Source organism: Burkholderia sp. HI2714 (assembly GCF_002223085.1).
GTDB lineage: Bacteria > Pseudomonadota > Gammaproteobacteria > Burkholderiales > Burkholderiaceae > Burkholderia > Burkholderia lata_D.
This window is the reverse complement of sequence record NZ_NKFM01000022.1, coordinates 54,059-111,729: the sequence shown is the minus strand read 5'-3', so window position 1 is coordinate 111,729 and position 57,671 is coordinate 54,059. Positions and strand designations below refer to the sequence as shown.

The window sequence follows — 57,671 nt, the reverse complement described above, 5'->3', positions numbered from 1 at the left end:
CGCGTCGACATCTACGGCTACGACGGCCGCGACCTGAAGCTCGTGAAGCGCGTGCCGCTCGAGGTGATGCCGAGCCACCTCGCGTTCACGAAGGACAGCAAGACGCTGCTCGTGTCGCTGCAGGTTTCCGGCGAGATCGCGGCGATCGACCTGCCGACGCAGACGGTCAAGTGGAAGATGAAGGTCGGCAAGGTGCCGGCCGGCCTGTGGCTCACGCCGGACGACAAGTACCTGCTCGTCGGGATGACCGGCGCGGATTACGTCGCGGTGGTCGACTGGCGCAACCAGAAGGTCGTCAAGCAGATCTACACCGGCAAGGGCGCACACAACTTCCGCTCGCTTGCCGACGGCACGCACGTCGCGGTCACGAACCGGGTCGCGAACACGATCAGCATCATCGACGAGAACTCGCTCACCAACGTCGGCGACATCACCGGCCTGCTGCCGGGCCCGGACGACATGGAGCTGTCCGCCGACAAGAAGACGCTGTGGGTGACGTTCCGCTTCGCGAAGAAGGTCGGGATCATCGATCTTGCTTCGCGCAAGCTGGTGCAGACGATCGCCGTCGGCCGCTCGCCGCACGGCATCTATTTCTACGACCGCGCGCCGTGGCGCGCCGCGAACGGCGCGTGACGGGCGGGGGAGAACGATGCTGCACCTGATCGATGCATTCGTATCGGACATCCAGACCTGGCTGTACGTCGACGTGGTGCAGCCGCTCCTCTTCAAGTTCAACCTGATGGACTATGACGAGGACACCTACGACGCGCTGTACTGGGTGATCGTCGGTGCGCTGCAGATGGTCCTGATGTTCGTGCTGCTGCGCCCGCTCGAGGCGCTGCTGCCCGTCGAGCGCTGGACGAACCGCCGGGCCGTGCGGGTCGACGTGATCTACACGGCGATCGCGAAGCTCGGCATCTACTCGCTGTTCTTCTTCTTCGCGCTGCAGCCGCTGTTCGACAGCTTCCAGGCGTGGCTGCGCCTGCACGGCGTCGCGAACCTGAACCTCGACTACCTGTGGCCGGGCGTGACCTCGAAGCCGATCGTCACGTTCGCGATCTATCTCGTCGTGCTCGATTTCGCCGGCTACTGGTATCACCGCTGGCAGCACAAGTTCGGCATCTGGTGGGAGCTGCACGCGGTGCATCACAGCCAGCGCCAGATGTCGCTGTGGTGCGACGACCGCAACCACGTGCTCGACGACGTGATCCAGTCGTGCTTCTTCGCGGCGATCGCGCTCGTGATCGGCGTGACGCCGTCGCAGTTCGTCGTGCTGACCGCGTTCACGAACTTCATGCAGAGCATTCAGCACACGAATGCGCGGCTGCCGTTCGGCTGGCTCGGCGAGCGCCTGCTCGTGAGCCCGATCTTCCACCGCCGCCACCACGCGGTCGGCTACGGCCACGAAGGCACGAAGTACGGCTGCAACTTCGGCGTGCTGTTCCCGTGGTGGGACATGATGTTCGGCACCGCGTCGTGGAACCGCACGGTCGAGCCGACCGGCATCCGAGACCAGGTCGAGGGCGTGTCCTACGGCGAAGGCTTCTGGGCGCAGCACGGCCTCGCGTTCGTGCGGATCTTCCGGCGCCTGTTCCCCGCCAAGCGCGGCGCGGCATCGGCCTGATCCGGCCATTCCCACGTTGAGCGGCTCTCCCACGCGGCCCGCATGTGCTTTGGCGCATGCGGGCCGCGTGGTTTATCCTTTCCCCGTTTTTCTCCGTCGATACAGGCTCGCATGAACGACTTGCTGCGTTCCTTCGTCCGGGCATTGGCGAGTGCACTGCATCCGCGCATGCTGTGGCTCACCCTGATGCCGTTTCTCGTCTCGGCCGTCCTGTGGGGCGTCGTGCTGTGGTTCTCGTGGCAGACGCTGCTGGACCTCGCACGCGGCGCGCTCGACGGCTTCGTGCTGACGGCCATGCTGTACCGCGCGTTCGACGCGATCGGCATGTCGCAGCTGCATGCGGTCGTCGCGCCGTTCGTGGTCGTGTCGCTCGCGATTCCGCTGATCGTGCTGACCGTGCTGCTGCTGATCGCGACGATTTCGATGCCGGTCGTGATCAAGCACCTCGCGAACCGGCAGTTCGCGGCGCTCGAGCCGAAGCGGGGCGGCACCTTCTTCGGCAGCGTGTTCAATTCGCTGTGGGCGGCGCTGGCCGGCGTCGTCGTGCTGGTCGTCACGATCCCGCTGTGGCTGATTCCGCCGTTCTTCGCGCTGTTGCCGCCGGTGATCTGGGGCTGGCTCACCTACCGCGTGATGACCTACGACGCGCTCGCGCTGCACGCGAGCCGCGACGAGCGCCGGGCGCTCGTGCGGCAGCACCGCTGGCCGTTGATCGGCATCGGCGTCGCGACCGGGCTGCTCGGCACCGTGCCGACCTTCGTGTGGGTATCGTCGGTCTGGATGATGGTGCTGTTCCCGTTCGTCGCGGCGGCCATGATCTGGGTTTACGCTTTCATCCTCGTCTTCTCGGCGCTGTGGTTCGGGCATTACTGCCTGCGCGCGCTGGAGGACCTGCGTGCGAGTTCGCGCGCCACCGCAATCGACATGGGGCAGGCATGAGCATCGGCATCATCATCATCGGCGACGAAATCCTTTCGGGCCGCCGGCAGGACAAGCATCTGGCGAAGGTCATCGAGCTGCTCGGCGCGCGCGGCCTCACGCTCGACTGGGCCGAATACGTCGGCGACGATCCGGCTCGCATCACGGCGACCCTCGCACGCGCGATCGCGTCGGGCGACATCGTGTTCTCGACGGGCGGCATCGGCGCGACGCCGGACGACCATACGCGCCAGTGCGCGGCCGCCGCGCTCGGCGTGCCGCTCGAGCTGCATCCGGAAGCGAAGGCGCTGATTTCCGAACGGATCCGCGAAACGCATACCGATCCGGCCAGGCCGGTCGATTTCGAGTCGCCGGAGAACCAGCACCGCTTCAACATGGGCGTGTTCCCGGCGGGCGCGACGATCATCCCGAACGGCTACAACCGGATTCCCGGCTTCTCGGTCGGCGATCTGCACTTCGTGCCGGGCTTCCCGGTGATGGCGTGGCCGATGATCGAATGGGTGCTCGATACGAAGTACGCGCACCTGCATCACGCGACGCCGCACGCGGAGCGCTCGCTGTACGTGTTCGAGTTGCCGGAATCGACGCTCACGCCGCTGATGGAGCGCATCGAGCGCGATTTCCCGGGCGTGCGCGTGTTCAGCCTGCCGAGCGTCGGCGATGCGGAGCGCGGCGGGATCTATGCGCGCCGTCACATCGACCTCGGCGTGAAGGGCGAGCCGGAGGCAGTCGCGGCCGCATACGTGAAGCTGCGCGAAGGCGTGCACCTGCTCGGCGGCGACGTCGTCGAACCCGACACGCCACGCGCCTGAGCGGCCTGCCAATCGGCCGCACAAAAGCCACGGGCCGCGCAACGCGGCCCGTCATCGGCATGTCATCGCCCGGCTCGACGATGGGGTTGTCGCAACCGGCGGGAGCGGCGTGCCGTCAGGCGCCGATCCACGGCAGTTTCCGGAAGCACCAGCCTTCGACCGTCTTGCGGTGGCCTTCGGCGTCCTTCGCGCCCTCGAAGCCTTCGAGCAGGTCGAACGCCTTCGTGAAGCCGGCCTGCGTGGAGGCGACCGCGGCGAGCTTCGAGCGCGCGGCGCTGCGGCACAGGAACAGGATGGGCGTATCGGCCGGGAGGGCCGCCTTCAGTTCGTTGACGAATTCGGCGTTCGGCACGCCGCCCGGGTAGCGCGTCCATTCGAGGTGCAGGTACTGACCGTCGCCGACGAGCGGGCGGCCGATCCAGTCGAGTTCGGCGCGGGTGCGCACGTCGACGAGGCGCGCCGACGGATCGAGCTGCAGCAGTTCGAAGGCCTCGGCCGGCAGCAGCGCCCCGGCGTAGTTGAGCGAGGCTTGTGCGCGGCGTTCGTCGGCCTTCGCGTAAAGCTGGTCGAGCGTACTCATGGCAGGGAGTCTCCTATCGGTCAAACGAACATTCTAGCGCGGCGTCGCGCCACGGATGTCCGCGTGGGGTACGGTGTGGGCACCCCACACGCGCTCACCAAAAGAGTGCAGAATGGCGCGTATGCACCAAGATGATTCCGCCGGTGGGGCGCGCTGCGACGATTGCACCATCGCGGTGCTTCCGGCTGGTAGGCGATGGGCAGCCGAGCCCCGGAATTGCGCAGCACAGCCCCGTCGCGACGAGCGCTGGCGCGATTCGCGCCCATCTCGCGCATAGGTGGCACGGAAGCTGCTTTATAGGATTCGGTCGAATCGGGGCGCGCTGCGCCAAAGCAAGACCCCGGTCAGCTCGATAAACGAGGCGGTTCCCAGTCCGCCGGAATTGTTCAATCAGGAGAAGAGGTTATGAGTAAAACCGTCGCCGACGTCATGCAGCTCGTGAAGGACGAGGACGTCAAGTTTGTCGATTTCCGCTTCACGGATACGCGCGGCAAGGAACAGCACGTGTCGGTGCCGGTTTCGGCGTTTGACGAAGACAAGTTCGAAAGCGGCCATGCATTCGACGGCTCGTCGATCGCCGGCTGGAAGGGCATCGAGGCGTCGGACATGCTGCTCATGCCGGACCCGACCGCTGCCTTCATCGACCCGTTCTATGAAGAGTCGACCCTGGTGCTGACCTGCGACGTGGTCGAGCCGGCCGACGGCAAGGGCTACGAGCGCGACCCGCGTTCGCTCGCGAAGCGCGCGGAAGCGTACCTGAAGAGCACGGGCATCGGCGATACGGCCTACTTCGGTCCGGAACCGGAATTCTTCATTTTCGACTCGGTCCAGTGGAACACGGACATGTCGGGCTGCTTCGTGAAGATCAACTCGGAAGAAGCACCGTGGTCGGCCGGCAAGGAGTTCGAAGGCGGCAACACGGGCCACCGTCCGGGCACGAAGGGCGGCTACTTCCCGGTCGCGCCGGTCGACACGTTCCAGGACATGCGTTCGGAAATGTGCCTGCTGCTCGAACAGCTCGGCATCCCGGTCGAAGTGCACCACCACGAAGTGGCGGGCCAGGGCCAGAACGAAATCGGCACGAAGTTCTCGACGCTGGTGCAGCGCGCCGACTGGACGCAATGGTCGAAGTACATCATCCATAACGTCGCGCACTCGTACGGCAAGACGGCAACCTTCATGCCGAAGCCGGTCGTCGGCGACAACGGTTCGGGCATGCACGTTCACCAGTCGATCTGGAAGGACGGCCAGAACCTGTTCGCGGGCAACGGCTATGCCGGCCTGTCGGAACTGGCGCTGTTCTACATCGGCGGCATCATCAAGCACGCCCGTGCGCTGAACGCGATCACGAACCCGACGACGAACTCGTACAAGCGTCTGGTCCCGCACTTCGAAGCACCGGTCAAGCTCGCCTACTCGGCACGCAACCGTTCGGCATCGATCCGCATTCCGCACGTGTCGAACCCGAAGGGCCGCCGTATCGAAACGCGCTTCCCGGATCCGATGGCGAACCCGTACCTGTTGTTCTCGGCACTGATGATGGCAGGCCTCGACGGGATCCAGAACAAGATCCATCCGGGCGAAGCCGCGGACAAGAACCTGTACGACCTGCCGCCGGAAGAGGATGCAAAGATCCCGACCGTCTGCGCGGGCCTCGACCAGGCAATCGAAGCGCTCGACAAGGATCGCGAGTTCCTGACCCGTGGCGGCGTGTTCACGGACGGCATGCTCGACGCGTACCTGGCGCTGAAGGAACAGGAGCTGGCGAAGTTCCGCATGACGACGCACCCGATCGAGTTCGAGATGTACTACTCGCTCTAATCGGCGATGGCGCTTCGTTTCAGCGCCGTCATGCCGGTTCGTTCCCGTCGCGCGGCCTGCGGCGGGAGCGGCGGAGTCTGAAAGGGGCGGCGTCCAGCCGTCCCTTTTTTGTTCCGGTGTTTTTCCTTTTCTGGCCCGTTGAGGCGCGACAAGCACGCAGATGGTTCTGAAGAATCTGATCAAGGCGAGAACGGGGCAGCCCGAGCGACTGACGGACGACGAGCGGCTCGCACGCTCGGGCCTGCTGGCGGGGCTGGAAGCGCTGCCGACGGTCGTGATCGTGCTCGACCGCAAGACGCTGCGGATCGCGTTCGCGAATCCGTCTGCGGAGGCGATGCTCGACATTTCGCGCCGGCAGCTCGCGCAGCGGCCGTGGGGCGAGATTTTTCCGAATGCGAACGAGCTGGCATCGACGATCACCGCGATCGGCGAGGAACGCTTTCACGCGACGCACCTCGATACCGTGCTCGACCGGCCCGGCCGCGAACCGCTGCATGTGCACGCGATCGTCGGCTTTCTCGAGACCGCGCCCGATTTCGTGCTCGTCGAGCTGTTCGAGAACGAGCGGCAGTCGCGCACCGATCGCGAGGAGCGCATCCACGACCTGACCGCGGTCAACAAGCAGTTGATCCGCAACCTCGCGCACGAGATCAAGAACCCGCTCGGCGGCATTCGCGGCGCAGCCCAGCTGCTCGAATTCGAGCTCGGCGAGCGCGAGCGTGGCGAGTTGCGCGAATACACGCAGGTGATCATCAAGGAGTCCGACCGCCTGCAGACGCTCGTCGACCGGTTGCTGGAGCCGCACCGGCACCCGCACATCGTCGGCGACGTGAACATTCATGAAGTATGCGAACGCGTGCGCGCGGTGATGCTCGCGGAATTCCCGCGCGGGCTCACGATCGAGCGCGACTACGACGTGAGCGTGCCGGACCTGCGCGGCGACAAGGAGCAACTGATCCAGGCGCTGCTCAACATCGTGCGCAACGCCGCGCAGGCGCTGCGCGAACGCATCGCGCAGGGCGACGCGAAGATCGAGCTGCGCACGCGCATCGCGCGCAAGGTGACGATCGCGAAGCGCCTGTACCGGCTGGCACTGGACTTGCACGTGATCGACAACGGGCCCGGCATTCCGGAGGAAATCCGCGACCGGATCTTCTACCCGCTCGTGTCCGGGCGCGATGACGGCAGCGGCCTCGGCCTCACGCTCGCGCAGACGTTCGTGCAGCAGCATGACGGGATGATCGAGGTCGAAAGCCGGCCCGGACGTACCGAATTTCAGATCCTGCTGCCGCTCGACCATTGAGCGGCAGCATGGCGATTCACCAGATTCACCAATATCTGACCGACCTATGAAGCCGATCTGGATAGTAGACGACGACCAATCGATCCGCTGGGTGCTCGAAAAGGCGCTCGCCCGGGACAGCTTCGCGACGAAGAGCTTCGCGAACGTGCGTGACGCGCTGGCCGCGCTCGACCACGAGACCCCGCAGGTGCTCGTATCCGACATCCGGATGCCGGGCGGCTCGGGCCTCGAGTTGCTGCAGGCGATGCACGAGCGCCTGCCGGGCCTGCCCGTCATCATCATGACGGCGTTCTCCGATCTCGACAGCGCCGTCGCGGCGTTCCAGGGCGGCGCGTTCGAATATCTCGCGAAGCCGTTCGACGTCGACAAGGCGGTCGAGCTGATCCGCCGCGCGGTGGAAGAAAGCCTGCGCGGCGGCGCGCCGCAGGACGAGCGTGTGGCCGAGGCGCCCGAGATGCTCGGCCAGGCGCCCGCGATGCAGGACATGTTCCGCGCGATCGGCCGCCTGTCGCACTCGGCCGCGACCGTGCTGATCACCGGCGAATCGGGCACCGGCAAGGAGCTCGTCGCGCGTGCACTGCACCGTCACAGCCCGCGTGCGAACGGGCCGTTCATCGCGCTGAACACCGCGGCGATTCCGAAGGATCTGCTCGAATCCGAGCTGTTCGGCCATGAGCGCGGCGCGTTCACCGGCGCGCAGACGACGCGGCAGGGCCGCTTCGAGCAGGCCGAGAACGGCACGCTGTTCCTCGACGAAATCGGCGACATGCCGTTCGACCTGCAGACGCGCCTGTTGCGCGTGCTGTCGGACGGGCAGTTCTATCGGGTCGGCGGGCACAACCCGCTGCGCGCGAACGTGCGCGTGATCGCCGCGACGCACCAGAATCTCGAATCGCGCGTGCGGCAGGGGCTGTTCCGCGAGGACCTTTACCACCGGCTCAACGTGATCCGGCTGCGCCTGCCGCCGCTGCGCGAACGCAGCGAGGACATCGCGCTGCTCACGCGCCACTTCCTGCAGAAGAGCGCACGCGATCTCGGCGTCGAGCCGAAGCGCGTGTCCGACGAAGCGCTGGCTTACCTCACGTCGCTGGCGTTTCCCGGTAACGTGCGCCAGCTCGAGAACCTCGCGAACTGGCTGACCGTGATGGCGCCCGCGCAGACGGTCGAGATCAAGGACCTGCCGCCCGACCTCGTGCCGGCCGGTGCGCCGGTGGTTGCGACGGGCGACGGTGCGGATGCGCGCGGCAGCGGTGGCGAGACGGCGCTTGCGCAACCGGCGATCGGTGTCGCTGCGGTGGCGTCCGCACCCGTCGGGGCGGCGCCGAACGGCGGCGCGCCGGCTGGCTACCCGGTCTGGGAGCATGGCTTGCGTACCGAGGTCGCACGGCTGTTGCGCGAGAACTCGGCCGACGTGATGGACGAACTCGCACGCCGCTTCGAGGCGGCCGTGATCCGTGAGGCGCTCGACTTCACGCGCGGCCGCAAGGTCGAGGCCGCGGAGCGGCTCGGCATCGGCCGCAACACGATCACGCGCAAGATCCAGGAACTCCATCTGGAGCCCTGAGCACGATTTGCGGCATGCGCGGGCGTCGCGCATGCCGCGATCGGACATAATCGCGGTTTGCACGTCGTTTGCCATTCCGCCGATCCTCAATGTCCGATTCCTTCCGCTGGCCCGCCGGGGCCGACCCGTTCCGTTTCCTCGAAGCGCTCGACAGCAAGCGCGCCCGCACGTGGGTCGACGAGCAGAATACGCGCACGCGCGCCGCGCTGCGTGACGACGACGCGTATCGCGCGCTGACGGCGCGCCTCGCCAAAGCGTACCTGCCGCGCGAGCGCCCGGTGATTCCGACCCGCTGGCGCGACTGGGCCTACGACCTGTGGCAGGACGATCTTCATCCGAAGGGGCTGTGGCGCCGCACGCGCTGGGACGACTGGCGCGCGGGAAAACCGGCGTGGGAAACGCTGCTCGACGTCGACGCGCTCGGTGCGGAGGAGGGCGAGTCGTGGGTGTTCGAGCAGGACGCGATCCTGTATCCGGACGGCGATCGCGCGCTGCTGTCGCTGTCGCCGGGCGGCGCCGACGCGGTCGTCGTGCGCGAATTCGATCTCGTCGAACGCCGTTTCGTCGACGGCGGCTTCACGATCGACGAGCCGGGACATCACACGGTCGGCTGGATCGATCGCGATACCGTCTACGTGAGCTGGGATCGCGGCGAAGCGCACGCAACCGCGGCCGGCTATCCGTATGAAGCGCGGCGCTGGGTGCGTGGCACCGCGCTCGCCGATGCGCCCGTCGTCTTCCGCGGCGAACCCGACGACATCAGCGCGGGTGCGGGATACGATCCGATCGACAACCGTCACGTCGCGTGGCGCAGCGTCGATTTCTTCGACGCACATGCGTACCGCCTGACGGAGACGGGCGAGTGGGTGCGCTACGACGTACCGACCCACGTCGAGGTCGGATTCTGGGAAGGCTGGCTCATGCTGGAGCCGCGCCTCGACTGGGATTGCGACGGCGTGCGCCATGCGGGCGGCTCGCTGCTCGCGATCCGCGAGCAGGCGTTTCTGGCCGGGTCGCGCGAACTCACGACGCTGTTCGCGCCGCAACCGTCGACGTCCGCATGCACGTGGACGCACACGCGCACGACGCTGATCGCGAGCTGGCTCGACGACGTGCACAATCGCACGATGCTGTGGCAGCCGAGCCAGGCCGACGACGGTACGTGGACGTGGGACGCGCGGCCGTTCGAGTGGCCGGGGCCGGGCGATGCGCAAATCGACGTCGAGCCCGTCGAGTCGACGCTGAACGACGAGATTTACGTGGACGTCGACACGTATCTCGATCCGCCCGAATGCTGGCTGGCTGATCTTGCCGATCGCGCGGACGATGCGCCGTCGCGCCGCGTGCTGCTCGACCGGCCGCCGGTGCAGTTCGACGCGGCCGGGCTCGTCGTGCGCCGCGCGAGCGCGCGTTCGCAAGACGGCACGATGGTGCCGTACACGCTGATCGGGCCGCGCGATGCGCTCGACGTGGCCGACGGCGCCGCGCGTGTCGCGCGGCCGTGCCTGCTGTCGGGCTATGGCGGCTTTGCGATTCCGAACCTGCCGGGCTACAGCGATGCGTTCGGTATCGGCTGGCTCGAGCGCGGCGGCGTGATGGCGTTCGCGCACATCCGCGGCGGCGGCGAGTTCGGGCCGCGCTGGCACGTCGATGCGCAGCGCGAACACCGCCAGCGCTCCTTCGACGATTTCATCGCGGTGGCCGAGGATCTGGTCGCGACCGGCGTGACGACCGCCGCGCAGCTCGGCATCGAGGGGGGCAGCAACGGCGGGCTGCTGGTCGCCGCGTGCATGGTGCAGCGGCCGGCGCTGTTCGGCGCGGTGCTCTGCCGCGTGCCGCTGCTCGACATGCAGCGTTATCCGAAGCTGCACGCGGGCGCCGCTTGGCTCGACGAGTACGGTGATCCGGACGATCCGCACGAAGGGGCGGCGCTGGCCGCATATTCGCCGTATCACCGCGTGCGCGAAGGCGTCACGTATCCGCCGCTACTGCTGACGACGTCGACGCGCGACGACCGCGTGCATCCGGCGCACGCACGCAAGATGGCCGCGCGCATGCAGGCGCTCGGTCATGAACGGGTGTGGTACTGGGAGAACACCGACGGCGGCCACGGCAGCGCCGACGATCTGGAACGCGCGGAGGCCGATGCGGCCGAATTCGGGTTCCTGTGGGCCCATCTCGGGCCGGCGCCCGCGCGGCGCTGAACGCGCGCGGGGTGCCCAGGACATCAGCCGACGACCGCGACGACGGGCGTGTGGTCGGACGGCTGTTCCCACGTGCGCGGCGTGCGATCGACTTCGCACGACGTGCAGGTTTCCGCGAGCGCCGGCGACAGCAGCACGTGGTCGATGCGCAGCCCCGCGTTGCGGCGGAACGCCATCATCCGGTAGTCCCACCACGTGAAGGTCTTCTCCGGCTGTTCGAAGCGGCGGAACGCGTCGACGAAGCCCAGCTCGATCAGTTGCGCGAAGTGGGCGCGCTCCTGCGGCGACACGAGGTTCTGGCCTTCCCATTTCGCCGGGTCGTGCACGTCGCGGTCTTCCGGCGCGATGTTGTAGTCGCCGAGCAGCGCGAGCTTCGGGTAGCGCTGCAGCTCGGTGCGCATCCATGCCTGCAGCGCGTCGAGCCATTGCATCTTGTAGACGAACTTGTCGGAGTCGGGCGCCTGGCCATTCGGGAAATACGCGGACACGATGCGCACGCCGTCGACCGTCGCGGCGACCACGCGTTGCTGCGGGTCGTCGAAACCGGGGATGTTGCGCACGACGTCCGATTCGTCGACGGACAGCGTGTCGCGCGCGAGGATCGCGACGCCGTTGTAGGTCTTCTGGCCCGTGAACCAGCTGCGGTAGCCGACCGCTTCAAGCTCGGCGCGCGGGAATTTCTCGTCCGGCAGCTTCAGTTCCTGCAGGCAAAGCACGTCGGTTCCGCTTTGCGCGAGCCAGTCGAGCACGTGCTGTTTGCGGACGTTGAGCGAGTTGACGTTCCAGGTGGCGATTTTCATGAACGGGAGTGTGCGTGCGGGGTGAATACGAAGGCCGCCATCTTACCGCGAGCACGGGGCGCGAACGCGCGCTTCGTGCGGGGCGGGGGAGGCGCCGCGCGCGGCCGTTTCGATGAACCGAGAAGAAATTGTGACAAAAGTATTGACGTGAGTACTTCCTCACCCTATAATTTATTTCTCTGACGCGGGGTGGAGCAGTCTGGCAGCTCGTCGGGCTCATAACCCGAAGGTCGTAGGTTCAAATCCTACCCCCGCAACCAAGCACACTAGGCGATGTGCAGCGCAAGTGACCGATGCGCACTTCGTCTACGAAAAACCCGGCTTCGTGCCGGGTTTTTTGTTTTCCGCGTCCGCCCGTTATTTCGGCGCGCCCGGACTGCCGGGCAGGAAGCCGTTCTCGAACAGATAGGTCGTCGTGTTGACCAGCGTGGCCCGCGCGTTAGGCGTGCCCGACATCACCGCGCACTTGTCCTTCCCCGCGCTCAGCCTGATCGACCGCTCGGTCGTCGGGTAGTCCACATCCTTCAGATAGAAATGCGGCAGCGACGTCATGTAGCGTGCATACGGCACGCATGGCCGCTGCATCGGGTCCTTCGACGCAGAGTTGAACGGAAAATATTCGTCGAACAGATAAGCCGAGCTCGCCAGGCCGCCCCAGTCCGTCGGTATCGCGATGCTGCCCGTCGGCGTCGTGGCGCCGGTGGCGACGTCCGTGATGAAGCCGTCGACGGTCGAGCGCCCGTCGCTGCGATTGGCCTGCGTCACGGTGACCTGCAGCCGATAGGCGTGGCCGGTTTTCCACGGGTAGGCGATCGAGCACGACGTGCCGGAGCCGCCGTCGGCGCCGCTGCGACAATTCGCCGACAGCGGCGCCGTGCCGGTGCCGAACGCGCTGAAGATCACCACGTTGCTGCCTTGCGTGCGCGGCTGGATGCCGGTGTAGATCGGGTGCCCGCCGTGTTGCGACGACAACTGGTTGGCCCAGTAGTAACTGGCGTTGACCTGGGCCGGCACGACTTCGGGCGTGATGTCCCACGTCATGCGATCGAAGCCGTCCTTGGGCGTCGTGGCCGCCGATGCGGTAATGGTGGGGTCGGCGTGCGCGTTGAGCGTGGCCGACACGGCGAGCAGCGCGCCGAATACGATGCTGAGCTTTTTCATGTTCCTGATTCCTGTTGGTGGAAAAAGAGACCGCGACGAGCAGCGTCGATTGCGGCGGCGCTGCCCGCATACCAATTTGAGGTCACTTTATTACCAATAGATAACCAGTCGAGTCGGCGCGCCCGCGCGAACCGAGTCGCGCGATTCGCGGGGCGCTCGTGCCGGGCCCGTGTCACGGGCGAGAGCACGGAGTCGGGCGGGCGGCGACGCGCAAGCCGGGAGAGTGAATCGCCGCGTGCGCAACAATGCGGCGATGCCATCCGGCGACGGTCGCTGCTACGCGATGGCACGCGTCGTTCAGCGCGCCGCCCACTCGACGGCCGCCTTCGCATGCAGCGCGGTCGTATCGAATACCGGCAGCGGCGAGTCGTCCGCACTGATCAGCAGCGTGATTTCCGTGCAGCCGAGGATCACGGCCTGCGCGCCGCGCGCGGCCAGTCCGTCGATGATCGATACATAGGTCGCGCGCGATTCCGGCGAGACGATGCCGTGGCACAGCTCGTCGTAGATGATCCGGTGCACGTCGTCGCGCCCGCGTTCGTCCGGCACCAGCACGTCGAGCCCGAACTTCTCGCGCAGCCGCTCCGCGTAGAACGGCAACTCCATCGTGTAGCGCGTGCCGAGCAGCGCGACGCGCTCGACGCCCGCATCGCGCAGCGCAGTGCCGGTCGGATCGGCGATGTGCAGGAACGGCAGCGTCACCGCGGCTTCGATCGCGTCGTGCACGCGATGCATCGTATTCGTCGTCAGGACGACGAGATCGGCACCGGCCGCTTCGAGTTGCCGCGCGGCGTCGGCCATCCGTTCGCCGAGCGCGGCCCAGTCGTGCGTGCGCTGCAGTGCTTCGATCTCCGCGAAATCGACCGTGACCAGCACGCTCTTCGCGTTGTGATGCCCGCCGTGCAATGCCTTCGAGTGCCGGTTGATCATCCGGTAGTACTCTGCCGACGATTCCCAGCTCATGCCGCCGATCAGACCGATCGTCTTCATCTTCACCTTTGCGTTTCGTGTATCGCGGCAGACGAGTATAGGTGCCGCTGCGCGTGCCCGGCCGGTACGGTCCGCGCAAACCGGGCCGGTACGGCGCAGTTGGTTGCGGACGGCCGGTTGCGGACGGCCGGTGCGGACGGCCGGCCCCGGACGTACGCGGCGGTTGAAACCGGCACTGTGTTTTTGTACAGTATCGACACCGTGAACCCGACCACCATCCCGCCTGCCGATCCGCACGCGTCGCCGCCCGGCGACGCGCCGCCGCGCATGCGCAAGATCATTCATTGCGACTGCGACTGCTTCTACGCGTCGGTCGAGATGCGCGACGACCCGTCGCTGCGCAACCGGCCGCTCGCCGTCGGCGGCCGGCCCGACCAGCGCGGCGTGATCGCGACCTGCAACTACGAGGCGCGGCGCTACGGCGTGAATTCGGCAATGTCGTCGGCGCTGGCGATGCGCAAGTGTCCGGACCTGCTGATCCTGCCGTCCGCGATGGACAAGTACCGCGCGGCGTCGCGGCAAATCATGGCGATCTATCGCGACTACACGCCGGACGTCGAGCCGCTGTCGCTCGACGAGGCGTACCTCGACGTCAGCGGGTCGGACCGTTGCCAGGGCAGCGCGACGCTGATTGCGCGTGAGATCCGCCAGCGCGTGTTCGACACGGTTGGCGTGACCGTGTCGGCCGGCGTCGCGCCGAACAAGTTCATCGCGAAGATCGCGTCCGACTGGAACAAGCCCGACGGGCTGTTCGTCGTGCGGCCGCACGAGATCGACGCGTTCGTCGCGGCGCTGCCGGTGCGCAAGCTGCACGGCGTCGGCAAGGTGACGGCCACGCGGCTCGACCGGCTCGGCATCCAGACCTGCGCGCAGTTGCGCGACTGGCCGCTGATCGACCTGCACCGTGAATTCGGCGCGTTCGGGCGGCGGTTGTACGAACTGTCGCGCGGGATCGACGAGCGGCGCGTGCAGGCCGACCAGGAGCGCAAGTCGGTCAGCGTCGAGACGACCTACGTGACCGACCTGACGACGCTCGAGCAGTGCGCGGACGAAATCCGCCGCCTCGTCGTGCAGCTCGACGCGCGGATCGAACGGGCGGGCGCGGCGCGCTCGATCCGCAAGCTGTACGTGAAGATCCGCTTTGCCGATTTCCAGCGCACGACGGTCGAGTGCGTGGCCGATGCGACGAATGCGGACACGGCCGTCACGCTGCTCGCGAAGGGGCTGCAACGGCGGGCGCAGGCGGTGCGTCTGCTCGGCGTCGGTGTGCGTATCGACGAAGATACGGCCGAGCGCCACGGGCAGTTCTCGCTGTTCGACGACGCGTCGCCGGCACCATGAAAAAAGCACCGCCGAAGCGGTGCTTTGTTTCCATGCAGCGGAAAGGGCCAGGCGGCGCGCTTAGTGCGCGGGCGCGGCCATCCCGTTGTGGCGCAGCAGCGCATCGATCTGCGGCTCGCGGCCGCGGAACGCCTTGAACGAATCCATCGCCGGGCGGCTGCCGCCGACCTCGAGGATTTCGCGGCGATAGCGCGTGCCGGTCGCCGCATCGAGCACGCTGCCGCTCGCGGCCGCCGCTTCCTCGAACGCCGCATACGCGTCGGCCGACAGCACCTCGGCCCACTTGTAGCTGTAATAGCCGGCCGCGTAACCGCCCGCGAAGATGTGGCTGAACGTGTTCGGCCAGCGCGAGAACGCGGCTTGCGGGATCACGTGATAGCGCTCGTTGATCTCGCGCGCGAATTCGGTCACGCCGGTGGCGCCCGCCGGGTCGAAGTCGACGTGCAGCAGCATGTCGAACATCGAGAACACGATCTGGCGCAGCGTGCCGAGCCCGCTCTGGAAGTTCTTCGCCGCGATCATCTTGTCGAACAGCTCGCGCGGCAGCGTGGCGCCCGTGTCGACGTGCGACGACAGCGACGACAGCACGTCCCATTCCCAGCAGAAGTTTTCCATGAACTGCGACGGCAGCTCGACGGCATCCCATTCGACGCCGTTGATGCCCGACACGCCGAGCTCGTCGACGCGCGTGAGCATGTGGTGCAGCCCGTGGCCGAATTCATGGAACAGCGTGATGACTTCGTCGTGCGTGAAGCACGCGGGCTTGCCGCCGACCGGCGCCGAGAAGTTGCAGGTGAGATACGCGACCGGCGTCTGCACGGAGCTGCCGCGCTTCGCGCGCGAACGCGCGTCGTCCATCCATGCGCCGCCGCGCTTGCCTTCGCGCGCGTACAGGTCGAGATAGAACTGCGCGACGAGCGAGCCGTCGCGGTTCTCGACGCGGAAGAAACGCACGTCCTTGTGCCACACCGGCGCGTCGTCCGGCTTGATCTGCACGCCGAACAGCGTCTCGGTGACGGTGAACAGGCCCTTCAGCGCGGCCGGCTCCGGGAAGTACTGCTTGACCTCGTTTTCCGAGAACGCATAGCGCTGCTGGCGCAGCTTTTCGGCCGCGAATGCGACGTCCCACGGCGCGAGTTCGGCGAGGCCGAGTTCCTTCGCGGCGAACGTGCGCAGCTCGTCCCAGTCCTTGTCCGCGTGCGGGCGCGCGCGCGTCGCGAGATCCTCGAGGAACGCGATCACCTGCTGCGGCGATTCGGCCATCTTCGGCGCGAGCGACACTTCGGCGAAGTTGCGGAAGCCGAGCATCAGCGCTTCTTCGCGGCGCAGCTTCAGCGCATCGGCGACGATCGCCGTGTTGTCCCATTCGGCCTTGCCGTCGCCGTACTGCGGCCCGAGTTCCGATGCGCGCGTCGCATAGGCGCGGTAGAGCGTCTCGCGCAGGGTGCGGTTGTCGGCGTATTGCAGCACCGGGAAGTACGACGGGAAGTGCAGCGTGAATTTCCAGCCTTCCTTGGCATCCTTTTGCGCGGCTTCGCGGGCGGCCTCGATCGCGTCGCCGGGCAGGCCGGCCAGATCGGCCTCGTCCTGCACGAAATACGCGTACGCGTTGGTCGCGTCGAGCACGTGGTCGGAGAATGCCTTCGACAGCGCGGCCTGCTGTTCCTGCAGTTCGGCGAAGCGCGGCTTCTGGTCCTCGGGCAGCTCGGCGCCCGACAGGCGGAAATCGCGCAGCGCGTTGTCGAGGATCTTCTTGCGTTCGGTGGACAGCGTTGCGTATTCGGCGCTTGCGGCGATCGCCTTGTACTTCTCGTACAGCGCGAGGTTCTGGCCGACGCTCGACCAGAATTCGGTCACGCGCGGCAGGTTCTCGCCATAGGCGGCCCGCAGTTCGGGCGTATCGGCAACCGCGTTCAGGTGGCCGACGATGCCCCACGCGCGACCGAGCGGCTCCGTCGCGCGCTCGACCGTCTCGACGACTGCAGCCCAGGTTGCCGGCGTCGCGGCTGCGCTTGCCGTCTCGACCGCACGGTTGGCATCATCGAGCAGCGTGTCGAGCGCGGGCGTCACGTGTTCCGGGCGGATCTCGCCGAAGCGGGGCAGGCCCGAGAAATCGAGCAGCGGGTTGGTGTTGGCGCTGGCGGACATAAGACTCCCTGTCTGTTGCCGGATGAACCGGAGTGAAAAGGGTAGGGCGCGCAAGGCAATGCGGCGCCCGATATCGACATTATTGGGGCGCATCGCGCGCTTTCCAATCGTTAGTTTCTAACGACGCGATTGGTGTGGGGTCGAATGCGGCGGGATGGAGCGTCGGGTGGCGCGGCCGACAGGATGCGGCCGGCGAGGGCGGCAAGGCGCCGGCGCGCGGAACCGCGCGCCGGCTGAACGGGGCAGGGGCTCAGGCGGCCGCGTCGGCGGCGCGCTCGGCGGCTTCGATCGTGTTGATCAGCAGCATCGTGATGGTCAGCGGGCCGACACCGCCCGGCACCGGCGTGATGTGGCCGGCCACTTCCTTCACGCCCTCGAAGTCGACGTCGCCGCACAGCTTGCCCGCGTCGTCGCGGTTCATGCCGACGTCGATCACCGTCGCGCCGGACTTCACCATGTCGGCGGTCAGGATGTTGCGCTTGCCGACCGCGGCGACCACGATGTCGGCCTGCCGCGTGTGCGCGGCGAGGTCGCGCGTCTTGCTGTGGCAGATCGTCACGGTCGCGCCGGCGTCGAGCAGCATCATCGCCATCGGCTTGCCGACGATGTTCGAGCGACCGATCACGACCGCGTTCGCGCCCTGCAGCGGGATGTCGTGCGCTTCGAACATCTTCATCACGCCGTACGGCGTGCACGGCCGGAACAGCGGCTTGCCGGTCATCAGCGCGCCCGCGTTCGCGACGTGGAAGCCGTCGACGTCCTTCTCCGGCGCGATCGCCTCGAGCACCTTGTGGCTGTCGATGTGCTTGGGCAGCGGCAGCTGGACGAGGATGCCGTGGATCTTCGGATCGCGGTTCAGTGCGTCGATGCGCGCGAGCAGATCGGCTTCCGACAGCGTGTCCGGGTACGCATCCTTCAGCGAGAAGAAGCCGTTGTCCTCGCACGCCTTGATCTTGTTGCGCACGTAGACTTCGCTCGCCGGGTTGGCGCCGACGAGGATCACCGCGAGACCGGGCTGGTGGCCGCGTGCGGTCAGGGCGGCGGCGCGTTCGGCGGCCTGTGCGCGCAGGGTCTTCGAAAGGGCGTTGCCGTCGATGAGGAGGGCTGTCATGGTGGTGGTCCTGCCGGGAAGTTGGAATGCGGTCGTGCGGCGCCCGAAGCGTCGCAGCAAAGCACGCGATTATACCGTTCGCCTGCCGCCGTCCGACAACGAATAAGCAGGAAGCGTCATGGCCGCGGCGCTCACGCGCCGGGAGAAAGGCCGCCGCCGCGCGAGTGGGCCGCATCGCGCGGGGCGGCCAGGACTGGCTGCGGGCCGGGCGGGCAGCGCTGCCGCGGCCCGGCGCTCGCTCAGGCCTGCTTCTTCGACAGCGCGAGGCGCAGCAGGTCGGCCACCGTGTTGACGTTGAGCTTTTCCATAATGTTCGCGCGGTGCGCTTCGACCGTCTTGATGCTGATGCCGAGATCGTCGGCGATCTGCTTGTTCAGGCGGCCCGCGATGATCCGTTCGAGCACCTGCTGCTCGCGCGCGGTCAGCTTCGACAGGCGTTCGCTCGCGGCACGCTGTTCCTGGACGCTCTTGCTTTCGCTTCGGGCCTTGTCGAGCATCCGCTCGACGAGCTTGCGCAGCTCCGCTTCGTCGAACGGTTTCTCGATAAAGTCCATCGCACCCTTTTTCATCGTCGAGACGGCCATCGGCACGTCGCCGTGACCCGTGACGAAGATGATCGGCAGCGCGGCATTGTCGGCAATCAGGCGCTCCTGCAGTTCGAGGCCGCTCATGCCCGACATCCGGACGTCGAGGATCAGGCACGCGATCTGTCCGGCCTGCTGGGCAGGCTGGTAGGCATCGAGGAACTGCTCGGCGCTCGAGAAGCATTGCACGCGATAGCCGTTCGCCTCCAGCAGCCAGCGCAGCGAGTCCCGTACGGCCTCGTCGTCGTCGACGACAAAGACGGTTTCCTGAGTGGTGGTGACAGGGCTATTCATAGTTCTCCCGTAACGGTATGTGATGCCGATGCCTCGCGCCCCCCTTGGCCGAGATCAGCGGGTTCCCCAATGGGCAGGCTGCAGTGGAACGTTGCGCCGGATATGCGGCCATCCGGCTCGACGTTGTTGACCACCCACAGACGCCCCCGATGCGATTCGATGATCGAACGGCAGATATTCAGCCCCATGCCCATGCCATCGGACTTGGTGCTGTAAAACGGTTCAAACAGGCGCTCGGCGCTTGCTTCGTCGACGCCCGGGCCCTGGTCGATCACACGGATGTCGACGAAGCCCGCCTCGATGTCGGCGACGACGCGGATCACGCCGTCCACCGACGCCGGCTTCACGTCGGCCATGGCCTCGGCCGCGTTCTTCATCAGGTTCACGAGCACCTGCTCGATCAGCACGGGGTCGACATAAATAATAGGCATTCTTGCGAGGATTTCCGTGACGATCCGGATCCTGCGCTTCCTGGCCTCGATTTCGGCGAGCCCGACCGCGTCGGCGACGATGTCCGCGACCCGCGCCGGCTGGCGCTTCGGCTCGCTGCGCTTCACGAATTCGCGGATCCGCTTGACGATCATCCCCGCGCGCAGCGCCTGCTGCGCGGTCTTTTCCAGCGCGGGCTGCAGCGTCTCCGGCGTGCCGCGGCCGCTCTTCACGAGCGCGAGCGTGCCCGAGCAGTAGTTGTTGATCGCGGCGAGCGGCTGGTTCAATTCGTGAGCAATCGACGACGCCATTTCACCCATCGTCATCAATCGGCTCGTGAACTGCAGCTTCTCTTCCTGCTGGTGCGCGAGTTCCTGTGCCTTCTTGCGGGTCGTGATGTCGGTCGCGATCTGCATCTGCGCGAGGTGGCCGTCCACCCACTGGATGTACTGCCGGCGTACCTCGAACCATTTCTGGATGCTCTCGACGTACACCTCCTGCGCATCGGCGGTGCTGCTCGTCAGCGCGGCGGCCGGCAGGCCCGCGAACGCGTCGACCATGTCGATCGAGTCGGACGATGCCTGCGCGCGGTCGAAGCCGCCGCCCGACAGCTCGAGATGGCCGTCCGGACGAATGCCGAACAGGTGGCGGTAGTAGCGGTTCGCGAACAGCAGCTCGGCTTCGTCGGCGGCCAGCACCGACACCGCGGCGTCGAGGCTTTCGAGCACCGTCGTGAAGCGCTCGTGCGCGGCCGCGAGTTCCTCGCGCGCACGTTTCGGCTCGGTGATGTCGGTCATCGACGACATCCAGCCGGTCTGGCGGCCCGAGCTGTCGATCAGCGGCGACACGTACAGGCGCGCATGGAACAGCGTGCCGTTCTTGCGCCGCACGCGCAGCTCGAAGCCCGAGCTCGGCGCCTTGCCGCGCAGCGTCATGTCGAGCTGGCGCTGCATTTCCGGGTACGCGTCGCGCGGCCAGTACGGGAACGGCGCGACCTTGCCGACGAGGTCGGTTTCGTCCCAGCCCGTCATCCGGCAGAACGCGGGGTTCACGTGCGTGATGCGGCCGTGCATGTCGAGCACGCGCATGCCGATCAGCACCGAGTTCTCCATCGCGCGGCGGAAGAACGCTTCCGCGTACAGCGCCTGCTGCGCCTCGAAGCGCTGGCGCGTGTGTTTCCACAGGCTCCAGAGGCTCCACAGCACGAAGCACGACAGGCCTGCGACGAGCCATACGAGCGTGTTGTTGGTCAGGTTCGTGAGCTGCGGGAATGCGTACACGCGCACGGTCAGCCCCTGGCCGGGCGGATCGAGCGGCAGGTCGTAGTGGGAGTCGCGCGGCAGGCGCGGGCGCGTCGACGTGGACGACAGCTCGCGGTTGTTCGCGTCGGTGATCGAGATCTTGTACTTCGACGACAACTCCTGCGGGATGTCGTGCTTCAGGATGCCTTCGACCGAGAACACCGCGGCGATCGAGCCGAGGTACTCGCGGTCGCCGCGCATCACGGGTGTCTGCAGCGTGATGAAGCCGTTGCCGAAGTCGTCGTAGATCAGCGGCGAATACGCCTGGCGGCGCGTGCTGCGCGCCTCGTCGTACGCGCCGCGCACGGCGTCCTGCATCTGCGCTTCGCCGGGCTTCGCGAGCCGCTGGCCGAGCAGCGGCGGATGCACGGTCGGCCAGCGCTGCACGCCGGGCGACGTGTACCAGTTCAGGTAGAGGATTTCCGGATGCGTTTGCATCACGTCCGCGACCGCCATCTGGAACGCGTTCTGGTCGAGGCGGCCGGAGGCGAGATCGCGCGACAGCGCCTGGAGTTGTTCCTGCGCGCCCGTCATCGACAGGCGGATCTGCTGCTGCGCCCACGCGACGTTACGGAAGAGGGTGTCTTCCTGCTGCTGCTGTTCGCGGCGATTGAGGCTCCACAGGATGAGGCTCATCACCACCAGGAACACCAGGATCGACAGCAGGGGCGTCAGCAAATAGGAATTGGACCACCACGGTCCGTGGTGCCAACGGGACGGCTGCGACTCCGCCGGCGGGCCCGACGGTCGCGCCGAGCGTGCGAAAAGCCGATCGGTCAACATGGCAGGATTGTAGCGCAGCGCAATACATGGAAAACCTATACCGGATATGTTGAACGGAAACGGATTTGTTCAGCCGCGACGCGCCGGAGAGCCCCGAAATATGGGTGCAGCGCAGCAATATTTCGCATTGCGAGAAAAGATCTCACGATTCGAAAATTTTGTTGCGCAGGCCCGCGCACGCTCATTACAATCCGTCGGAGCTTGCCCGCAGCCGGTCGCGTCGCGTCGTCTGCACGAGAGCGATCCTCACATTCCAGGACCCAGGAGACGAGAATGTCCGCTGTACCGAACGAAGTGATGAAATATGTCGCCGCCGAACATGACGACGACCCGCAGGAAACCGTCGAATGGCTCGAGTCGCTCGACGGCGTGATCTCCTCCGTGGGCACTGGCCGCGCGCACTACCTGATCGAAAAGCAGATCGAATTCGCCCGCATGCACGGCGAACACCTGCCGTTTTCCGCGAATACCCCGTACATCAACACGATTCCGGTCGAAGCCCAGGCGAAGATTCCGGGTGACCAGGACCTCGAGCACCGCATCCGTTCGTACACGCGCTGGAACGCGCTGGCGATGGTGCTGCGCGCAGGCAAGGACACGAACGTCGGCGGCCACATCGCGTCGTTCGCGTCGGCCGCAACGCTCTATGACGTCGGCTATAACCACTTCTGGCACGCAGCGTCCGACCAGCATGGCGGCGATCTCGTGTTCGTGCAGGGCCACTCGTCGCCGGGCGTCTACTCGCGCGCGTTCCTGCTCGGCCGCCTGAAGGAAGAGCAGCTCGACAACTTCCGCCAGGAAGTCGACGGCAACGGCATTTCGTCGTACCCGCACCCGTGGCTGATGCCGGACTTCTGGCAGTTCCCGACCGTGTCGATGGGTCTCGGCCCGATCATGGCGATCTACCAGGCCCGCTTCATGAAGTACCTGGAAGCGCGCGGCATCACGAAGACCGAAGGCCGCAAGGTGTGGGCATTCCTCGGCGACGGCGAGACGGACGAGCCGGAATCGCTCGGCGCGATCGGGATGGCGAGCCGCGAGAAGCTCGACAACCTCGTGTTCGTGATCAACTGCAACCTGCAGCGCCTCGACGGCCCGGTGCGCGGCAACGGCAAGATCATCCAGGAGCTCGAATCGGAGTTCCGCGGCGCCGGCTGGAACGTGATCAAGGTCATCTGGGGCAGCCGCTGGGATGCGCTGTTCGCGCGCGACAAGTCGGGCGCGCTGATGCGCCGCATGATGGAAGTCGTCGACGGCGAGTACCAGACGTACAAGTCGGAATCCGGCGCGTTCGTGCGCGAGCACTTCTTCAACACGCCTGAGCTGAAGGCGCTAGTCGCCGACTGGTCGGACGACGACATCTGGGCGCTGAACCGCGGCGGCCACGATCCGCACAAGATCTACGCGGCTTTCCACGAAGCCACGAACACGAAGGGCGCGCCGACCGTCATCCTCGCGAAGACCATCAAGGGCTACGGGATGGGCGAGTCGGGCCAGGCGATGAACATCACGCACCAGCAGAAGAAGCTGCCGGTCGAGCAACTGAAGAAGTTCCGTGACCAGTTCCGCCTGCCGATCACCGACGAGCAGATCGCCGACGTGCCGTACCTGAAGTTCGAGGAAGGCTCGAAGGAACTCGAATACATGCGCAAGCAGCGCATGGACCTCGGCGGCTACCTGCCGCACCGCCGCGAGAAGGCGACGTCGCTGCCGGTGCCGGCGCTCGACGCGTTCGAGCCGCTGCTGAAGGGCACGGGCGAAGGCCGCGAGATCTCGACGACGATGGCGTTCGTGCGGATCCTGAACATCCTGCTGAAGGACAAGGCGCTCGGCAAGCGCGTCGTGCCGATCGTCCCGGACGAATCGCGTACGTTCGGCATGGAAGGCCTGTTCCGCCAGATCGGTATCTGGAACCAGGAAGGCCAGAAGTACGTGCCGGAAGATTCCGACCAGCTGATGTTCTACAAGGAATCGCAGACCGGCCAGATCCTGCAGGAAGGCATCAACGAAGCGGGCGGCATGTGTGACTGGATCGCGGCGGCGACGTCGTATTCGACGCACGGCGAGATCATGGTGCCGTTCTACATCTTCTACTCGATGTTCGGCTTCCAGCGGATCGGCGACCTGGCATGGGCCGCGGGCGACATGCGTTCGCGCGGCTTCCTGCTCGGCGGTACCGCGGGCCGCACGACGCTGAACGGCGAAGGCCTGCAGCACGAAGACGGTCACTCGCTCCTGTGGGCGGCATCGGTGCCGAACTGCGTGAGCTACGACCCGACCTTCGGCTACGAACTCGCCGTGATCGTCCAGGACGGCCTGCGCCGGATGGTGGCGGACCAGGAAGACGTGTACTACTACATCACGGTGATGAACGAGAACTACGAGCACCCGGCGATTCCGCAGGGCGAGCACGTGGCGGCCGACATCATCAAGGGCATGTACGCGTTCAAGAAGGCCGACGCCGACAAGAATGCGCCGCGCGTCCAGCTGCTCGGCGCGGGCACGATCTTCAATGAAGTGATCGCCGCCGCCGACCTGCTGAAGAACGACTGGGGCGTCGCCGCCGACCTGTGGAGCGTGCCGAGCTTCACCGAGCTGGCGCGTGAAGGCCACCAGGTCGAACGCTGGAACCTGCTCCATCCGACCGAAGAGCGTCGCCTGTCGCACGTGCAGAAGTGCCTGAAGGACACGCAGGGCCCGGTCATCGCATCGACCGACTACGTCCGTGCGCTGGTCGACCAGATCCGCGGCCAGATCGATCGCCGCTTCGTCGTGCTGGGCACGGATGGCTTCGGCCGCTCGGATACCCGCGAGAAGCTGCGTCACTTCTTCGAAGTCGACCGTCACTGGGTCACCGTCGCCGCGCTCAACGCGCTGGCCGACGAGGGCACGATCGAGCGCAAGGTGGTCGCGGACGCGATCGCCAAGTACAACCTCGATCCGTCGAAGCCCAACCCGATGACCGTTTAACGCACACGCCGTGTGATGCCGCGCGCCGCCTCCGCGAGGGGCGCGCGCGGCCATGGAGACAGAAACAGATGAGTCAAGCGATCGAAGTGAAGGTGCCGGATATCGGCGATTACAAGGACGTGCCGGTGATCGAGATCGGCGTGAAGGTCGGCGATACCGTCGAACCGGAGCAGTCGCTCGTCACGCTCGAATCGGACAAGGCAACGATGGACGTGCCGAGCCCGGTCGGCGGCGTCGTGAAGGAAATCAAGGTCAAGGTGGGTGATTCCGTGTCGGAAGGCTCGCTGATCATCCTGCTCGAAGGCGGCGCCGCGGCGCAGGCGAACGGCGCGGCCGCGCCCGCTGCTGCTCCGGCTCCGGCGGCTGCGCCCGCTGCTGCAGCACCGGCGGCCGCCCCGGCAGCAGCCGGCGGTACGCTCGAAGTGAAGGTCCCCGACATCGGCGACTACAAGGATGTGCCGGTGATCGAGATCGGCGTGAAGGTCGGCGACACGGTCGAGAAGGAGCAGTCGCTCGTCACGCTCGAGTCGGACAAGGCGACGATGGACGTGCCGAGCCCGGCCGCCGGCGTCGTGAAGGACATCAAGGTCAAGGTGGGCGATTCGGTGTCGGAAGGCACGCTGATCGTGCTGCTCGAAGCCGCAGGCGCAGCGGCCGCCGCACCGCAGGCGAGCGCACCGGCTCCCGCCGCTGCTGCCGCTCCGGCGTCGGCACCTGCCGCCGCACCCGCGAAGGCCGCCCCGGCACCGGCTGCTGCTGCACCGGCTCCGGCCGCCGCGTCGGGCGAATACCGCGCCAGCCACGCATCGCCGTCGGTGCGCAAGTTCGCACGTGAGCTCGGCGTCGAAGTTGCACGCGTGCAGGGTTCGGGTCCGAAGGGCCGCATTACGAAGGAAGACGTCACCGGCTTCGTGAAGGGCGTGATGACCGGCCAGCGCGCAGCACCGGGCGCGGCAGCCGCGCCGGCAGGCGGCGGCGAGCTGAACCTGCTGCCGTGGCCGAAGGTCGACTTCTCGAAGTTCGGCCCGTTCGAGGCGAAGCCGCTGTCGCGCATCAAGAAGATCTCGGGCGCGAACCTGCATCGCAACTGGGTGATGATCCCGCACGTCACGAACAACGACGAAGCGGACATCACCGAGCTCGAAGCACTGCGCGTGCAGCTGAACAAGGAACACGAGAAGGCGGGCGTGAAGTTCACGATGCTCGCGTTCGTGATCAAGGCGGTCGTCGCCGCGTTGAAAAAATTCCCGACCTTCAACGCGAGCCTCGACGGCGACAACCTGGTGTTCAAGCAGTACTACCACATCGGTTTTGCCGCGGATACCCCGAACGGCCTCGTCGTGCCGGTGATCCGCGATGCGGACAAGAAGGGTCTCGTCGACATCGCGAAGGAAATGGCCGAGCTGTCGAAGGCCGCGCGCGACGGCAAGCTGAAGCCGGACCAGATGCAGGGCGGCTGCTTCTCGATCTCGTCGCTCGGCGGGATCGGCGGCACCAACTTCACGCCGATCATCAACGCGCCGGAAGTGGCGATCCTCGGGTTGTCGCGCGGCCAGATGAAGCCGGTGTGGGACGGCAAGCAGTTCGTGCCGCGTCTCACGCTGCCGCTGTCGCTGTCGTATGACCATCGCGTGATCGATGGCGCGGAAGCCGCGCGGTTCAATGCGTATCTCGGCGCGTTGCTTGCCGATTTCCGTCGCATCATTCTTTGATGAGCGTGGGAGTGGCTCGCGGGGGCGTGGGGTTGATGTCTGTGATCCGCGCCCTGTCGTTGAACCTGTTTTGCTAAGGGTCTGCTAACGTCGCCCCTGCGCGGGGCGGCGGTCACTTTTCTTTGTCTTCCAAAGAAAAGTAACCAAAAGAAAGGCGCGTCCTTGGGCGGACGGCAAAGGTGGTTCTGCCCAGGTTCGCGTTCTTTGGCCAGGCCGTAGTCACGGGTTCTCTCTGCGGGTTTCTCCCCCTCTGTCTGCAGCTAATCAAGAAGGGGACAGTAATGAGTCTCATCGAAGTCAAGGTTCCGGATATCGGCGATTTCAGCGGCGTCGATGTCATCGAAGTCAACGTCAAACCCGGCGACGTGATCGAAAAAGAGCAGACGCTCATCACGCTCGAATCGGACAAAGCCTCCATGGAAGTGCCCAGCGACGTCGCCGGCACGGTCAAGGAAGTCAAGGTCAAGGCCGGCGAAAAAGTCTCGCAAGGCACCGTCATCGCCATCGTCGAAGCATCGGCTGGCGCTGCCGCACCCGCAAAAGCACCCGAAGCGGCCAAGCCCGCAGCAGCAGCGCCGGCACCGGCCGCCGCCGCTCCGGCACCCGCACCGCAGGCCGGTAGCTACGCAGGTGGCGCCGACATCGAGTGCGACATGCTTGTGCTCGGCGCCGGCCCCGGCGGCTACTCGGCCGCGTTCCGCGCAGCCGATCTCGGCATGAAGACGGTGCTCGTCGAACGCTACTCGACGCTCGGCGGCGTGTGCCTGAACGTCGGCTGCATCCCGTCGAAAGCGCTGCTGCACACGGCGCTCGTCATCGACGAAGCCGCGGCGCTCGCGTCGCACGGCATCACGTTCGGCAAGCCGGAAGTCGATCTCGACAAGCTGCGCGACTTCAAGGGCGGCGTCGTCAAGAAGCTGACGACGGGCCTCGCCGGCATGGCGAAGGCGCGCAAGGTCGAAGTGGTCAAGGGCGTCGGCGCATTCGTCGATCCGTATCACATGGAAGTGCAGGGCGAAAACGGCAAGAAGGTCGTGAAGTTCAAGCAGGCGATCATCGCTGCGGGCTCGCAGGCCGTGAAGCTGCCGTTCATGCCGGAAGACCCGCGCGTCGTCGATTCGACGGGCGCACTCGAACTGCGTCAGCTGCCGAAGCGCATGCTCGTGATCGGCGGCGGCATCATCGGCCTCGAAATGGCGACGGTGTACGCGACGCTCGGCGCCGAGATCGACGTCGTCGAAATGATGGACGGCCTGATGATGGGCGCGGACCGCGATCTCGTGAAGGTCTGGGAAAAGTACAACGCGAAGCGCTTCGGCAACGTGATGCTGAAGACCAAGACGGTCGGCGCGGAAGCGAAGGAAGACGGCATCTACGTGAAGTTCGAGGGCGAGAAGGCCCCGGCGGAAGCGCAGCGCTACGACCTCGTGCTCGTCGCGGTGGGCCGCAGCCCGAACGGCAAGAAGATCGGCGCCGACAAGGCGGGTGTCGCGGTCACGGATCGCGGCTTCATCGACGTCGACAAGCAGATGCGCACGAACGTCCCGCACATCTTCGCGATCGGCGATATCGTCGGCCAGCCGATGCTCGCGCACAAGGCCGTGCATGAAGGCCACGTCGCAGCGGAAGCCGCGCACGGCGAGAAGGCGTACTTCGACGCGCTGCAGATCCCGTCGGTGGCGTACACCGATCCGGAAGTGGCGTGGGCCGGCAAGACGGAAGACCAGTGCAAGGCCGAAGGCATCAAGTACGGCAAGGCCGTGTTCCCGTGGGCCGCATCGGGCCGCGCGATCGCGAACGGCCGTGACGAAGGCTTCACGAAGCTGATCTTCGACGAGGAAACCCATCGCGTGATCGGCGGCGGTATCGTCGGCCTGAACGCGGGCGACCTGATCAGCGAAGTGTGCCTCGCCGTTGAAATGGGCGCGGACGCGGAAGACATCGGCAAGACGATCCATCCGCACCCGACGCTCGGCGAATCGGTCGGCATGGCCGCCGAACTGTACGAAGGCGTCTGTACCGACCTGCCGCCGCAACGCAAGAAGTAACGCGGCCGGCTCGGCCGGCAATCCGCCGGCCACGAAAAAACGCCGCCTCCCGGGCCATCCGGGCGGCGGCGTTTTCTTTTATGTGCGGCCGATGCTCAAACGACCGTACGAGAACGGCCGGCGACTTGCCGGTTCCAGCATGTTCTGGCGCCAGAAATGAAAAAGCCGCGCTGGGCGCGGCTTTTTCAGGAGCAGGGGGCGCTTACGCGGCCGGCTTGCTCGTACGACGTGCAGCAGCGGCGGTAGCAGCCTTCGTGGCGACGGCAGCAGCAGCGTTGAAGTTCGTTTCAGCGATTTCGACGGCTTGCTTCGTTGCCTTCTGAACCGTTTCGTACGTGGTGTTCGCAGCGTTCAGTGCCGACTTCAGTGCTGCGACAGCCGTTTCCGAACCAGCCGGGGCGTTCTTCGCGACGTTGTCGACGAGTGCCTGGACCTTCTTGTTCTGCTCTTCGAATTGTGCTTCAGCAACCTTCGCGAACTCGGCTTGCGTCGACGATGCGATTTCATACAGGTGACGGCCGTACGACAGCACCTTTTCCGCGACCGGCTGCGACAGGCTGGCTTGCAGCGCGATCAGTTCCTGCGCGTCCTTCACCGACAGCAGGCGCTGTGCGTTTTCCTGGCCTTCGGCCAGCGTCGACTTCACGACCTGCAGGTTGAGTTCGATCAGCTTTTCGACGCCTTCGAACGCCTTGGTCGTCAGACCGAACAGGCTTTCGAGGTTGGCTTTCTGGGCGGCGGCGATTTGCTCGGGGGTCAGCAAGGACATGTCAAGCTCCTGAAAAGCGATCGCGTCGATCGCAGGGTAAAGGGCACTACGCTGGGGAACCTCGGATGCGCGTGCTTTGTGCAACGCAGCAATGAGGCTTATTTTAGGGCAGAGAAAACCAATGTCAAGTACTTTTTGTGCGTTGCACAATCGCGACAAATTATCGATAAAACAACGAGTTATCGTGCCCGTTCGGAATCGGTTTCATGCGCGATCCCAGATGGTGCGCACAGCGGCGGGGCAGGCGCACCGCACCATGATCATGCACAGGTAAACCTGACAGGCATGTGGAACGTTATGCTTCTGTTCCTGTCGAAAAACGCGCCGTTTCGATGCGCGTCCCGTGGCGACGTGCCGCCGCCACGGCCGAGACCGGCGCCCCTGGCACCCCGAGCGCCGGATACGTAATTTCCCCGCTTTAAATCGCCTCCGAAGTGACGTTATCTCAATTAACCGTGTGTAATCGGGAGACGGGTACTGTCGGGCAGCGCGTCCCATGGATTTTTTCGATGGGAGCGGGAGGGTTCATTGGTCAGAGGTTGGCCGACCCTTACATTCCGGTTTAACGACGATCGGTAAGTGCCTAATATTGCTCTTTTTTTCAGCTTTAACTACACTTGCGGAAACCTCCCGCCCGCTTTGTCCAGACCCCAATGAAAGCCGAATCGTTTTCACCGCGCAGATTGTTGCAGAGCATGACGCTCGGCACGGCTGTGTCGGTCGCAGTCGCCTTGCTGGCGACCACCGCGTCCGTCGCGCCTGCTGACGCCTTTGCCGCCACTGCGAAGACCCAACAAGCCGCCAAGAAAAAGGCTGTCGCTCCTGCTTCGTCCGCGAAGAAGAAGTCGGCCAAGGCCAGCTCCGACAAATCCGCGAAGGTCGCGGCCGACGACGCGCCGCGCGCGAAGGCGTCGCGCAAGCGCGTGACGCTCGCGTCGAACGTGCATGGCGGCCATCACGGCGCAGTCCGCAAGGTCGCGTTCCAGCCGCGCCGGCCGACCGTCGGCCAGGCGTTCGGCCTGCACGACACGCCGGACGCGCTCGCGCTGCGTTCGAGCGTCGCGTACGTCGTCGACCAGAACTCGGGTGAGCCGCTGTTCGACAAGAATTCGCACGCCGTCGTGCCGATCGCGTCGATCTCGAAGCTGATGACGGCGATGGTCGTGCTCGACTCGAAGACGCCGATGACCGACCAGCTCGAAGTCACGGACGAAGACCGCGATTACGAGAAGGGCACGGGCTCGCGCCTGTCGGTCGGCTCGGTGCTGTCGCGTGAAGACATGCTGCACATCGCGCTGATGGCGTCGGAAAACCGCGCGGCCGCCGCGCTGTCGCGTTACTACCCGGGCGGCCGTCCGGCGTTCATCGCCGCGATGAACGCGAAGGCGAAGGCGCTTGGCATGACCGACACGCACTTCGAGAATTCGACGGGGCTGTCGAGCTCGAACGTGTCGAGCGCGCGCGATCTCGTGAAGATGGTCAATGCGGCGTACCAGTACCCGATGATTCGTCAGTTCTCGACCGATCGCACCTACGAGGTGTACACGGGCAAGCGCAACCTGGTCTACAACAGCACGAACGCGCTGATCCGCGGCAATGGCTCGTGGGATATCGGTCTGCAGAAGACGGGTTTCATCAACGAGGCGGGCGAGTGCCTCGTGATGCAGGCGACGATCCACGGCAAGCCGATGGTGATGGTGCTGCTCGATTCGTTCGGCAAGTATTCGCGCTTCGCCGATGCGGCGCGCCTGCGCAACTGGCTCGATGCCGGCGGCGGCGAGCGCCTGACGGCAGCCAACACGCCGAGCGGCGGGACCTGATCGCACGGTGGCGTGGCGGTGCGCCGCCGCGCCGATGGCTGAAAAAAAGCCCCGCAATCGCGGGGCTTTTTCATTGGGCGCGCGGGAGCGGCTTACGCCTGCCGCTGCAGCCCGTCCGCATCCTTCGCGGGCGCCGGCCGGTAGCCGAGCGATTCCGAAATGGTGAGGGCCGTGCGGCTCAACTGGCCGAGCCACGCATCCTGGAGACGATCGGCCGGCGCCGACAGCGACAGGCCCGCGACGAGCTTGCCCGAATCGTCGTAGATGCCGGCCGCGATGCAGCGCACGCCGAGCTCCAGCTCCTCGTTGTCGCGCGCGCACGATTGCTGGCGGACGATCGTCAGCTCGCGCTCGAGCTTCGCGATGTCGGTGATGCTGTTCTGCGTATGGCCGGACAGCCCCGTACGCGTCGCATAGGCGCGCACGCGCGACGTTTCGTCGGCCGCGAGGAACAGCTTGCCGACCGACGTGAGATGCAGCGGCGCACGGCCACCGATCGCGCGGACGACCTGCATCCCCGAGCGCTCCGAATACGCACGCTCGATGTAGACGATCTCGTCGCCCTGGCGCACCGACAGGTTCACGGTTTGCCCGGTGAGGCGGTGCAGCTCGCGCATCGGCATCAGCGCCGCGTCGCGCACCGACAGGCGCGCCTTCACGAGGTTGCCGAGCTCCAGCAGCCGCATGCCGAGGCGATACGTGCCGGGATCGGAGCGGTCGACGAGACGGCAGGTCACCATGTCGTTGAGGATGCGGTGCGCGGTCGACGGGTGCAGCTCCGTCCGCTGCGCAAGCTCCTTCAGGCTGACAGGGTCACTGTGCGCGGCGAGCGCGTCCAGCAACCGCATCATGCGTTCGATCACCTGGATCGACGTTTTTGAATCCGGGGTGGGTTGGCTCATGTCGGGGGAGAAATCGGTTGACGCGTCAAGCGGTGTTGGAACGATTGTATCTCGTATTGTGAAAAAAGCGAACGCCGTTCGAGGAAATCCTCGTTTCGCGCCGCGCGGGCTTGCGTGAGCGCCGGCGTTGGTCTTGCCGGCCAAACGGCGGATAATGAGAGCCGTTTTCTCGAAGGAGCACGTATGCGAGTCGGTTTGTTCGTGACCTGCCTGGTCGATCTGATGCGCCCCGAAATCGGTTTTTCGGCGCTCAAGCTGATTCGCGACGCCGGCTACGAGGTGATCGTGCCGCCCGCGCAGACTTGCTGCGGCCAGCCGGCCTACAACTCGGGCGACCGCGCGCTCGCGCGTGATCTCGCGGAAAAGACGCTGCGCGAGTTCGAGCAGTTCGATTACGTCGTCGCGCCGTCGGGTTCCTGCGGCGGGATGATCCGCGCGCACTACGGCGACCTGTTCCGCGACGACCCCGAACTGATGGGGCGCTACACGCGGTTCCAGCAGAAAGTGTACGAACTGACCGATTTCCTGGCGAACGTCGCGAAGGTGTCGCTCGCACCGGGCGAATTCACGGGGCCCGTCACCTATCACGATTCGTGCTCGGGCCTGCGCGAGCTCGGCGTGAAGGCGCAGCCGCGCGCGTTGCTCGCGCAGCGCGGCATCGCGGTCACCGAAATGAAGGACTGCGAGCACTGCTGCGGCTTTGGCGGCACGTTCGCGGTCAAGTACGGCGACATTTCGGCAGCCATCGCGGACGAGAAGTGCGCGAACGTGCGCGCGTCCGGTACGGGCGCCGTCGTGCTCGGCGATCTCGGCTGCATGCTGAACATCGAAGGGCGGTTGCGCCGCACCGGCGACCGCGACACGCGCGTGCTGCACGTCGCGCAGGTGCTGGCGGGCGACGTCTGACGCCCGGTTCCGCTCACTTTTCCCCGATACCGCGATGCAAGTCCAATCGATGCATTTCAAGGCGCGCGCCGGCCAGAAGCTGGCCGACCAGCGTCTGCAGCAGAACCTGAAGAAGCTGTCGACGAAATTCGTGTCCGCGCGCGCCGACGCGATGACCGCGATCGACTTCCCGGCCACACGCGCCGCGCTGAAGGATCGCCGCAACCGCGCGCTGGAGAACCTCGACGTGTGGCTCGAGGCGTTCGAGCGCGAGGCGACGCGGCGCGGCACGACGGTGCTGTTTGCCGAAACGACCGACGATGCCGCGCGGCTCGTGGCGGACATCGCGCGTCGTCACGACGTGAAGAAGGTCATCAAGACCAAGTCGATGGTGTCGGAGGAAATGCGCCTGAACGCGGTGCTCGCGGAAATGGGCGTGCAGTCGATCGAGACGGATCTGGGTGAGTACATCCTGCAGATCAACGACAACGAGCCGCCGAGCCACATCATTGCGCCCGTCGTGCACAAGGACAAGGACGAGATTGCCGACCTGTTCGCGCGCACGCACCATCGCGAGCGGCTCACCGAGATTCCGGACATGACGCGCGAGGCGCGCGAGGTGCTGCGCCCGCATTTCATGTCGGCCGACATGGGCGTGACGGGCGGCAACTTCGTGATCGCCGAGACGGGTTCGGTGGCGATCGTGACGAACGAAGGGAACGAGGGCATGTGCACGGTGATGCCGCGCGTGCATGTGGCGGTGACGGGCATCGAGAAGGTGCTGCCGACACTCGAGGATCTCGCGACCGCGATGCGCCTGCTGCCGCGCTCGGCGACCGGGCAGAAGACGTCGAACTATTTCTCGCTGCTGACCGGGCCGCGCGGGCCCGGCGACGAGGATGGCCCCGAGCACAACTATGTCGTGCTCGTCGACGGCGGCCGCACCGGGCTGATCGGCGGCGAATTTCAGGAGATGCTGCGCTGCATCCGTTGCGGCGCATGCATGAACCATTGTCCGGTGTACCAGAAGGTGGGTGGCCACGCGTACGGCTGGGTCTACCCGGGGCCGATGGGATCCGTGCTGACGCCGAGCTACGTCGGGCTCGACCGCTCGCTCGACCTGCCGCAGGCCGCCACGCTTTGCGGAGAATGCGACAGCGTGTGCCCGGCCGGGATTCCGCTGTCGCACCTGTTGCGCACGCTGCGCGAGAAGCAGGTCGAGCGGCATCTGAGACCGTGGCGCGAGCGCGCGGCGCTCGCCGCATGGGGTTTCTTCGCGCGCCGGCCGATGCTGTACGCGCTGACGACCAAGCTCGCGGTGCGCATCCTTGAGCGGCTGGGCGGCAACGGCGGCACGCTGCGGCGCCTGCCGATGATGGGCGGCTGGATGGATACGCGCGACATGCCGACGCCGACCGGGCGCACGTTCCGCGAGCTGTACGCGGCGTCGCAAAGCCACCTCGGCTGACGACTGTTCATCCGGCGACAACAGTGCGTTCGCTATTTGTATATTTATCTCGATAGATGCGGTCTATAGAATCCTGTCTGTAGTCCCCGGAATTGGGTTTCGGGGTACGAGGTCAAGGAGGTCCGCATCATGAAAAAGACAATATCGATGTACTGGCCGCTGGCAATCGTCGTTCCGCTGGCCGCGGCGGCCTATCTGCATGCGATGGCCGAGGCGCCGTCGCGCGGCCCGCTTGCCGTTCACCAGGCATCCGCCGAGCTGGCGCGTGCGGTGTCGTTCGGGCTGGTCGGCGATGCGGCGACGCCGCTGCCGGCAGCGTCCGGCGACGTCGTGCTCGCCGCGCCGAAGGCGCTGTAAGGCATGGCGCCGTCGTTTTGTGCGGCGGCGCGATTTCGGTCGCCTTTGTATAATGGCGCGTTCTTCTCCCGCGCGGCTCGCCGCGGCTTTCCGATAGTGCGATGACCCGCGTTTCGATCTGTTTCGTCTGTCTCGGCAACATCTGCCGTTCGCCCACCGCGGAAGGCGTGATGCGTCACCAGGTCGGCGCGGCCGCGCTGGCGGACCGGATCTCGATCGATTCGGCCGGCACCGGTGACTGGCATGTCGGCGAGCCGCCGGATTCGCGTGCGCAGGCTGCCGCGCTTGGCCGCGGCTACGACCTGTCGGCGCTGCGCGCACGACAGGTGAGCGCGGCGGATTTCGAGCGCTTCGACCTGCTGCTCGCGATGGACGAGGCGAATCTCGCGGAGCTGCGCCGCCGCTGCCCGCCGCAGCATCGCGACAAGGTGCGCCTGCTGATGGACTTCGCGCCGGATTCGGCCGAAACCGAAGTGGCCGACCCTTATTTCGGCGGTACACAGGGCTTCGAGCAGGTGCTCGATCAGGTCGAGCGCGCGTGCGCGGGCCTGCTGGAGACGCTCCGGGCCCGCACGGAGCGCTGATCGCGCGGTATTCAGCGATCTGCGAATACCCTTTCAAAGACATGGATACTTGACTAAAATCGTCAAATATTTATACTTGACCAAAATCGTCAAGATTGCAGTCCCCTAGACACCATGAGACTCACCACCAAAGGCCGTTTCGCCGTCACGGCGATGATTGACTTGGCACTGCGCCAGGAGCAGGGCCCGGTGACGCTTGCAGGCATCAGCCAGCGCCAGCGGATTTCGCTCTCGTATCTCGAACAGCTGTTCGGCAAGCTGCGCAGGCATGAAATCGTCGAATCCGTGCGCGGCCCGGGCGGCGGCTACAACCTCGCGCGTCGCGCGCAGGATGTCACCGTTGCCGACATCATCATCGCGGTCGATGAACCGCTCGACGCCACGCAGTGCGGCGGCAAAGGCACGTGCGACGGCTCGAAGCAGCCCGACGGCCATTGCATGACGCACGAGCTGTGGTCGACGCTGAACCAGAAGATGGTCGAATACCTCGATTCGGTGTCGCTGCAGGATCTCGTCGATCAGCAGCGTGCTCGCGAGGGCGCACCCGCGGTGCTGCGCGACCGGCGCACGCCGGAGCCCGTTGCGGCGCCGGCCGAGCCGGTTCGCACGATGCCGCTCGGCCCCAATTCGGTGTTCAACATCGCGAGTTCGTGAGCGCGAACGCGCCGCCATACCCCATAACGCACATAGTCCCTGCACAGAATTCCCGGAGCGACAGATGACCCAAGACACTCTCCACCTGCCCATCTACATGGATTACAGCGCGACGACGCCGGTCGACCCGCGCGTGGTCGACAAGATGGTGCCGTACCTGCGCGAGCAGTTCGGCAACCCGGCGTCGCGCAGCCACGCGTATGGCTGGGACGCGGAGCGGGCGGTCGAGGAAGCGCGTGAGAACGTGGCCGCGCTCGTGAACGCGGATCCGCGCGAGATCATCTGGACGTCCGGCGCAACGGAATCGGACAACCTCGCGATCAAGGGTGCCGCGAACTTCTACAAGGGCAAGGGCAAGCACATCATCACGGTGAAGACCGAGCACAAGGCCGTGCTCGACACCTGCCGCGAGCTCGAGCGCGACGGTTTCGAAGTCACCTACCTCGACGTGAAGGATGACGGCCTGATCGACCTCGACGCGTTCAAGGCCGCACTGCGCCCGGACACGATCCTCGTGTCGGTGATGCACGTGAACAACGAGATCGGCGTGATCCAGGACATCGAGACGATCGGTGAGATCTGCCGCGAGAAGGGCATCGTGTTCCACGTCGACGCCGCACAGTCGACCGGCAAGGTCGCGATCGACCTCGCGAAGCTGAAGGTCGACCTGATGTCGTTCTCGGCGCACAAGACCTACGGCCCGAAAGGCATCGGCGCGCTGTACGTGCGCCGCAAGCCGCGTGTGCGCATCGAAGCGCAGATGCACGGTGGCGGCCACGAGCGCGGCATGCGTTCGGGCACGCTGGCGACGCACCAGATCGTCGGCATGGGCGAAGCGTTCCGCATCGCACGTGAAGAAATGGCGACGGAAAACGAGCGCGTCCGCATGCTGCGCGACAAGCTGCTGCGCGGCCTGTCGCAAATCGAGGAAACGTACGTGAACGGCGACATGGAGCGCCGTGTCCCGCACAACCTCAACATCAGTTTCAACTTCGTCGAAGGCGAGTCGCTGATCATGGCGATCAAGGACGTCGCGGTGTCGTCGGGCTCCGCATGCACGTCGGCGTCGCTGGAGCCGTCGTACGTGCTGCGTGCGCTCGGCCGCAACGACGAGCTGGCACACAGCTCGATCCGCTTCACGGTCGGCCGCTTCACGACGGAGCAGGAAGTCGACTTCGTGATCAACCTGCTGAACAGCAAGATCGCGAAGCTGCGCGAACTCTCGCCGCTCTGGGAAATGCACCAGGAAGGCATCGATCTGTCGACGATCGAATGGGCCGCACACTGAGCGCCGGATTGAACATACCCGCGGGCGGATTCGCGCACGCAGACGTAACGAGTCAAGGAGTCTGAGTCATGTCTTACAGCAACAAGGTTCTGGATCACTACGAAAACCCGCGCAACGTCGGTTCGTTCGCGAAGGACGACGACACGGTCGGCACGGGCATGGTCGGCGCGCCGGCCTGCGGCGACGTGATGAAGCTGCAGATCCGCGTCGGCGCGGACGGCGTGATCGAAGACGCGAAGTTCAAGACCTACGGTTGCGGTTCGGCGATCGCATCGAGCTCGCTCGTCACCGAATGGGTGAAGGGCAAGACGCTCGACGAAGCACTGTCGATCAAGAACACGCAGATCGCGGAAGAACTCGCGCTGCCGCCGGTGAAGATTCACTGCTCGATCCTCGCGGAAGACGCGATCAAGGCAGCCGTGGCCGACTACAAGAAGCGTCACGACACCACGGAAGGCGATCAGGCAGCAGCCTGAGCGGCATCGAGCGGCTTCAGAAGGAACGCGGCGGGCCCCGGTGGCGCGCCGCGGCAAGGACATCATGGCAATTACACTGACCGAAAAAGCAGCACAGCACGTCCAGAAATACCTCGTCCGTCGCGGCAAGGGTATGGGCCTGCGGCTCGGCGTTCGCACGACCGGGTGCTCGGGGCTCGCGTACAAGCTCGAGTATGTCGACGAGCTGGCTCCCGAGGATCAGGTGTTCGAGAGTCATGGCGTGAAGGTGATCGTCGATCCGAAGAGCCTGGCCTACATCGACGGCACCGAGCTCGACTTCGCACGCGAAGGCCTGAACGAAGGGTTCAAGTTCAACAACCCGAACGTGAAGGACGAGTGCGGCTGCGGCGAATCGTTCCGCGTGTGACCACGCGGATCTCCGCGCGATGCGGGCAAGAGGCGGCACGGGCCGCCTTTTTAATGTGCGGCGTTTGCCGCGCGACGAACCGGAATTGAACGCGACGATGGTCTCGCTGAAAGACAGCCACTTCGACCTGTTTCACCTGCCGGCGCAATTCGCGCTCGACGAGGCGGCGCTCGACGCCGCGTATCGGACAGTGCAGACGCAAGTGCATCCGGACCGCTTCGCGGCGGCCGGCGACGCGCAGAAGCGTATCGCGATGCAATGGGCCACCCGCGCGAACGAGGCATATCGCACGCTGCGCGATCCGCTGAAGCGCGCGTCGTATCTGTTGTCGCTGCGCGGTGTCGACATCGGCGCGGAAAACAACACCGCGATGGAGCCCGCGTTCCTGATGCAGCAGATGGAGTGGCGCGAGGGCATCGAGGATGCCGCGGCCGCCCGCAACGTCGACGCGCTCGACGCGCTGCTCGCCGAGTTGCGCGAAGAGCGGCGCGTGCGGGTGGAGCGCCTCGGCACGTTGCTCGACAGCGGCGCCGATCAGGCGGCCGCCGAGGCCGTGCGCCAACTGATGTTCATCGAACGGGTCGCGTCGGAAGTGGGCGCGCAGATCGAGCGCCTCGAAACTTAACCGCGTGCCTTGCGGCACGCGCAGCAAACGGGCCGAGCGCCCGAACGAACCAAGATGGCTTTACTGCAAATTTCCGAACCGGGCATGGCGCCGGCGCCGCATCAGCGGCGACTCGCCGTCGGGATCGATCTCGGCACGACGAATTCGCTCGTCGCGGCCGTGCGCAACAGCGTGCCTGAAGTCCTGCCCGACGAGGCGGGTCGCGTGCTGCTGCCGTCGGTGGTCCGCTATCTCGAGAAGGGTGGCCGACGCATTGGCCACGACGCGAAAGAGCAGGCCGCAACCGATCCGCGCAACACGATCGTGTCGGTCAAGCGCTTCATGGGCCGCGGCAAGGCCGAGGTCGAAGGCGCGGCGAACGCGCCGTACGAATTCGTCGATGCGCCGGGCATGGTGCAGATCCGTACCATCGACGGCGTGAAGAGCCCGGTCGAAGTGTCGGCCGAGATTCTCGCGACGCTGCGTTATCGCGCGGAAGATTCGCTTGGCGACGACCTGGTAGGCGCGGTGATCACGGTGCCCGCGTATTTCGACGAAGCGCAACGCCAGGCGACCAAGGATGCCGCGCGCCTCGCGGGCCTCAACGTGCTGCGCCTGCTGAACGAACCGACCGCCGCGGCGATCGCCTACGGTCTCGACAACGGGGCCGAAGGCCTCTACGCGGTGTATGACCTCGGCGGCGGCACGTTCGACCTGTCGATCCTGAAGCTGACGAAGGGCGTGTTCGAAGTGCTGGCCGCGGGCGGTGATTCCGCGCTCGGCGGCGACGATTTCGACCATGCGCTGTTCGATCACGTGCTCGCGCAGGCCGGCATCGATGCGAAGACGCTCGCGCCCGAGGACGTGCGCCTGCTGCTCGACCGTGTGCGCGTGCTGAAGGAAGCGCTGTCGTCCGCGCCGCAGGCGTCGCTCGACGTCACGCTGTCGGGTGGCGCGCACCTCGTGCAGACCCTCTCGCACGACACGTTCGCGTCGCTCGTCGAGCCGCTCGTGCAGCGCACGCTCACGCCGACCCGCAAGGCGCTGCGCGATGCGCAGGTCACGCCGGCCGACATCAAGGGTGTCGTGCTCGTCGGCGGCGCGACGCGCATGCCGGTGATCCGCGATGCGGTCGCGAAGTATTTCGGCCAGCCGCCGCTCGTGAACCTCGATCCGGACCAGGTCGTCGCGCTCGGCGCGGCGATCCAGGCCGACCTGCTCGCAGGCAATCGCGGCACCGGCGACGACTGGCTGCTGCTCGACGTGATTCCGCTGTCGCTCGGTGTCGAGACGATGGGTGGCCTCGTCGAGAAGATCATTCCGCGCAACTCGACGATTCCGATCGCGCGCGCGCAGGAATTCACGACCTTCAAGGACGGCCAGACCGCGATGGCGATCCACGTCGTGCAGGGCGAGCGCGAGCTCGTCGCCGACTGCCGGTCGCTCGCGCGTTTCGAGCTGCGCGGGATTCCGCCGATGACGGCCGGCGCCGCGCGCATTCGCGTGACTTACCAGGTGGACGCGGACGGCCTGCTGTCGGTGTTCGCCCGCGAGCAGCTGTCGGGCGTCGAGGCGTCGGTCGTCGTGAAGCCGTCGTACGGTCTTGCCGACGACGACATCGCGAAGATGCTCGAGGACAGCTTCAAGACCGCCGAAATCGACATGCGCGCCCGCGCGCTGCGCGAAGCGCAGGTCGAGGCCGAGCGGATGCTCGAGGCGACGCAGGCCGCGCTGGCGGCCGACGGCGAACTGCTCGACGCGGACGAGCGCGCGCAAGTCGACGCGCTGGCCGCGGCGCTGCGTGCGGTCGCGCAAGGCGACGATACGAACGCGATCGAAACGGCGACCAAGGCGCTGGCCGACGGCACCGACGAATTCGCGGCGCGCCGGATGGACAAGAGCATCAAGCGCGCGCTGTCGGGCCGCCGGCTCGACGAGATCTGAACTCACGAACTGCGCATCGGCCGGCAACGGCCCGCGCGATAATAAACCGTGCGGCGCCTGGCGCCGCACCCTGACTGACGGAACGGACATGCCTCAACTGGTGGTGCTGCCTCACGTCGAACTGTGCCCGGACGGCGCAGTGATCGACGCGACGCCCGGCAAGAGTATCTGCGACAACCTGCTCGAACACGGGATCGAGATCGAGCATGCATGCGAGAAGTCGTGTGCGTGCACGACGTGCCACGTGGTGATCCGCGAAGGCTTCAACGATCTGACGCCGTCCGAGGAGGACGAGGACGATCTGCTGGACAAGGCGTGGGGCCTCGAGCCGACGTCGCGCCTGTCGTGCCAGGCGATCGTGAAGGAAGATTCGGACCTGGTGGTCGAGATTCCGAAGTACTCGATCAACCACGCGAAGGAAAATCACTGACAGGAACCGGAGGCAGGCGATGAAATGGACCGATTCGCGTGAAATAGCCATTGCGCTGGCGGACAAGCACCCGGACATCGACCCGCAGCGGATCAACTTCGTCGACCTGCGCCAGTGGGTGCTCGAGCTCGACGGCTTCAACGACGATCCGACGCACTCCGGCGAGAAGATCCTCGAAGCGATTCAGGCCCACTGGATCGACGAATCGGACTTCGACGACGAGGACTGAACCTGGCGGGCGCCCCAACGGCGCAGATGGCCGGCAATGGAAAACGGCTCGTGAGCAATCGCTCACGAGCCGTTTTCGTTTTCAGGACGCTTGCCCGCGCGCGTGACGCGGGCAGCGGCGTCACGCGATCACGCGCCGACCAGCGTGCCGTTCTGGATCCGTACGCGCTGGCCCTGGCCGAACGGCGGCGGGTTGTGGTACGTGAACGTGCGCGTCGCGCCGCTTTCCATCTGCACTTGCACCTGGTAGTCGGTTTCCGCGCGCACCTGCTTCTCGACCTGGTTGCCGGCGAGACCGCCGCCCAGTGCGCCGATGATCGTCATCGCCGTGCGGCCGTTGCCGTTGCCGAACTGGTTGCCGAGCAAGCCGCCAGCCGCTGCGCCACCCACGGCACCGATCCCCGAGCTCTGGCCCGGCGTGCGCGTCTGCGTGATCGCGACGACCGTACCGCAGCTCTGGCAGTACGTCTGCGCCGGCGCCGACGGTTGCTGCGCGTATTGCGGCGGCTGCGGCGCCGTCGTGTGACGGCGATGCGGTGCGGTCGGACGCGGCGCGGGCTTCGGCTCGGCCTGCGCGACGGCGGCGGCCTTTTGCTGCGCGGCGGCCTGTTCGGCCGCCTGCTGCCGGGCCTGCGCGGCCAGCGCGGCGCTGGCGGCAGCTGCCGTATCGACGGCCGGCTGCGACGCGATCAGCGCGGCCTGGGTCTGGCCGTTCTGTTCGTTGCTGCTGGTGGCTTTCGGGAAGACGCCCGTGATCGCTGCCGTCGCCGCGAGGCTGGCGACGATGACGGCGCCGGCCGCGGTGGCGATCAGCGGGTGGAGGCGTTGCTTTTGCGGCGTGGTCTGATTCTGGTTGTCCATTTTGTTCTCCAATGTCGATCCGGATCGGCGCGCTGCGCCGGAGCGGGATCCCACGCTCGGGAGCGAGCAGACTCGGCGTTCCGGCGCCTCGTTCTGGTCCCGTGGTCATGCGTGGTGACGCAACAGGAGTGTCGTCCACGGCCCAGCGGCGCACCGTATCAAGGTGTAACGAATTGCAGCGGCGCATCGGCAGCCATGACAGGGAAAACCCGGAAAAGGCCGTCGCGACGAGGGGATAAAACGGGGGAGGATCGAAAGCCGGCGGACGCCGGCTGGCGGGATTTACGCGTCGTTACAAAGCTGACGCGTGCGCGCCGCAGGGCGCGGCGCACACGTGGGTGCAGCGATCAGTCTTCGCGGCGCAGGTGCGGGAACAGCAGCACGTCGCGGATCGTCGGGCTGTCGGTCAGCAGCATCACGAGACGGTCGATGCCGATCCCGCAGCCGCCGGTCGGAGGCATCCCGTATTCGAGCGCGCGGATGTAGTCGGCGTCGAAGAACATCGCTTCCTCGTCGCCTGCATCCTTCTGCTCGACCTGCTTCTTGAAACGTGCGGCCTGGTCTTCCGGATCGTTCAGCTCCGAGAAGCCGTTCGCGATTTCGCGGCCGGTCATGAACAGCTCGAAACGCTCGGTGATGCCCGGCACCGTATCCGATGCGCGTGCGAGCGGCGACACCTCGACCGGGTAGTCGATGATGAAGGTTGGCTCCCACAGCTGCGCTTCGGCCGTTTCCTCGAACAGCGCGAGCTGCAGCGCGCCGATGCCTGCGTTCAGGAACGCCGGCTGCGACACGTCGACGCCGAAGCGCTTCAGTTCGGTGCGCAGGAACGCGTCGTCCGACAGCTGGCCGTCGGTGTAGTCCGGCGCGTACTTCTGGATCGCCTGCGTGATCGTCAGGCGGTGGAACGGCTTCGCCAGATCGAGTTCGCGGCCCTGGTACTGGATGGTCGCGGTGCCGAGCGCATCGATCGCCGCCTGGCGGATCAGTTGCTCGGTGAAGTCCATCAGCCAGCGGTAGTCGGTGTACGCGGCGTAGAACTCCATCATCGTGAATTCCGGATTGTGACGCGGCGACACGCCTTCGTTCCGGAAGTTACGGTTGATTTCGAACACGCGTTCGAAGCCGCCGACGATCAGGCGCTTCAGGTACAGCTCCGGCGCGATGCGCAGGAACATCTGCATGTCGAGCGCGTTGTGATGCGTGACGAACGGCTTCGCGGCCGCGCCGCCCGGGATCGGGTGCAGCATCGGCGTCTCGACTTCCATGAATTCCGCGTTGTCCATGAACTTGCGGATCGACGCGATCGTCTTGGTGCGGGCGCGGAACGTGTCGCGCGTTTCCGGCGTGACGATCAGGTCGACGTAGCGCTGGCGGTAGCGCATTTCCTGGTCCGACAGGCCGTGGAACTTGTCCGGCAGCGGGCGCAGCGCCTTCGACAGCAGGCGCAGTTCCTTGCACTGGACCGACAGCTCGCCCTTGTTGGTGCGGAACAGCACGCCGCGCGCGGCGACGATGTCGCCGAGGTCCCACTTCTTGAATGCGTCGTAGGTTTCCGCGCCGACGTCGTTCGGCGTCACGAAGAACTGGATCTGGCCCGAACCGTCCTGCACCGTCGCGAAGCTTGCCTTGCCCATCACGCGCTTGAGCATCATGCGGCCGGCGATCGACACCTCGACCGGGTTCGCTTCGAGCGCGGCCTTGTCCGAATCGGCGAACTTGGCCTGCAGGTCGGCTGCGTGGTGCTCGGGCCGGAAATCGTTCGGGTAGGCGACGCCTTGCTCGCGCAACGCGCGCAGCTTCTCGCGACGCTCGGCGATGATCTGGTTTTCGTCCGCGGTGACGGCGGGCTGCGTTTGGGTCGGTTCGGTCATGATGGTCGGAATTCGGAGTGGGTGCGGCAACGCAAACGGGAAGGGCAAGGGGGCGCGACCCGGCAGGGTCGCGCCGCGGCGCTTACACGCCCTGTTTGAGGCTCGCGCTGATGAAGTCGTCGAGGTCGCCGTCGAGGACGGCTCGCGTGTTGCTCATTTCGACGTTCGTGCGCAGGTCCTTCACGCGGCTCTGGTCGAGCACGTACGAACGGATCTGGTGGCCCCAGCCCACATCGGTCTTGCTCGATTCGAGCTTGTCCTGTTCGGCCTGCCGCTTGCGCATTTCAACTTCGTACAGGCGCGATTTCAGCATCGCCATCGCTTCGGCGCGGTTGCGGTGCTGCGAGCGGTCGTTCTGGCACTGCACGACGATGCCGGTCGGCATGTGCGTGATCCGCACCGCGGAGTCGGTCTTGTTGATGTGCTGACCGCCCGCGCCGGATGCTCGGTACGTGTCGATGCGCAGGTCGGCCGGGTTGATCTCGACTTCGATCGAATCGTCGATTTCCGGGTAGACGAACACCGACGAGAACGACGTGTGGCGGCCGCCCGACGAGTCGAACGGCGACTTGCGCACGAGGCGGTGAATGCCGGTTTCGGTGCGCAGGAAGCCGTAGGCGTATTCGCCCGAGACCTTGACCGTCGCGTTCTTGATGCCGGCGACGTCGCCATCGGACTCTTCGAGCACTTCGGCCTTGAAGCCCTTGCGTTCGCAGTAGCGCAGGTACTGGCGCAGCAGCATCGATGCCCAGTCGCACGCCTCGGTGCCGCCGGCGCCGGCCTGGATGTCGATGAAGCAGTTGTTCGGGTCGGCCGGGTTCGAGAACATCCGGCGGAACTCGATGTCGCCCACGCGAGCCTCGAGCTTCGCGGCGTCTTCTTCCGATGCGACGAGGGTGTCCTCGTCGCCTTCCTCGCGTGCCAGCTCGAACAGGTCGAGCGCATCGCGCAGGTCGCTATCGAGCGCGGTGAGCGTCATGACGACGCCTTCGAGCAGCTTCTTCTCGCGGCCGAGCGCCTGGGCGTTCTTCGAATCGTTCCAGACGTTCGGGTCTTCGAGTTCCTTGTTGACTTCGGTCAGACGCGCAGCTTTGGCGTCGTAGTCAAAGATACCCCCGAAGCTCGCCCGCGCGATTGCGCAGGTCGAGCAGGGAGCTTTCGATCGCGTTGAGACGTTCCGCTTCCATGATCGTTCGCTGTTCCGGCTTCGTAAAAAAGCGGAATTATAGCCGATCGGCAGGGTTGCCCGGTGACGCAAACGGTGCCAGCACGTGTGTCGACGGCCCCGTCCGGCGCGGCGCGCACGCGTGCGGCGGCGCGTCGCGGGACGGTCGGCCGCTCAGCCGGCCGCGTGTTCGACGATCAGCTGGACGCGCGTGACGCCGTTCCACGTGTCGGCGACGAGGCGGTAGGCGACCAGTGCGCTCTCCGGCAGCGGCTCCGTGTGGTTGAACCAGATCGCGTTGAAGCGCTGCCGGCCGCGCGCCAGTTGCAGCTTCAGGTGCTTTTCCTTCACGAGCGACTGCGACACGACGTCGAATTCGCCCGAGAAAAGCGGGGCCGGAAAACCTTGCCCCCAGACGGCCTCGTCGAGCAGCCCGACGAACTGCGGCGTGAAGTACGCATCCTCGAGTTCGCCGTCGGTCTCGATCACGCGGGCGAGCGCGTCGTCGGACAGCCATTCGCGCGCGACGGCCTCGAACGCGGCCGCGAAGCGCGGCACGTTCTCGGTGTCGAGCGTGAGGCCGGCCGCCATCGCGTGGCCGCCGAACGCGACGATCAGGTCCGGTTCGCGTTTCGACACGAGGTCGAGCGCGTCGCGCAGGTGGAAGCCGGGAATCGAGCGGCCCGACCCCTTGACCCGCTTGCCTTCTTCATCTGCGTGCGCAAACGTGAACGACGGGCGGTGGAATTTTTCCTTGAGCCGGCCGGCGACGATGCCGATCACGCCCTGATGCCACGCGGGGTTGAAGAGGGTGATCGTGCACGCGTCGGCCGGATCGACGTCGGCGAGATCGGCGAGCGCCTGCTGCTGCATGCCGGCCTCGATCTCGCGGCGTTCGCGGTTCATCACGTCGAGCTGCTGCGCGAGATCCCACGCGCGGCCGATGTCGTCGGTGATCAGGCACTCGATGCCGAGCGACATGTCGGACAGCCGTCCGGCGGCGTTCAGGCGCGGGCCGAGGCCGAAGCCGAGGTCGAAGCCCGATGCCGTGCGCGCTTCGCGGGCGGCGGCGCGGAACAGCGCGGCGATGCCCGGCTGCATGCGGCCGTTGCGGATGCGCTGGAGCCCCTGGGCGACGAGCACGCGGTTGTTGCCGTCGAGCCGTACGACGTCGGCGACGGTGCCGAGCGCGACGAGGTCGAGCAGGCCGTCGAGCCGCGGCTCGGCGTCCTTGCTGGCGAACGCGCCGCGGCGGCGCAGCTCGGCGCGCAGCGCGAGCAGCACGTAGAACATCACGCCGACGCCGGCGAGGTGTTTGCTCGGGAACGCGCAGCCGGGCTGGTTCGGGTTGACGATCGCGCGCGCGGCGGGCAGCGCGTCGCCGGGCAGGTGGTGGTCGGTCACGAGCACGTCGATGCCGCGCGCGTTCGCGGCTTCGACGCCCGTGACGCTCGCGATGCCGTTGTCGACGGTGATCAGCAGGTCGGGCTTGCGCGCGGCGGCGAGTTCGACGATCTCGGGCGTGAGGCCGTAGCCGTATTCGAAACGGTTCGGCACCAGGTAGTCGATCTGCGCGCCGAACATCCGCAGGCCGCGCACCGCGACCGCGCACGCGGTCGCACCGTCGCAGTCGTAGTCGGCGACGACGAGCAGGCGCCGCTTGTCGGCGATCGCGTCGGCGAGCAGCGACGCCGCGTCGGCGCAGCCTTTCAGCTCGGTGGGCGGAACGAGTCGCGCCAGCGCGGTCTCGATGTCGGCGGGGGACTGCACGCCGCGCGACGCGTACAGGCGCGCAAGGACGGGATGCAGGCCGTGGCGCGCGAGCACTTCGGCGTCGGCGGGCGCGACGGGGCGGGTAACGATCCGGGTCATACGGGGTCTGCTTTGTTATTCGAACAGGGAGGCCAGCGCGCGGCGGCGCCAGAACTTGCGCAGGTCGCCACGTGTCGCGTGCAGCGTCACGGAACTCGTATCGCCGCACAGCGTGAAATCGACGCTCGCGAGCTCGCCGTTCTGCAGCGCGGCAAGGGTCGGCGCGAACCAGTCGCGCTCGAGCGCGGCGAGCCCGTCGTGCCAGCGCGCCCAGTCCTGCTCGATGAACGGGGTGGTCAGCGCCGGCAGTTCGACGAGCGTCGCGCCATCGGCGGCGGCCAGCGCGCCGAACGCGGCCGGCGGCGCGCCGGCGTCGGCTTGCGCGGCGCGCGCGAGGCCGAGCGCCGCAGGCGACGCGGACAGCACGCGCGCGAACGGCTTGCCCACCGGCTTCAGCGTGCCCTGCGCATGGAACCAGATCGAATTGACGGCCGGCAGGCCACGCGCCTCGCGGGCCTCGTTGACCGGATGCTGGAACCACGCCATCTGCACTTCGTTCTGCAGCTTCATCCACATCCGCGAGCGCTCGCCCGTATGGGCTTCGTGCGGCAGCCAGATTTCGATGTTGCGGCCGCTTGCGCGCAGCGGCGCGGCGCCGGCGAGGCGGGCGAGCTGCTCGCTCGACAGGTACCAGCGTGACGGGTTCGGCGCCTCGAGCCGGACGCCGAGCTCCTCGATCAGCGGCCGCGCGACCGCGAGCAGCGCGGCGGCGTCGCCGTCGTCGAGTGCGAGGGCCGCCGGATCGACGAGCACCAGGTGATCGTGCGCGATTTCGACGTGGACGGGCTCGACGCAAGCCCACGCGTGCGCGCCGGGATCGCCGCCGTCGGCCAGCAGCATGTAGGGCGCGAGCGGCGCCTCGTCCGCGGCGTTGCCCTGGGTTGCGCCGAACTGGCGGGCCAGCCAGCGCTCGTGCGGCAGCGTGCGCTGGAAGTCCTCGCCGGCCACGCGCTCGACGAGGCTGGCGCGGGAGAGCAACTTTTCGAGCGCGGGGCTGTCCAGCGTGTGCAGGGACGAGGCCGCATCGGCCGCCGACGGCAGCGCGAACGGAACGAGAAAATGGAGGCGTCGGTCGTGCATGATGGTGCGCATTGTATGGCAAACTGCGCGCGTGATCGGGCCGGCTGACGGCCCGTTCGCGTCCGGCGGCCGTTTTTCGACCGTGCCCGGGCCGGTGGCCGCCACCGGGCGGCGGTCCGGCCGCGGGGCGCCTCCCCGCCGTAACCAGCAGAAAGGATTCGCTTGAAACTTCCGTACGAATGGCAGATCGGCTGGCGCTACACGCGCGCCGGCAAACGCACGACCGGTAACGGCTTCATTTCCTTCATCGCGCTCGTTTCGATGCTCGGGATCGCGCTCGGCGTCGCGGCGCTGATCGTCGTGCTGTCGGTGATGAACGGCTTCCAGAAGGAAGTGCGCGACCGCATGCTGTCGGTGCTCGCGCACGTCGAGGTGTTCTCGCCGACGGGCTCGATGCCCGACTGGCAACTGACCGCGCAGGAAGCGCGCCGCAATCCGTCGGTGATCGGCGCGGCGCCGTACGTCGACGCGCAGGCGCTGCTCACCCGCCAGGACGCGGTGAGCGGCGTGATGCTGCGCGGCGTCGAGCCGACGCTCGAGCCGCAGGTGTCGGACATCGGCAAGGACATGAAGGCGGGCCAGCTCGGCGCGCTGGTGCCGGGCCAGTTCGGCATCGTGCTCGGCGATGCGCTCGCGGGCAACCTCGGCGTGACGGTCGGCGACAAGGTCACGCTGGTCGCGCCGGAAGGGTCGATCACGCCGGCCGGCATGATGCCGCGGCTGAAGCAGTTCACGGTCGTCGGCGTGTTCGAGTCCGGGCACTACGAATACGACAGCACGCTCGCGATGATCAACATCCGCGACGCCGAGGCGCTGTTCCGGATGGCCGCGCCGACCGGCGTGCGGCTGCGGCTGAAGGACATGCAGAAGGCGCCGGACGTGGCGGTCGAGCTGTCGCATACGCTGTCGGGCAGCCTGTACGTCCGCGACTGGACCCAGCAGAACAAGACGTGGTTCTCGGCCGTGCAGATCGAGAAGCGGATGATGTTCATCATCCTTACGCTGATCATCGCGGTGGCCGCGTTCAACCTCGTGTCGTCGCTCGTGATGACGGTGACCAACAAGCAGGCCGACATCGCGATCCTGCGCACGCTCGGCGCGCAGCCGGGGTCGATCATGAAGATCTTCGTCGTGCAGGGCGTGACGATCGGCTTCGTCGGCACGGCGTCGGGCGTCGCGCTCGGCTGCCTGATCGCGTGGAGCATCCCGTGGCTGATCCCGATGATCGAGCACCTGTTCGGCGTGCAGTTCCTGCCGCCGTCCGTGTACTTCATCAGCGAGCTGCCGTCCGAACTCGTCGCGAGCGACGTGATCCGGATCGGGCTGATCGCGTTCGCGCTGTCGGCGGTCGCGACGCTCTATCCGAGCTGGCGCGGCGCGAAGGTGAAGCCGGCGGAGGCGCTTCGCTATGAATGATCGCGCGACCGCATTCGCGGATTCACGACAACACAACAAACAGGATTCGGCAGGTATGCAGGAATACGTGCTTCAGGCGCGCGGGATCACGAAGGCGTTCGTGCAGGGCGGCTTCAACGTGCAGGTGCTCAACAACACCGAGCTGACGGTGCGGCGCGGCGAGAAGCTCGCGGTCGTCGGCGCGTCGGGTTCCGGCAAGAGCACGCTGCTGCACGTGCTGGGCGGGCTCGACGAGCCGAGCGCGGGCGAGGTGTCGCTGCTCGGCAAGCCGTTCACGCAGCTCGCCGAGCGCGAGCGCAACGAACTGCGCAACCGCGCGCTCGGCTTCGTCTATCAGTTCCATCACCTGCTGCCCGAGTTCACCGCGCTCGACAACGTCGCGATGCCGCTGCGCATCCGCCGGATGACGACCGAGGACGCGCGCGAGCAGGCCCAGGCGATGCTCGAACGCGTTGGTCTCGGCCCGCGTGCGAAGCACCGCCCGGGCGAGCTGTCGGGCGGCGAGCGGCAGCGCGTCGCGATCGCGCGTGCGCTGGTCACGAAGCCCGCGTGCGTGCTCGCCGACGAGCCGACCGGCAACCTCGACGGCACGACGGCCGATACCGTGTTCAACCTGATGCTCGAATTGTCAGAGACGCTCGAAACGAGCTTCGTGATCGTCACGCACGATCCCGATCTCGCCGCGCGCTGCGACCGCATCATGCGGCTGCGCGACGGCGTGCTGCACGAGGAGCCGGCGCTGCCGGTGTAAGAAGCGAACGCGCTTGGCCTGCTGCCGGGATGGTCCCGGTGCGGCGCCAGCGCGCAGGACTGCCGCCATGTGGATCGACACGCACTGCCATCTCGATGCCGCCGAGTTCGACGCCGACCGCGACGCGGTCGCGCACGCGGCGCGCGCGGCCGGCGTGTCGCGCATCGTGATCCCGAGCGTCGGGCGCGACAACTTCACGACGGTGCGCGAACTCGCGCAACGCACACCGGGCGCGGTTTACGCGCTCGGCATCCATCCGATGTATACGCCACGCGCACGCGACGAGGATCTCGACCTGCTGCGCATGGAGATCGAGGCGAGCCTCGACGATCCGCGCTTCGTCGCGATCGGCGAGATCGGGCTCGACTATTTCGTGCCGGGGCTCGACGAAGACCGGCAGCAGTTTTTCTACCAGGGGCAGCTCAAGCTCGCGCGCGAATTCGACCTGCCCGTGCTGTGCCACGTGCGCAAGTCGCAGGATCGCGTGCTCGCCGGGCTGCGCCGGTTCGGCGTGCGGCGCGGTATCGCGCATGCGTTCAACGGCAGTTTCCAGCAGGCCGAAGCGTATCTTGCGCACGGGCTGCATCTCGGCTTCGGCGGCAATGTGACCTTCACGCGCGCGCTGCAGATCCGCCGGCTCGCGGCGCAGTTGCCGCTCGAGGCGATCGTCGTCGAGACGGACGCACCCGACATCGCGCCCGAATGGGCGTACAAATCCCGCAACACGCTCGACCAGGTGCCGCGCATCGGCGACGTGCTCGCCGAACTGCGCGGGATCGACGCCGGCGCGGTGTCCCTATGCACTTCGGCTAACGCGCTCGCCGCGCTGCCGCGACTCGCACTTTCGTCCGCATAATCGTTGCCCTGAGGCGCCGCATGCTCGATGGTGGCGCCGGGTCGACGAGGAGGGGCGATGCGCGTGTGGTGGATCGCGTTCGCGCTCGGCGTGGTCGTACTGCAGCGGCAGGCGACGCTGCCGGGGGCGCTCGCATGGACGATCGGTGCGGCCGTGCTCGCGGGCTGCGCGGTGTTGAGCGTGTGGGGCATGCGTCGCCAGCGCACGCGGACGACCGTCGCATTCGGATGGATGCTGTGCGCGCTCGTGGCCTGCGTCGTCGGGTTCGGCTACGCGGCCGCGCGGGCCGATTGGCGGCTGCGCGACAGCCTGCCCGTCGAGTGGGAAGGGCGCGACATCGTCGTCACCGGCGTGATCCGCGGGCTGCCCGTGGTCGACGAGACAGGCGCGCGGCTGCTGTTCGCTGTCGAGTCGAACGATGCGGGGCTGAGCCGTTTCCCTCCGTTGATCCGGCTGTCGTGGCGCGCTTATGGCGCATCGGTGACACGCGATCCACTTCCCGACCTGCGCGCCGCGCAGCGCTGGCGTTTCGTCGTGCGCCTGAAGCGCCCGCATGCCGAGGCCAATCCCGGCGTGCGCGACAGCGAGGCGGCATGGCTGGCCGCGGGTATTCGCGCGATCGGCTATGTCGGCGCGCCCCGGCGGGCGGAATTACTCGATGAGCGCGCATCGGGATGGCGTGCGTCGATCGATCGGCTGCGCGACGCGCTGCGCTCGCGTATCGGCGAGTCGCTCGGCAGCGACGCCGGTCATCGCGGCATCGTCGCGGCGCTCGCGATCGGCGACCAGGCGGGCATCGGCGACGACGACTGGCGCGTGCTGCGGAACACGGGCACGAGCCACCTCGTTGCGATTTCCGGCCTGCATGTCGGGCTCGTCGGCGCGATCGCGGGCGGGCTCGTATCGATGGTCTGGCGCCGCCTGCGCTGGCGCGCACGGGCCGCGACGCTCGTGTTGCCGGCACCTTACGCGGCCGCGCTCGCCGCACTGGCAGCCGCGGGCGGCTATGCGGCACTCGCCGGCTTCAACGTGCCGGCGCAGCGCGCATGGTGGATGATCGCGGCCGGCGGCATCGCGTATCTGGCCGGGCGCCGCGTGCCGACGTCCGCAGTGCTGTGCGCGTCGCTCGGCGGCGTGCTGCTTGCCGATCCGTGGGCCGTGCTGTCGGCCGGATTCTGGCTGTCGTTCGGGGCGGTCGCGGTGATCTTGCTGGCCGTGGCCGGCTGGCGTGCCGCCCGTGAGGCCGGTGCCGAAGGCGAGGAGGGCGACGGCACGGCCGGCCTGTCGAGCCGGTTGCGCGCGTGGAGTGCACGCGCCGGGCGCCGTATCGCCGAGGCCACGCGCGTGCAGTATGCGGTGACGATCGGTCTCGCGCCGCTCACTGCCGCATGGTTCGCGCAGATATCGCTGTCGGGCCCGTTCGGTAATGCGTTCGCGATTCCGTGGGTCAGCTCGGTCGTGACGCCGATCGTGCTGGCCGGCATCGCGCTGCCCGCGCCGCTCGATGCGTATGCGTTCCGGCTTGCGCATGCGGCGCTCGAACCGATGATGACGCTGCTCGGATACCTCGCCGACTGGCCGGCCGGCGTGTTCTGGCTGCGCATGCCCGACTGGCCGGTGCTGGTGCTGGCCAGCGTGGGCGTCGCATGGGCGCTGATGCCGCGCGGCTGGCCGTTGCGCTGGGCGACCCCGCTCACGTGGCTGCCGCTCGTCGCGCCGGCATCTGATGCGCCGCCACCGGGCGGCTTCCGGCTGACGGTGCTCGACGTCGGGCAGGGCGCGTCGGTGCTGGTGGAGACCGCGCGGCGTACCTTGCTGTTCGATGCGGGGCCGGGCGCGGAGTCGACCCACGCCGGCGCGCGGATCGTTGCGCCGGCGTTGCGTGCACGCGGCATCGCGGCGATCGATTCGCTCGTGCTCAGTCACGCGGATGCCGATCACGCGGGCGGCGCGCCGGCCGTCTATGCGGCTGCCGACGTGCGCCAATTGCTGGCCGGCATTGCGCCGAACAGCCGGCTGTGGCGCGACGCCGCGGCCGCCGGCGTTGCCGACCGGCTGCCGTGCGTGGCCGGGCAGCGCTGGACCTGGGACGGCGTCGCGTTCACGATGCTGTGGCCGCAGGGCGGCCCGGGTGCGGGTACCTCGAACGGGCAGTCGTGCGTGCTGCGCATCGATGCGGGCAACACGTCCGCGCTGCTGACGGGCGACATCGAGGCGCGCGCAGAACGCGAGCTCGTGGCCGCCGCGCGCGACGCGCTGGCCGCACAGATCCTGGTCGTGCCGCACCACGGCAGCCGCACGTCGTCGGTCGAGCCTTTCCTCGATTCGGTCGGGCCGCGCGTCGCGGTATTTCCTGTAGGCTATCGCAATCGTTTCGGACATCCGCACCGGACGGTTCTCGCCCGTTACGAGGCGCGCGGGATCCCGCTGCCGCGCACCGATCGCGACGGCGCCGTGCGGTTCGACGTCGCGCCGGACGACGGCGGGTTTACCTTCGAGCGTCATCGCGACGTTTGGCGACGGTACTGGATGGATCGGTGAGCGCGGCGAAAGCCGGCGTATCAATAGAGATTGCCAGGGATCCGCGCTCAATGCCGAAGCATGGGCCCGGCAGAACGCGAAGCATGGGACCGGGACGTTGACTCCGGCCGACCGCCAAGCATGGGACCGGAGTAGGCGCTGAAGCGCCAACTCGGGTCGACCGCGAAGCATGGGACCGGAGTAAGCGCTGAAGCGCCAACTCCGGTCGACAAAGGAGACATCGGCGTTTGAAGGACATCCTCCACTTCTCGCATGCGAACGGCTTTCCGGCATCGACGTACCGCACGATCTTCGCCGAACTGGCCGACGACTACGAGCTGCGCTACATCGAACGGATCGGCCACGACCGCCGCTACCCGGTGACGCGCGACTGGCCGCATCTCGTCGAGCAACTGCTCGACGACATCGGCAGCCGCTACGAGCGTCCCGTCTGGCTCGTCGGCCATTCGCTCGGCGGCTACCTGTCGCTGATGGCCGCGCTGAAGAAGCCGCAATGGGTGCGCGGCGTCGTGATGATCGATTCACCGATCATCGCGGGCTGGCGCGCCGGCGCATTGCGCGCGAGCCAGTGGGCGGGGCTCGACGAGCGGCTGTCGCCGGCCGCCGCGACGCGCAACCGGCGTACGCACTGGGTAAGCCGTGACGAAGCCTGGCGGCACTTCCGCGAGAAACCGGCGTTCGCCCGCTGGGACGAACGGATGCTGGCCGACTACATCGACTACGGGATTCCGCAGGCCGGCGCCAGCGGCGAGCGCTCGCTCGCGTTCGACCGGCAGGTCGAATACCTGATCTACCGGACGCTGCCGCATACGCTCGGCCCGCGGCTCGCGCACGGCGCGCCGGTGCCGCTCGGCTTCCTCGCCGGAACGCGTTCGCGCGAGGTGCGCCAGGTCGGGCTCGATGCGACACGCCGCGCGGCGCGCGGCCGCGTCGAATGGCTGGAAGGCAGCCACCTGTTTCCGATGGAGCGGCCGCTCGAGACCGCCCGCGCATTGCAGCGGATGCTGAATTCGCTGAGGGCGGCCGAGGGCGATGTGTCGCGTGCCGTCACCCCGCTCGCGAAGCGCGCCTGACGCACGGTTCGGCGGCCGGGGGCCGCCTCCGGCACGCGCGGTTGCACCGGCCGGCGCGCGGCTTCGCCCCGGCGAGCACGGCTGATGCGGGGCGGCGCGAAAGGGCGCGATCATCACGCCATTGCTGAGAGAAGGGCGGGCTTTACGGTATAATCCGTTTTTCCCGCGAGCATCCAGCGATGACCAAATATGTTTTCGTCACCGGCGGCGTAGTTTCTTCCCTCGGCAAGGGTATTGCCGCCGCCTCTCTCGCCGCGATCCTCGAATCGCGCGGTCTGAAAGTCACCCTCCTCAAACTCGATCCGTACATCAACGTCGACCCCGGCACGATGAGCCCGTTCCAGCACGGCGAAGTGTTCGTGACGGAAGACGGAGCGGAGACCGACCTCGACCTCGGCCACTATGAGCGCTTCATCAGCACGAAGATGCGCAAGGCCAACAACTTCACGACCGGCCAGATCTACGAATCGGTGATCCGCAAGGAACGCCGCGGCGACTATCTCGGCAAGACCGTGCAGGTCATTCCGCACATCACGAACGAAATCCAGGCGTTCATCGAGCGCGGGGCCGCGTCGGCCACCTGCGGTGAGCCGGATGTCGCGATCGTCGAGATCGGCGGCACGGTCGGCGACATCGAATCGCTGCCGTTCCTGGAAGCCGCGCGCCAGATGAGCCTGCGCCTCGGCCGCAACAGCGCGTGCTTCGTGCACCTGACGCTGGTGCCGTACGTCGCGACGGCCGGCGAGCTGAAGACGAAGCCGACCCAGCACAGCGTGCAGAAGCTGCGCGAGATCGGCATTCTGCCGCACGTGCTGCTGTGCCGTGCGGACCGCCGCATTCCGGACGACGAATCGAAGAAGATCTCGATGTTCTCGAACGTGCCGGAAGACGCCGTGATCTCGGTGTGGGACGCCGACAGCATCTACAAGATTCCGCAGATGCTGCACGACCAGGGCCTCGACCGCATCATCTGCGAGGAACTGAAGCTGTCGCCGAAGGACGCGGACCTGACCATGTGGTCGGCGCTCGTCGAGAAGCTCGAGAACCCGAAGCACGAAGTGACGATCGGCATGGTCGGCAAGTACGTCGACCTGACCGAGTCGTACAAGTCGCTGATCGAGGCGCTGCGCCACGCATCGTTGCACACGTCGACCAAGGTCAACATCGAATACATCGACTCGGAAGAGATCGAGGCGAACGGTGTCGACAGCCTGAAGCATCTCGACGCCGTGCTGGTGCCGGGCGGTTTCGGCCGTCGCGGCACGGAAGGCAAGATCGCGGCGATCCGCTATGCGCGTGAAGCCAAGGTGCCGTATCTCGGCATCTGCCTCGGCATGCAGCTCGCGGTGATCGAGTTCGCGCGCGACGTCGTCGGCCTGAAACAGGCGAACAGCACGGAATTCGAGCCGGACACGCCGGAACGCGTGGTCGCGCTGATCACCGAGTGGTACGACCGCGACGGCAAGGTCGAGACGCGCACCGAGGAATCCGATCTCGGCGGCACGATGCGCCTGGGTTCGCAGCGCTGCCCGATCAAGCCGGGCACGATGGCGGAAGAGATCTATGGCAAGGACGTGAACGAGCGCCATCGCCACCGTTATGAAGTCAATAACCGCTTCGTGCCCCAGCTCGAAGCCGGCGGCCTTATCATCAGCGCCCGTACCCCGAGCGAGGATCTGCCGGAAATGATGGAACTGCCGCGTTCGATGCACCCGTGGTTCGTCGGCGTCCAGTTCCACCCGGAATTCACGTCCACGCCGCGTGACGGTCATCCCCTCTTCAAGTCGTTCGTCGAAGCTGCGCTTTCCAACAAGCAAGCGCGCGGAGTGCAAGCATGAAGCTGTGCGATTTCGAGGTCGGTCTCGACAAGCCTTTCTTCCTGATCGCGGGTACCTGCGTCGTCGAATCGGAGCAAATGACGATCGACACGGCGGGCCGCCTGAAGGAAATCTGCGCGAAGCTGAACATTCCGTTCATCTACAAGTCGTCCTACGACAAGGCGAACCGCAGCTCGGGCAAGTCGTTCCGTGGCCTCGGAATGGACGAGGGCCTGCGGATCCTGTCCGAGGTGAAGCGCCAGCTCGGCCTGCCGGTGCTGACCGACGTGCATTCGATCGAAGAGATCGAGCAGGTCGCGTCGGCCGTCGACGTGCTGCAGACGCCGGCGTTCCTGTGCCGCCAGACCGATTTCATCCATGCGTGCGCGCGCTCGGGAAAGCCCGTCAACATCAAGAAGGGCCAGTTCCTCGCGCCGCACGACATGAAGAACGTGATCGACAAGGCGCGCGACGCCGCCCGTGAAGCGGGACTGTCGGAAGACCGCTTCATGGCGTGCGAGCGCGGTGTCTCGTTCGGCTACAACAATCTCGTGTCGGACATGCGTTCGCTCGCGATCATGCGCGAGACGAACGCGCCGGTCGTGTTCGATGCGACCCACTCGGTGCAGCTGCCGGGCGGGCAGGGCACGAGCTCGGGCGGCCAGCGCGAATTCGTGCCGGTGCTCGCGCGTGCGGCAGTCGCGACGGGCGTCGCGGGCCTGTTCATGGAGACGCACCCGAATCCGGCCGAAGCAAAGTCGGACGGCCCGAACGCGGTGCCGCTGAACCGGATGGGTGCGCTGCTGGAGACCCTCGTCACGCTCGACCAGGCGGTGAAGCGCAATCCGTTCCTGGAAAACGATTTCAATTAAAGATCGAATGAACCTTGCGACGGCTTCGCGCGTCAGTAGCGAAAGCGGTTCAGGCGCGCGCGCCGTCGCAGTTTGAAGAATCCATCGTCATTCTCAGAGGAAACCCATGAGTGCCATCGTAGATATCATCGGCCGCGAGATTCTGGATTCGCGCGGCAACCCCACCGTCGAATGCGA

Annotated in this window: 48 protein-coding genes and 1 tRNA gene (2 of these 49 running past the window's edge); 34 read left to right on the top strand and 15 right to left on the bottom strand. The window is 66.6% G+C overall.

Annotation, left to right across the window (positions count from 1 at the left end):
- The 4 genes from CFB82_RS12245 to CFB82_RS12230 all read left to right on the top strand — a co-directional run.
- Positions 1 to 633 carry the 3' portion of a YVTN family beta-propeller repeat protein gene (locus CFB82_RS12245; protein ID WP_089484263.1) on the top strand. It extends 357 nt beyond the left edge of the window, so the window shows 633 of its 990 coding nt (coding positions 358-990); its start codon lies beyond the left edge, outside the window; the stop codon is at positions 631 to 633.
- Positions 634 to 649: 16 nt separating this feature from the next.
- A complete protein-coding gene (locus CFB82_RS12240) occupies positions 650 to 1,624 on the top strand; it encodes a sterol desaturase family protein (protein WP_069248377.1) in 975 nt (324 codons plus the stop codon).
- 111 nt (positions 1,625 to 1,735) lie between these two features.
- Positions 1,736 to 2,563: an EI24 domain-containing protein gene (locus tag CFB82_RS12235; protein WP_069248376.1), complete on the top strand. Its 828-nt coding sequence runs from the start codon at positions 1,736 to 1,738 to the stop codon at positions 2,561 to 2,563.
- Positions 2,560 to 3,375 (top strand): competence/damage-inducible protein A, encoded by an 816-nt coding sequence (locus tag CFB82_RS12230; protein ID WP_089484262.1) that lies wholly within the window; start codon positions 2,560 to 2,562, stop codon positions 3,373 to 3,375. Before CFB82_RS12235 ends, CFB82_RS12230 begins: the two co-directional genes overlap by 4 nt.
- A 115-nt stretch (positions 3,376 to 3,490) precedes the next feature.
- Here CFB82_RS12230 and CFB82_RS12225 read toward each other — a convergent pair whose 3' ends face one another.
- Positions 3,491 to 3,955: a rhodanese-like domain-containing protein gene (locus CFB82_RS12225; RefSeq protein ID WP_069248374.1), complete on the bottom strand. Its 465-nt coding sequence runs from the start codon at positions 3,953 to 3,955 to the stop codon at positions 3,491 to 3,493.
- 405 nt (positions 3,956 to 4,360) lie between these two features.
- Here CFB82_RS12225 and glnA point away from each other — a divergent pair, with 405 nt between their 5' ends.
- The 4 genes from glnA (at position 4,361) to CFB82_RS12205 (ending at position 10,847) form a co-directional block, all read left to right on the top strand.
- Positions 4,361 to 5,776, top strand: coding sequence for a type I glutamate--ammonia ligase (gene glnA, locus CFB82_RS12220; RefSeq protein WP_039364811.1), 1,416 nt, complete (start codon positions 4,361 to 4,363; stop codon positions 5,774 to 5,776).
- A gap of 160 nt (positions 5,777 to 5,936) precedes the next feature.
- Positions 5,937 to 7,079: a nitrogen regulation protein NR(II) gene (glnL, locus tag CFB82_RS12215; RefSeq protein WP_069248373.1), complete on the top strand. Its 1,143-nt coding sequence runs from the start codon at positions 5,937 to 5,939 to the stop codon at positions 7,077 to 7,079.
- 46 nt (positions 7,080 to 7,125) lie between these two features.
- On the top strand, positions 7,126 to 8,643 hold the full coding sequence (gene ntrC / locus CFB82_RS12210; RefSeq protein WP_089484261.1) for a nitrogen regulation protein NR(I): 1,518 nt from the start codon (positions 7,126 to 7,128) through the stop codon (positions 8,641 to 8,643).
- A gap of 89 nt (positions 8,644 to 8,732) precedes the next feature.
- Complete coding sequence (locus CFB82_RS12205; protein ID WP_089484260.1) at positions 8,733 to 10,847, top strand: prolyl oligopeptidase family serine peptidase; 2,115 nt, start codon at positions 8,733 to 8,735, stop codon at positions 10,845 to 10,847.
- A gap of 23 nt (positions 10,848 to 10,870) precedes the next feature.
- Here CFB82_RS12205 and xth read toward each other — a convergent pair whose 3' ends face one another.
- Positions 10,871 to 11,647, bottom strand: coding sequence for an exodeoxyribonuclease III (xth, locus tag CFB82_RS12200; protein WP_089484259.1), 777 nt, complete (start codon positions 11,645 to 11,647; stop codon positions 10,871 to 10,873).
- A 183-nt stretch (positions 11,648 to 11,830) separates the two neighbouring features.
- Between xth and CFB82_RS12195 the strand changes: the two genes are divergently transcribed.
- Positions 11,831 to 11,907 (top strand) — tRNA-Met (locus CFB82_RS12195).
- 97 nt (positions 11,908 to 12,004) lie between these two features.
- On the opposite strand, the gene CFB82_RS12190 is transcribed toward CFB82_RS12195, so the two are convergent.
- Both CFB82_RS12190 and CFB82_RS12180 read right to left on the bottom strand, forming a co-directional pair.
- On the bottom strand, positions 12,005 to 12,808 hold the full coding sequence (locus CFB82_RS12190) for a DUF3472 domain-containing protein (protein WP_089484258.1): 804 nt from the start codon (positions 12,806 to 12,808) through the stop codon (positions 12,005 to 12,007).
- A gap of 297 nt (positions 12,809 to 13,105) precedes the next feature.
- Complete coding sequence (locus CFB82_RS12180; protein ID WP_089484284.1) at positions 13,106 to 13,798, bottom strand: aspartate/glutamate racemase family protein; 693 nt, start codon at positions 13,796 to 13,798, stop codon at positions 13,106 to 13,108.
- 177 nt (positions 13,799 to 13,975) lie between these two features.
- On the opposite strand from CFB82_RS12180, the gene dinB reads away from it, so the two are divergent.
- Positions 13,976 to 15,139 carry a DNA polymerase IV gene (dinB, locus tag CFB82_RS12175; RefSeq protein ID WP_089484257.1) on the top strand — a complete coding sequence of 388 codons (1,164 nt, stop codon included), beginning with the start codon at positions 13,976 to 13,978 and terminating at the stop codon, positions 15,137 to 15,139.
- A gap of 60 nt (positions 15,140 to 15,199) precedes the next feature.
- Here the strand turns inward: dinB and CFB82_RS12170 are convergent, their stop codons facing one another.
- The 4 genes from CFB82_RS12170 to fixL all read right to left on the bottom strand — a co-directional run bounded on the left by CFB82_RS12170 (position 15,200) and on the right by fixL (position 21,789).
- Positions 15,200 to 17,287, bottom strand: a complete 2,088-nt coding sequence (locus CFB82_RS12170) for a M3 family metallopeptidase (RefSeq protein ID WP_089484256.1) — start codon at positions 17,285 to 17,287, stop codon at positions 15,200 to 15,202.
- 250 nt (positions 17,288 to 17,537) lie between these two features.
- A complete protein-coding gene (folD, locus tag CFB82_RS12165; RefSeq protein ID WP_089484255.1) occupies positions 17,538 to 18,398 on the bottom strand; it encodes a bifunctional methylenetetrahydrofolate dehydrogenase/methenyltetrahydrofolate cyclohydrolase FolD in 861 nt (286 codons plus the stop codon).
- Between the two features lie 239 nt (positions 18,399 to 18,637).
- The gene (gene fixJ, locus CFB82_RS12160; RefSeq protein WP_006493245.1) at positions 18,638 to 19,276 is read right to left on the bottom strand and encodes an oxygen response regulator transcription factor FixJ; all 639 of its coding nucleotides are present in this window, start codon (positions 19,274 to 19,276) and stop codon (positions 18,638 to 18,640) included.
- Entirely contained in the window at positions 19,273 to 21,789 is a 2,517-nt protein-coding gene (gene fixL, locus CFB82_RS12155) for an oxygen sensor histidine kinase FixL (protein ID WP_069248365.1), read from the bottom strand. Before fixL ends, fixJ begins: the two co-directional genes overlap by 4 nt.
- 273 nt (positions 21,790 to 22,062) lie before the next feature.
- On the opposite strand from fixL, the gene aceE reads away from it, so the two are divergent.
- The 3 genes from aceE to lpdA all read left to right on the top strand — a co-directional run bounded on the left by aceE (position 22,063) and on the right by lpdA (position 28,519).
- On the top strand, positions 22,063 to 24,759 hold the full coding sequence (aceE, locus tag CFB82_RS12150; protein WP_089484254.1) for a pyruvate dehydrogenase (acetyl-transferring), homodimeric type: 2,697 nt from the start codon (positions 22,063 to 22,065) through the stop codon (positions 24,757 to 24,759).
- Positions 24,760 to 24,827: 68 nt separating this feature from the next.
- Positions 24,828 to 26,471: a dihydrolipoyllysine-residue acetyltransferase gene (aceF, locus tag CFB82_RS12145; protein ID WP_089484253.1), complete on the top strand. Its 1,644-nt coding sequence runs from the start codon at positions 24,828 to 24,830 to the stop codon at positions 26,469 to 26,471.
- Between the two features lie 281 nt (positions 26,472 to 26,752).
- Entirely contained in the window at positions 26,753 to 28,519 is a 1,767-nt protein-coding gene (gene lpdA / locus CFB82_RS12140) for a dihydrolipoyl dehydrogenase (RefSeq protein WP_089484252.1), read from the top strand.
- A 202-nt stretch (positions 28,520 to 28,721) separates the two neighbouring features.
- Here the strand turns inward: lpdA and CFB82_RS12135 are convergent, their stop codons facing one another.
- Entirely contained in the window at positions 28,722 to 29,288 is a 567-nt protein-coding gene (locus tag CFB82_RS12135; protein WP_039364780.1) for a phasin family protein, read from the bottom strand.
- A gap of 653 nt (positions 29,289 to 29,941) precedes the next feature.
- On the opposite strand from CFB82_RS12135, the gene pbpG reads away from it, so the two are divergent.
- Entirely contained in the window at positions 29,942 to 31,108 is a 1,167-nt protein-coding gene (gene pbpG / locus CFB82_RS12130; RefSeq protein ID WP_069248361.1) for a D-alanyl-D-alanine endopeptidase, read from the top strand.
- Between the two features lie 92 nt (positions 31,109 to 31,200).
- Here the strand turns inward: pbpG and CFB82_RS12125 are convergent, their stop codons facing one another.
- Complete coding sequence (locus CFB82_RS12125; protein ID WP_034183553.1) at positions 31,201 to 32,010, bottom strand: IclR family transcriptional regulator; 810 nt, start codon at positions 32,008 to 32,010, stop codon at positions 31,201 to 31,203.
- 183 nt (positions 32,011 to 32,193) lie between these two features.
- Here CFB82_RS12125 and CFB82_RS12120 point away from each other — a divergent pair, with 183 nt between their 5' ends.
- The 12 genes from CFB82_RS12120 (at position 32,194) to iscX (ending at position 41,317) form a co-directional block, all read left to right on the top strand.
- A complete protein-coding gene (locus tag CFB82_RS12120) occupies positions 32,194 to 32,916 on the top strand; it encodes a (Fe-S)-binding protein (RefSeq protein WP_069248359.1) in 723 nt (240 codons plus the stop codon).
- Positions 32,917 to 32,950: 34 nt separating this feature from the next.
- On the top strand, positions 32,951 to 34,363 hold the full coding sequence (locus CFB82_RS12115) for a lactate utilization protein B (RefSeq protein ID WP_089484251.1): 1,413 nt from the start codon (positions 32,951 to 32,953) through the stop codon (positions 34,361 to 34,363).
- A 129-nt stretch (positions 34,364 to 34,492) separates the two neighbouring features.
- On the top strand, positions 34,493 to 34,720 hold the full coding sequence (locus tag CFB82_RS12110) for a hypothetical protein (protein ID WP_069248357.1): 228 nt from the start codon (positions 34,493 to 34,495) through the stop codon (positions 34,718 to 34,720).
- A 101-nt stretch (positions 34,721 to 34,821) separates the two neighbouring features.
- Positions 34,822 to 35,304: a low molecular weight protein-tyrosine-phosphatase gene (locus CFB82_RS12105; RefSeq protein ID WP_089484250.1), complete on the top strand. Its 483-nt coding sequence runs from the start codon at positions 34,822 to 34,824 to the stop codon at positions 35,302 to 35,304.
- Positions 35,305 to 35,418: 114 nt separating this feature from the next.
- Positions 35,419 to 35,958 carry a Fe-S cluster assembly transcriptional regulator IscR gene (gene iscR / locus CFB82_RS12100; RefSeq protein ID WP_009691731.1) on the top strand — a complete coding sequence of 180 codons (540 nt, stop codon included), beginning with the start codon at positions 35,419 to 35,421 and terminating at the stop codon, positions 35,956 to 35,958.
- Between the two features lie 64 nt (positions 35,959 to 36,022).
- Positions 36,023 to 37,246, top strand: a complete 1,224-nt coding sequence (locus tag CFB82_RS12095) for an IscS subfamily cysteine desulfurase (protein WP_069248355.1) — start codon at positions 36,023 to 36,025, stop codon at positions 37,244 to 37,246.
- Positions 37,247 to 37,314: 68 nt separating this feature from the next.
- A complete protein-coding gene (gene iscU, locus CFB82_RS12090; protein WP_011352562.1) occupies positions 37,315 to 37,722 on the top strand; it encodes a Fe-S cluster assembly scaffold IscU in 408 nt (135 codons plus the stop codon).
- Between the two features lie 64 nt (positions 37,723 to 37,786).
- Positions 37,787 to 38,110, top strand: a complete 324-nt coding sequence (iscA, locus tag CFB82_RS12085) for an iron-sulfur cluster assembly protein IscA (protein WP_012492710.1) — start codon at positions 37,787 to 37,789, stop codon at positions 38,108 to 38,110.
- Between the two features lie 97 nt (positions 38,111 to 38,207).
- Positions 38,208 to 38,735, top strand: a complete 528-nt coding sequence (hscB, locus tag CFB82_RS12080; protein ID WP_089445940.1) for a Fe-S protein assembly co-chaperone HscB — start codon at positions 38,208 to 38,210, stop codon at positions 38,733 to 38,735.
- Positions 38,736 to 38,789: 54 nt separating this feature from the next.
- Positions 38,790 to 40,658, top strand: coding sequence for a Fe-S protein assembly chaperone HscA (gene hscA / locus CFB82_RS12075; RefSeq protein WP_089484249.1), 1,869 nt, complete (start codon positions 38,790 to 38,792; stop codon positions 40,656 to 40,658).
- A gap of 88 nt (positions 40,659 to 40,746) precedes the next feature.
- The gene (gene fdx / locus CFB82_RS12070) at positions 40,747 to 41,088 is read left to right on the top strand and encodes an ISC system 2Fe-2S type ferredoxin (RefSeq protein ID WP_011352558.1); all 342 of its coding nucleotides are present in this window, start codon (positions 40,747 to 40,749) and stop codon (positions 41,086 to 41,088) included.
- 19 nt (positions 41,089 to 41,107) lie between these two features.
- Positions 41,108 to 41,317, top strand: coding sequence for a Fe-S cluster assembly protein IscX (gene iscX, locus CFB82_RS12065; protein ID WP_011352557.1), 210 nt, complete (start codon positions 41,108 to 41,110; stop codon positions 41,315 to 41,317).
- 128 nt (positions 41,318 to 41,445) lie between these two features.
- Here the strand turns inward: iscX and CFB82_RS12060 are convergent, their stop codons facing one another.
- From CFB82_RS12060 to CFB82_RS12040, 5 genes are all read right to left on the bottom strand, one after another.
- Positions 41,446 to 42,177, bottom strand: a complete 732-nt coding sequence (locus CFB82_RS12060; protein WP_089484248.1) for a glycine zipper 2TM domain-containing protein — start codon at positions 42,175 to 42,177, stop codon at positions 41,446 to 41,448.
- A gap of 347 nt (positions 42,178 to 42,524) precedes the next feature.
- Positions 42,525 to 44,051, bottom strand: coding sequence for a lysine--tRNA ligase (gene lysS, locus CFB82_RS12055; RefSeq protein WP_089484247.1), 1,527 nt, complete (start codon positions 44,049 to 44,051; stop codon positions 42,525 to 42,527).
- Between the two features lie 82 nt (positions 44,052 to 44,133).
- Positions 44,134 to 45,238 (bottom strand): peptide chain release factor 2 gene (prfB, locus tag CFB82_RS12050; RefSeq protein WP_105749870.1). Its coding sequence is split into 2 segments (ribosomal slippage): positions 44,134 to 45,156 and positions 45,158 to 45,238, totalling 1,104 coding nucleotides; the frame shifts between segments, so codons are not numbered across the junction.
- Positions 45,239 to 45,390: 152 nt separating this feature from the next.
- On the bottom strand, positions 45,391 to 47,088 hold the full coding sequence (gene recJ, locus CFB82_RS12045) for a single-stranded-DNA-specific exonuclease RecJ (RefSeq protein WP_089484246.1): 1,698 nt from the start codon (positions 47,086 to 47,088) through the stop codon (positions 45,391 to 45,393).
- 15 nt (positions 47,089 to 47,103) lie between these two features.
- Entirely contained in the window at positions 47,104 to 48,180 is a 1,077-nt protein-coding gene (locus CFB82_RS12040) for a regulator (protein WP_179255399.1), read from the bottom strand.
- Positions 48,181 to 48,330: 150 nt separating this feature from the next.
- On the opposite strand from CFB82_RS12040, the gene CFB82_RS12035 reads away from it, so the two are divergent.
- The 8 genes from CFB82_RS12035 to eno all read left to right on the top strand — a co-directional run.
- Positions 48,331 to 49,584 (top strand): lipoprotein-releasing ABC transporter permease subunit, encoded by a 1,254-nt coding sequence (locus tag CFB82_RS12035; RefSeq protein ID WP_089484245.1) that lies wholly within the window; start codon positions 48,331 to 48,333, stop codon positions 49,582 to 49,584.
- Entirely contained in the window at positions 49,577 to 50,335 is a 759-nt protein-coding gene (gene lolD / locus CFB82_RS12030; RefSeq protein ID WP_083265898.1) for a lipoprotein-releasing ABC transporter ATP-binding protein LolD, read from the top strand. Before CFB82_RS12035 ends, lolD begins: the two co-directional genes overlap by 8 nt.
- Positions 50,336 to 50,402: 67 nt before the next feature.
- Positions 50,403 to 51,191 (top strand): TatD family hydrolase, encoded by a 789-nt coding sequence (locus CFB82_RS12025; RefSeq protein WP_089484244.1) that lies wholly within the window; start codon positions 50,403 to 50,405, stop codon positions 51,189 to 51,191.
- 57 nt (positions 51,192 to 51,248) lie between these two features.
- A complete protein-coding gene (locus CFB82_RS12020; protein WP_089484243.1) occupies positions 51,249 to 53,732 on the top strand; it encodes a DNA internalization-related competence protein ComEC/Rec2 in 2,484 nt (827 codons plus the stop codon).
- Positions 53,733 to 53,959: 227 nt separating this feature from the next.
- Positions 53,960 to 54,805, top strand: a complete 846-nt coding sequence (locus CFB82_RS12015) for an alpha/beta fold hydrolase (RefSeq protein ID WP_089484242.1) — start codon at positions 53,960 to 53,962, stop codon at positions 54,803 to 54,805.
- A 179-nt stretch (positions 54,806 to 54,984) separates the two neighbouring features.
- Positions 54,985 to 56,643, top strand: coding sequence for a CTP synthase (locus CFB82_RS12010; RefSeq protein ID WP_089484241.1), 1,659 nt, complete (start codon positions 54,985 to 54,987; stop codon positions 56,641 to 56,643).
- Positions 56,640 to 57,494, top strand: coding sequence for a 3-deoxy-8-phosphooctulonate synthase (gene kdsA / locus CFB82_RS12005; RefSeq protein WP_089484240.1), 855 nt, complete (start codon positions 56,640 to 56,642; stop codon positions 57,492 to 57,494). Before CFB82_RS12010 ends, kdsA begins: the two co-directional genes overlap by 4 nt.
- Positions 57,495 to 57,600: 106 nt before the next feature.
- Positions 57,601 to 57,671 carry the beginning of a phosphopyruvate hydratase gene (eno, locus tag CFB82_RS12000; protein ID WP_011352544.1) on the top strand. The gene runs 1,213 nt beyond the window's last position, so the window shows 71 of its 1,284 coding nt (coding positions 1-71); its start codon is at positions 57,601 to 57,603; its stop codon lies beyond the right edge, outside the window.

Bases quoted from the DNA above. Each gene is read 5' to 3' on its own strand.
- CFB82_RS12240 (WP_069248377.1), top strand. From the start codon at position 650: ATGCTGCACCTGATCGATGCATTCGTATCGGACATCCAGACCTGGCTG.
- CFB82_RS12235 (WP_069248376.1), top strand. From the start codon at position 1,736: ATGAACGACTTGCTGCGTTCCTTCGTCCGGGCATTGGCGAGTGCACTG.
- CFB82_RS12230 (WP_089484262.1), top strand. From the start codon at position 2,560: ATGAGCATCGGCATCATCATCATCGGCGACGAAATCCTTTCGGGCCGC.
- CFB82_RS12225 (WP_069248374.1), bottom strand. From the start codon at position 3,955: ATGAGTACGCTCGACCAGCTTTACGCGAAGGCCGACGAACGCCGCGCA.
- glnA (WP_039364811.1), top strand. From the start codon at position 4,361: ATGAGTAAAACCGTCGCCGACGTCATGCAGCTCGTGAAGGACGAGGAC.
- glnL (WP_069248373.1), top strand. From the start codon at position 5,937: ATGGTTCTGAAGAATCTGATCAAGGCGAGAACGGGGCAGCCCGAGCGA.
- ntrC (WP_089484261.1), top strand. From the start codon at position 7,126: ATGAAGCCGATCTGGATAGTAGACGACGACCAATCGATCCGCTGGGTG.
- CFB82_RS12205 (WP_089484260.1), top strand. From the start codon at position 8,733: ATGTCCGATTCCTTCCGCTGGCCCGCCGGGGCCGACCCGTTCCGTTTC.
- xth (WP_089484259.1), bottom strand. From the start codon at position 11,647: ATGAAAATCGCCACCTGGAACGTCAACTCGCTCAACGTCCGCAAACAG.
- CFB82_RS12190 (WP_089484258.1), bottom strand. From the start codon at position 12,808: ATGAAAAAGCTCAGCATCGTATTCGGCGCGCTGCTCGCCGTGTCGGCC.
- CFB82_RS12180 (WP_089484284.1), bottom strand. From the start codon at position 13,798: ATGAAGACGATCGGTCTGATCGGCGGCATGAGCTGGGAATCGTCGGCA.
- CFB82_RS12170 (WP_089484256.1), bottom strand. From the start codon at position 17,287: ATGTCCGCCAGCGCCAACACCAACCCGCTGCTCGATTTCTCGGGCCTG.
- folD (WP_089484255.1), bottom strand. From the start codon at position 18,398: ATGACAGCCCTCCTCATCGACGGCAACGCCCTTTCGAAGACCCTGCGC.
- fixJ (WP_006493245.1), bottom strand. From the start codon at position 19,276: ATGAATAGCCCTGTCACCACCACTCAGGAAACCGTCTTTGTCGTCGAC.
- fixL (WP_069248365.1), bottom strand. From the start codon at position 21,789: ATGTTGACCGATCGGCTTTTCGCACGCTCGGCGCGACCGTCGGGCCCG.
- aceE (WP_089484254.1), top strand. From the start codon at position 22,063: ATGTCCGCTGTACCGAACGAAGTGATGAAATATGTCGCCGCCGAACAT.
- aceF (WP_089484253.1), top strand. From the start codon at position 24,828: ATGAGTCAAGCGATCGAAGTGAAGGTGCCGGATATCGGCGATTACAAG.
- lpdA (WP_089484252.1), top strand. From the start codon at position 26,753: ATGAGTCTCATCGAAGTCAAGGTTCCGGATATCGGCGATTTCAGCGGC.
- CFB82_RS12135 (WP_039364780.1), bottom strand. From the start codon at position 29,288: ATGTCCTTGCTGACCCCCGAGCAAATCGCCGCCGCCCAGAAAGCCAAC.
- pbpG (WP_069248361.1), top strand. From the start codon at position 29,942: ATGAAAGCCGAATCGTTTTCACCGCGCAGATTGTTGCAGAGCATGACG.
- CFB82_RS12125 (WP_034183553.1), bottom strand. From the start codon at position 32,010: ATGAGCCAACCCACCCCGGATTCAAAAACGTCGATCCAGGTGATCGAA.
- CFB82_RS12120 (WP_069248359.1), top strand. From the start codon at position 32,194: ATGCGAGTCGGTTTGTTCGTGACCTGCCTGGTCGATCTGATGCGCCCC.
- CFB82_RS12115 (WP_089484251.1), top strand. From the start codon at position 32,951: ATGCAAGTCCAATCGATGCATTTCAAGGCGCGCGCCGGCCAGAAGCTG.
- CFB82_RS12110 (WP_069248357.1), top strand. From the start codon at position 34,493: ATGAAAAAGACAATATCGATGTACTGGCCGCTGGCAATCGTCGTTCCG.
- CFB82_RS12105 (WP_089484250.1), top strand. From the start codon at position 34,822: ATGACCCGCGTTTCGATCTGTTTCGTCTGTCTCGGCAACATCTGCCGT.
- iscR (WP_009691731.1), top strand. From the start codon at position 35,419: ATGAGACTCACCACCAAAGGCCGTTTCGCCGTCACGGCGATGATTGAC.
- CFB82_RS12095 (WP_069248355.1), top strand. From the start codon at position 36,023: ATGACCCAAGACACTCTCCACCTGCCCATCTACATGGATTACAGCGCG.
- iscU (WP_011352562.1), top strand. From the start codon at position 37,315: ATGTCTTACAGCAACAAGGTTCTGGATCACTACGAAAACCCGCGCAAC.
- iscA (WP_012492710.1), top strand. From the start codon at position 37,787: ATGGCAATTACACTGACCGAAAAAGCAGCACAGCACGTCCAGAAATAC.
- hscB (WP_089445940.1), top strand. From the start codon at position 38,208: ATGGTCTCGCTGAAAGACAGCCACTTCGACCTGTTTCACCTGCCGGCG.
- hscA (WP_089484249.1), top strand. From the start codon at position 38,790: ATGGCTTTACTGCAAATTTCCGAACCGGGCATGGCGCCGGCGCCGCAT.
- fdx (WP_011352558.1), top strand. From the start codon at position 40,747: ATGCCTCAACTGGTGGTGCTGCCTCACGTCGAACTGTGCCCGGACGGC.
- iscX (WP_011352557.1), top strand. From the start codon at position 41,108: ATGAAATGGACCGATTCGCGTGAAATAGCCATTGCGCTGGCGGACAAG.
- CFB82_RS12060 (WP_089484248.1), bottom strand. From the start codon at position 42,177: ATGGACAACCAGAATCAGACCACGCCGCAAAAGCAACGCCTCCACCCG.
- lysS (WP_089484247.1), bottom strand. From the start codon at position 44,051: ATGACCGAACCGACCCAAACGCAGCCCGCCGTCACCGCGGACGAAAAC.
- recJ (WP_089484246.1), bottom strand. From the start codon at position 47,088: ATGACCCGGATCGTTACCCGCCCCGTCGCGCCCGCCGACGCCGAAGTG.
- CFB82_RS12040 (WP_179255399.1), bottom strand. From the start codon at position 48,180: ATGCGCACCATCATGCACGACCGACGCCTCCATTTTCTCGTTCCGTTC.
- lolD (WP_083265898.1), top strand. From the start codon at position 49,577: ATGAATGATCGCGCGACCGCATTCGCGGATTCACGACAACACAACAAA.
- CFB82_RS12025 (WP_089484244.1), top strand. From the start codon at position 50,403: ATGTGGATCGACACGCACTGCCATCTCGATGCCGCCGAGTTCGACGCC.
- CFB82_RS12020 (WP_089484243.1), top strand. From the start codon at position 51,249: ATGCGCGTGTGGTGGATCGCGTTCGCGCTCGGCGTGGTCGTACTGCAG.
- CFB82_RS12010 (WP_089484241.1), top strand. From the start codon at position 54,985: ATGACCAAATATGTTTTCGTCACCGGCGGCGTAGTTTCTTCCCTCGGC.
- kdsA (WP_089484240.1), top strand. From the start codon at position 56,640: ATGAAGCTGTGCGATTTCGAGGTCGGTCTCGACAAGCCTTTCTTCCTG.